The sequence below is a fragment of the Frankia sp. ACN1ag genome (genome assembly GCF_001414035.1).
GTDB lineage: Bacteria > Actinomycetota > Actinomycetes > Frankiales > Frankiaceae > Frankia > Frankia torreyi.
Genome location: NZ_LJPA01000043.1, coordinates 1 through 54,804 on the forward strand (window position 1 = coordinate 1; position 54,804 = coordinate 54,804).

Annotated in this window: 37 protein-coding genes and 4 pseudogenes; 25 read left to right on the forward strand and 16 right to left on the reverse strand. The window is 71.7% G+C overall.

Going from position 1 to position 54,804, the window contains the following annotated elements; genetic code table 11:
- Positions 1–175: pseudogene (locus UK82_RS33245) on the forward strand (IS4 family transposase); the annotation flags it as partial.
- A 310-nt stretch (positions 176–485) separates the two neighbouring features.
- Here the strand turns inward: UK82_RS33245 and UK82_RS26875 are convergent.
- The gene (locus UK82_RS26875) at positions 486–1,889 is read right to left on the reverse strand and encodes a serine/threonine-protein kinase (protein WP_055410078.1); all 1,404 of its coding nucleotides are present in this window, start codon (positions 1,887–1,889) and stop codon (positions 486–488) included.
- Positions 1,890–2,369: 480 nt separating this feature from the next.
- Here UK82_RS26875 and UK82_RS26880 point away from each other — a divergent pair, with 480 nt between their 5' ends.
- A complete protein-coding gene (locus tag UK82_RS26880; RefSeq protein ID WP_055410080.1) occupies positions 2,370–3,209 on the forward strand; it encodes a fibronectin type III domain-containing protein in 840 nt (279 codons plus the stop codon).
- Positions 3,210–3,257: 48 nt separating this feature from the next.
- Here the strand turns inward: UK82_RS26880 and UK82_RS26885 are convergent, their stop codons facing one another.
- A complete protein-coding gene (locus UK82_RS26885) occupies positions 3,258–3,935 on the reverse strand; it encodes a bifunctional 2-polyprenyl-6-hydroxyphenol methylase/3-demethylubiquinol 3-O-methyltransferase UbiG (protein WP_055410121.1) in 678 nt (225 codons plus the stop codon).
- An 86-nt stretch (positions 3,936–4,021) separates the two neighbouring features.
- Between UK82_RS26885 and UK82_RS43435 the strand changes: the two are divergent.
- The 6 genes and pseudogenes from UK82_RS43435 to UK82_RS40430 all read left to right on the forward strand — a co-directional run.
- A pseudogene (locus tag UK82_RS43435) lies at positions 4,022–4,180 on the forward strand (cupin domain-containing protein); the annotation flags it as partial.
- 324 nt (positions 4,181–4,504) lie between these two features.
- Entirely contained in the window at positions 4,505–4,858 is a 354-nt protein-coding gene (locus UK82_RS26895; RefSeq protein WP_055410084.1) for a VOC family protein, read from the forward strand.
- A 251-nt stretch (positions 4,859–5,109) separates the two neighbouring features.
- Positions 5,110–6,699: an FMN-binding glutamate synthase family protein gene (locus tag UK82_RS26900; RefSeq protein WP_055410087.1), complete on the forward strand. Its 1,590-nt coding sequence runs from the start codon at positions 5,110–5,112 to the stop codon at positions 6,697–6,699.
- A 36-nt stretch (positions 6,700–6,735) separates the two neighbouring features.
- On the forward strand, positions 6,736–7,572 hold the full coding sequence (locus UK82_RS26905) for an SDR family NAD(P)-dependent oxidoreductase (RefSeq protein ID WP_044888536.1): 837 nt from the start codon (positions 6,736–6,738) through the stop codon (positions 7,570–7,572).
- A gap of 230 nt (positions 7,573–7,802) precedes the next feature.
- Positions 7,803–9,329 (forward strand): MFS transporter, encoded by a 1,527-nt coding sequence (locus UK82_RS26910; protein WP_044888537.1) that lies wholly within the window; start codon positions 7,803–7,805, stop codon positions 9,327–9,329.
- A gap of 166 nt (positions 9,330–9,495) precedes the next feature.
- On the forward strand, positions 9,496–9,594 hold the full coding sequence (locus UK82_RS40430; RefSeq protein WP_236706493.1) for a VOC family protein: 99 nt from the start codon (positions 9,496–9,498) through the stop codon (positions 9,592–9,594).
- A 66-nt stretch (positions 9,595–9,660) separates the two neighbouring features.
- Here UK82_RS40430 and UK82_RS26915 read toward each other — a convergent pair whose 3' ends face one another.
- Both UK82_RS26915 and UK82_RS26920 read right to left on the reverse strand, forming a co-directional pair.
- Positions 9,661–13,665: a TIR domain-containing protein gene (locus tag UK82_RS26915; RefSeq protein WP_083507389.1), complete on the reverse strand. Its 4,005-nt coding sequence runs from the start codon at positions 13,663–13,665 to the stop codon at positions 9,661–9,663.
- A 9-nt stretch (positions 13,666–13,674) separates the two neighbouring features.
- Complete coding sequence (locus UK82_RS26920) at positions 13,675–14,247, reverse strand: hypothetical protein (RefSeq protein ID WP_044888539.1); 573 nt, start codon at positions 14,245–14,247, stop codon at positions 13,675–13,677.
- 1,702 nt (positions 14,248–15,949) lie between these two features.
- On the opposite strand from UK82_RS26920, the gene UK82_RS32040 reads away from it, so the two are divergent.
- A complete protein-coding gene (locus tag UK82_RS32040; RefSeq protein ID WP_152990030.1) occupies positions 15,950–16,504 on the forward strand; it encodes a transposase in 555 nt (184 codons plus the stop codon).
- A gap of 117 nt (positions 16,505–16,621) precedes the next feature.
- On the opposite strand, the pseudogene UK82_RS32045 reads toward UK82_RS32040, so the two are convergent.
- A pseudogene (locus UK82_RS32045) lies at positions 16,622–17,015 on the reverse strand (transposase); the annotation flags it as partial.
- A gap of 85 nt (positions 17,016–17,100) precedes the next feature.
- Between UK82_RS32045 and UK82_RS26930 the strand changes: the two are divergent.
- Complete coding sequence (locus tag UK82_RS26930; RefSeq protein WP_236706489.1) at positions 17,101–17,619, forward strand: AAA family ATPase; 519 nt, start codon at positions 17,101–17,103, stop codon at positions 17,617–17,619.
- A 65-nt stretch (positions 17,620–17,684) separates the two neighbouring features.
- Here UK82_RS26930 and UK82_RS26935 read toward each other — a convergent pair whose 3' ends face one another.
- Entirely contained in the window at positions 17,685–19,394 is a 1,710-nt protein-coding gene (locus UK82_RS26935) for a CocE/NonD family hydrolase (RefSeq protein WP_236706490.1), read from the reverse strand.
- Positions 19,395–19,934: 540 nt separating this feature from the next.
- Between UK82_RS26935 and UK82_RS26940 the strand changes: the two genes are divergently transcribed.
- Together UK82_RS26940 and UK82_RS26945 are read left to right on the forward strand one after the other, a co-directional pair.
- A complete protein-coding gene (locus UK82_RS26940) occupies positions 19,935–21,089 on the forward strand; it encodes an acyl-CoA dehydrogenase family protein (protein WP_055410093.1) in 1,155 nt (384 codons plus the stop codon).
- A 16-nt stretch (positions 21,090–21,105) separates the two neighbouring features.
- Positions 21,106–21,957 (forward strand): alpha/beta fold hydrolase, encoded by an 852-nt coding sequence (locus UK82_RS26945; RefSeq protein WP_055410094.1) that lies wholly within the window; start codon positions 21,106–21,108, stop codon positions 21,955–21,957.
- Between the two features lie 92 nt (positions 21,958–22,049).
- On the opposite strand, the gene UK82_RS33810 is transcribed toward UK82_RS26945, so the two are convergent.
- The gene (locus UK82_RS33810; protein WP_044887920.1) at positions 22,050–22,517 is read right to left on the reverse strand and encodes an NUDIX hydrolase; all 468 of its coding nucleotides are present in this window, start codon (positions 22,515–22,517) and stop codon (positions 22,050–22,052) included.
- Positions 22,518–22,649: 132 nt separating this feature from the next.
- Between UK82_RS33810 and UK82_RS40435 the strand changes: the two genes are divergently transcribed.
- From UK82_RS40435 to UK82_RS43445, 3 genes are all read left to right on the forward strand, one after another.
- On the forward strand, positions 22,650–24,854 hold a 2,205-nt coding region (locus UK82_RS40435; protein ID WP_236706491.1), incomplete at its 3' end, for a TIR and AAA domain-containing protein.
- 69 nt (positions 24,855–24,923) lie between these two features.
- On the forward strand, positions 24,924–25,850 hold a 927-nt coding region (locus UK82_RS43440), incomplete at its 3' end, for a WD40 repeat domain-containing protein (protein ID WP_396230655.1).
- Positions 25,851–25,943: 93 nt separating this feature from the next.
- On the forward strand, positions 25,944–26,855 hold the full coding sequence (locus tag UK82_RS43445) for a WD40 repeat domain-containing protein (RefSeq protein ID WP_396230656.1): 912 nt from the start codon (positions 25,944–25,946) through the stop codon (positions 26,853–26,855).
- Positions 26,856–26,931: 76 nt separating this feature from the next.
- Here the strand turns inward: UK82_RS43445 and UK82_RS26960 are convergent, their stop codons facing one another.
- Entirely contained in the window at positions 26,932–28,539 is a 1,608-nt protein-coding gene (locus UK82_RS26960; protein WP_055410098.1) for an MFS transporter, read from the reverse strand.
- A gap of 120 nt (positions 28,540–28,659) precedes the next feature.
- Between UK82_RS26960 and UK82_RS26965 the strand changes: the two genes are divergently transcribed.
- The 3 genes from UK82_RS26965 to UK82_RS33255 all read left to right on the forward strand — a co-directional run bounded on the left by UK82_RS26965 (position 28,660) and on the right by UK82_RS33255 (position 32,018).
- Entirely contained in the window at positions 28,660–29,328 is a 669-nt protein-coding gene (locus tag UK82_RS26965) for a TetR/AcrR family transcriptional regulator (protein WP_044887928.1), read from the forward strand.
- A gap of 150 nt (positions 29,329–29,478) precedes the next feature.
- Complete coding sequence (locus tag UK82_RS26970) at positions 29,479–30,585, forward strand: AMP-binding protein (protein ID WP_055410100.1); 1,107 nt, start codon at positions 29,479–29,481, stop codon at positions 30,583–30,585.
- A complete protein-coding gene (locus UK82_RS33255) occupies positions 30,585–32,018 on the forward strand; it encodes an aldehyde dehydrogenase family protein (protein ID WP_173667359.1) in 1,434 nt (477 codons plus the stop codon). The genes UK82_RS26970 and UK82_RS33255 overlap by 1 nt, the downstream gene beginning before the upstream one ends.
- A gap of 474 nt (positions 32,019–32,492) precedes the next feature.
- Here the strand turns inward: UK82_RS33255 and UK82_RS40440 are convergent.
- From UK82_RS40440 to aceA, 4 genes and pseudogenes are all read right to left on the reverse strand, one after another.
- Positions 32,493–32,681: pseudogene (locus tag UK82_RS40440) on the reverse strand (hypothetical protein); the annotation flags it as partial.
- A 60-nt stretch (positions 32,682–32,741) separates the two neighbouring features.
- Positions 32,742–33,482 carry an SDR family NAD(P)-dependent oxidoreductase gene (locus UK82_RS26980; protein ID WP_044887916.1) on the reverse strand — a complete coding sequence of 247 codons (741 nt, stop codon included), beginning with the start codon at positions 33,480–33,482 and terminating at the stop codon, positions 32,742–32,744.
- 201 nt (positions 33,483–33,683) lie between these two features.
- Positions 33,684–35,321: a malate synthase A gene (gene aceB / locus UK82_RS26985; RefSeq protein WP_055410102.1), complete on the reverse strand. Its 1,638-nt coding sequence runs from the start codon at positions 35,319–35,321 to the stop codon at positions 33,684–33,686.
- 1 nt (position 35,322) lies between these two features.
- The gene (gene aceA, locus UK82_RS26990) at positions 35,323–36,675 is read right to left on the reverse strand and encodes an isocitrate lyase (protein ID WP_083507392.1); all 1,353 of its coding nucleotides are present in this window, start codon (positions 36,673–36,675) and stop codon (positions 35,323–35,325) included.
- A 189-nt stretch (positions 36,676–36,864) separates the two neighbouring features.
- On the opposite strand from aceA, the gene UK82_RS26995 reads away from it, so the two are divergent.
- Together UK82_RS26995 and UK82_RS27005 are read left to right on the forward strand one after the other, a co-directional pair.
- Positions 36,865–38,346, forward strand: coding sequence for a short-chain fatty acyl-CoA regulator family protein (locus tag UK82_RS26995; RefSeq protein WP_044887914.1), 1,482 nt, complete (start codon positions 36,865–36,867; stop codon positions 38,344–38,346).
- 127 nt (positions 38,347–38,473) lie between these two features.
- On the forward strand, positions 38,474–40,636 hold the full coding sequence (locus tag UK82_RS27005; RefSeq protein ID WP_370657155.1) for an NAD-binding protein: 2,163 nt from the start codon (positions 38,474–38,476) through the stop codon (positions 40,634–40,636).
- Between the two features lie 110 nt (positions 40,637–40,746).
- Here the strand turns inward: UK82_RS27005 and UK82_RS27010 are convergent, their stop codons facing one another.
- On the reverse strand, positions 40,747–41,220 hold the full coding sequence (locus UK82_RS27010) for a DUF2000 domain-containing protein (protein WP_055410107.1): 474 nt from the start codon (positions 41,218–41,220) through the stop codon (positions 40,747–40,749).
- Between the two features lie 49 nt (positions 41,221–41,269).
- Between UK82_RS27010 and UK82_RS27015 the strand changes: the two genes are divergently transcribed.
- The 4 genes from UK82_RS27015 to UK82_RS27030 all read left to right on the forward strand — a co-directional run bounded on the left by UK82_RS27015 (position 41,270) and on the right by UK82_RS27030 (position 47,429).
- On the forward strand, positions 41,270–42,133 hold the full coding sequence (locus UK82_RS27015) for an AraC family transcriptional regulator (RefSeq protein WP_236706492.1): 864 nt from the start codon (positions 41,270–41,272) through the stop codon (positions 42,131–42,133).
- Positions 42,134–42,172: 39 nt separating this feature from the next.
- Entirely contained in the window at positions 42,173–43,114 is a 942-nt protein-coding gene (locus UK82_RS27020; protein ID WP_055410111.1) for a carbohydrate kinase family protein, read from the forward strand.
- Positions 43,115–43,255: 141 nt separating this feature from the next.
- Entirely contained in the window at positions 43,256–44,362 is a 1,107-nt protein-coding gene (locus UK82_RS27025; RefSeq protein WP_044887925.1) for a DUF3616 domain-containing protein, read from the forward strand.
- A gap of 151 nt (positions 44,363–44,513) precedes the next feature.
- Positions 44,514–47,429, forward strand: coding sequence for a helix-turn-helix transcriptional regulator (locus UK82_RS27030; RefSeq protein WP_055410113.1), 2,916 nt, complete (start codon positions 44,514–44,516; stop codon positions 47,427–47,429).
- Here UK82_RS27030 and UK82_RS27035 read toward each other — a convergent pair.
- On the reverse strand, positions 47,396–48,700 hold the full coding sequence (locus UK82_RS27035) for a UbiA family prenyltransferase (RefSeq protein WP_055410115.1): 1,305 nt from the start codon (positions 48,698–48,700) through the stop codon (positions 47,396–47,398). The two genes, UK82_RS27030 and UK82_RS27035, sit on opposite strands and share 34 nt — an antisense overlap.
- 2,368 nt (positions 48,701–51,068) lie before the next feature.
- Between UK82_RS27035 and UK82_RS40445 the strand changes: the two genes are divergently transcribed.
- On the forward strand, positions 51,069–51,578 hold the full coding sequence (locus tag UK82_RS40445; protein ID WP_255354368.1) for a toll/interleukin-1 receptor domain-containing protein: 510 nt from the start codon (positions 51,069–51,071) through the stop codon (positions 51,576–51,578).
- 93 nt (positions 51,579–51,671) lie between these two features.
- On the opposite strand, the gene UK82_RS27045 is transcribed toward UK82_RS40445, so the two are convergent.
- Both UK82_RS27045 and UK82_RS27050 read right to left on the reverse strand, forming a co-directional pair.
- A complete protein-coding gene (locus UK82_RS27045) occupies positions 51,672–54,152 on the reverse strand; it encodes a biotin carboxylase N-terminal domain-containing protein (protein WP_055410127.1) in 2,481 nt (826 codons plus the stop codon).
- Positions 54,153–54,344: 192 nt separating this feature from the next.
- Positions 54,345–54,804, reverse strand: a 460-nt coding sequence (locus tag UK82_RS27050) for a carboxyl transferase domain-containing protein (protein ID WP_304438072.1), incomplete at its 5' end; no start/stop codon positions are given.

Here is a 54,804-nt window from a genome sequence, read left to right on the forward strand (position 1 = left end):
GCTGCTGCACCGGGCGTTACGGAAACTGATCCACGACACCGCGCTGGTCGAAGGGATCGACCCCGACCGGCTCTCCTTCACCCACACCGTCAAAGTCGTCCGCCGCCAAGTCGTGCGCCGGGCGCTTTTCCCCCCTCCGCCGGACGGCCCGGATCCTGGCCGCGGTGACCGCTGAGATCGCCGAACACGTCCTACCGAAACGGCTCCGCTCCCACCCCCGCGTCGTCCGACGCACCAAACGCACCCCGTTCCCCGCCAAGAAGCCGATCGACAAGCACCTCGCAGGACCGCCGCCCACCGTGGTCACAGTCCTGATCCGAACCTAAAGTTCCTGGTATTGGGCCCCGGCCACCATGGGCGCGGCGGGATCACGAGGAGTTAGCCGAGCCCCGCCCGCCATGACAATCCGTTATGCGCTCAAGGGTTGCAGGTGTCTCAGGTGGCCTCCCGAGCCGGCATGAGCGGCCCTCTCCAGGCACGATGACTCAGCCCGCTGTGCCGAACGCGGATCGGATCGTGCTTCGAATACCTGCGGCGGACGCCCCGCGTAGATCTGTCAGTCGGCAGAACACCAGGCCAGACCCGGCGGCGGGCATCGGTGGTGCGCTTCGGTCCTGGTACCGCGTCGCCGGCGTTCCGTCAGCCAGTTCGATCTCCAGCCGGTCGTCTACAACGCGGGCCGATCGAATCTGCTCCCAGGCCAGGGTGAAGTCCTCGCCGGCGCACCGGTAGCTGATTCCGTCCGGCCCGATCGACAGAAAGTCGGGCTGGCTGAACAGGTACGCGAAGGCGACAGCCCAGCAGCCGAACAGGACCGACCAGAACAGCGCCGCGACCCGCAGCCAGTCGAGGAGGTCGGTGAAGACCTCCGCCGTCCAGGGGGCCACCGCGACACCGAGTGAGACCAGGATGAGCAGGAGGCCGACGGCTCGCCCCGACCGCGACTCGCCATGACGCACCGACGGCACCCGCACCGGTGCCGGTGCCGGTGCCGCCGCCCGGATCAGGTTGGTGGATTCGTCGCCGTGGTCGACCCCGGCGGCGCCGACGTCGACGGGCGAGCGGGCCGCCGCCTGCGCCAGGCTGCCGCGCGCCGTGGACGCGGAGATGCGCCTGCGCGGATCCTTGTCGAGCATCGCGAGGATCGTTCTGGTGAGCTGGTCAGTCCGGGCCAGGGACGGCGGATCCTCCTGGAGCACGGCGGCGACCGTCGCGGCGTCCGTCGCCCGCGCGAAGGGCGACGTCCCCTCGGCGGCGAAGTACAGCGTCGCGCCCAGAGAGAAGACGTCGCTCGCGGGGAGGGCCCGCGCCCCCTGGAACCGCTCCGGTGCCATGTAGGCGAGCGTGCCGATGAGACCGTTGGTGATGATCGTCGGATCGGATTCGAGGACGGCGACACCGAAGTCCACCAGCACGATCCGGTCGTCGTCGCCGATCAGGATGTTCGCGGGCTTCACGTCCCGGTGGACGATGCCCGCGGAGTGCGCGGTGATCAGGGCGTCGAGGACGGCCAGCCCGATCCGGGCGGTCTCCTCCCGACCGAGCGCGCCGCGTTCATAGAGAACCTCAGCCAACGATTGGGAGGGAATCCACTCCATGACGATCCACGGCAGGTCACCATCGCGGACCACGTCGAGGATCGTGACCACGTTCGGATGCTCGCGCAGCTTCGCGACGGCCCTGGCCTCGCGTTCCACCCGCGTAACCAGGTCGGCGGACGCCTGCTCGCTCTCCCCCGCCCGGATTCGCACCTCCTTGACCGCGACGCTCACATCGAGAAGATCGTCGATCGCGCGCCAAACGGTCCCATAGGCGCCGGCGCCGATTCTGTCCAGAAGCCGATAGCGGCCAGCGACGATACGGTCCCCCGGCTTCTCCTCCCCGCTCACGCTCTCACCTCGGAAGACATAGCCATCCCCCCGTCAGCCACGATCGCCGCCATACCACAGACCAGCACGGACCAGCACGGTGAAGGCGTGCACCTCACGAAGGCGCACCAGTAACATCATGGAGTGAAACGCGCACGTTCGTCATCGGTTCAGAGCCTATGTCGTCGTCCGGTTGAGCTGGCGATGGCGCGGACGAGGCGGGCTACGCGGATCTTGTTTGGCGGGACGGGACGGGCCTTTCGCCCCTGGCCGGTTCTGCTGGCGGCGGCTATCGCCGTGCCGGCGGTGAGCTGGTGGAACACGAATGACAGCGGGTCTCGGCCGGGCGCCGGCGCAGCGGTCGTCGCCAAGGCCGAAACCACCGCCGAATTCACTCCCACGCCGAGCGTGGAACCTGCCGAAGCGTCCGCCCCCGCGTCTACGCCACCGACGAACCCGTCGGACTCTCCAAAGGCCGACGCGGCGTCGCCGGCGCCTACCGTGCGGGGGTTCATCCCGCCGCCGGCGACCGGGCTCACCGCCACGGCGGGTGATTCTCAGGCGCGCCTGTGCTGGAACGCCACCCCCGGCGCCACCGGCTACGTCATTACCTACCGTGACATCTCCGCCGGTACACAGTGGGTCCGCCTGCCCTATCCGGCCACCGGAACCTGCACCACGGTGAAACTGCTGGTCAACGGCCACAGCTACCAATTCCGCATCCGAGCCAGCAACGGCAACGGCGAAGCCGACTACTCCAACACCGCCACCACCACCCTGCCCGCAGCCATCCCACCACCCGCCACCGGCCTCACCGCCACCCCGGGCGACGCCCAGGCGCGCCTGTGCTGGAACTCCGCCCCCGGCGCCACCGGCTACGTCGTCTACTACCGCGACACCACCGCCGGTACCGCATGGGTCCGCCTGCCCTACCCCGCCGAAGGCACCTGCACCACCGTCAAACTCCTGGTCAACGGCCACACCGAAGAGTTCCGCATCCGAGCCAGCAACGGCAACGGCGAAGCCGACTACTCCAACACCGCCACCACCACCCTGCCGGCCATCGTCCCAGCGCCCGCCACCGGGCTCACCGCCACTCCAGGTGACGCCCAGGTCCACCTCTGCTGGAATGCCACTCCCGCCGCCACCGGCTACGTCATCTACTACCGCGACGTCACCGCCGCAACGCAGTGGGTCCGCCTGCCCTACCCCGCCGAAGGCACCTGCACCACCGTCAAACTCCTGGTCAACGGCCACACCGAAGAGTTCCGCATCCGAGCCAGCAACGGCAACGGCGAAGCCGACTACTCCAACACCGCCACCGCCGTTCCAGGTTCCTAGCCTCACGGTGTTCCGCGGTACCGCGCCAGCCCGGGAGGGTGCGGCCGGCTATCCGACGCGCACCAGCGCGACGACGGAGTCGGTTGTCGTGCCGGGTTGGCCCTCCGGACCTCTGACCTGACGTGCCACGACGTCAGCCCGTTCGGTCCGCCACTGCGCGGCGGGCAGGTCGAGGTCGGCGAGCACCTCCTCGGGGGTGGGAAGGTACAGCTCGGGGTCGTGTTCTGGACCATGATGGTCGGCCCACGGTGGCAGCTCGAGGTGACCGACGACGAGCAGCGTCCCGCCGGGGGCGACGTGCTCGGCCGCGGACCTCAGCACGGTCTCGCGTGGGAAAGCGACGGGAGAGTGCAGGAACTGCGCCGAGACGAGGTCGAAGCGCCCGTCGGGCAGGGTTCGGGTGAGGTCGTGGCGCTGCCAGTCGACGGCGCCGCCGACCCCGGCGGTCGCGGCCCGGTCGGCCGCTCGGGCCAGCGCGGTCGCCGAGATGTCGGCCGAGGTGACCTGCCAGCCCCGGCCCGCGAGCCAGATGGCGTCGCTGCCGTCACCGCAGCCGAGGTCGAGTGCGGTCCCTGGTTCGAGCCGCGCGGCGACGTCGACCAGGACCGGATTGGGATTGCCGCTCCAGAGCTGCTCGGCTTCGCGGTAGCGGGTCTCCCAGTACTGCTCGGCGTCGTACGCGTGCCGGTGGCCGGGTACCACCGCATCGTCCGTCTCGTTGTGCATGTCGGCTCTCTCCCGTCCGTCGCTCACCTGTGCGCGACAGTCCGCCGAGAACCTGGGTTTGCCAAGGATCTTTGCCGCAGTGGCAATACGAGTGGCTCTACGTGCTGTCCGGCCGGCTGCGCCTGTTGCTCGGCGAGCACGACGTCGAACTCGTGGCCGGCGAGGTCGCCGAGTTCGACACCCATGTCCCGCACGCGTTCGCCAACACCGGCGAGAAGCCCGTCGAGCTGCTCAGCCTGCGCGGAAGCGACACTCGACCACGACAGCAGAACACCTGCCGCCACCTTCCGAGAACCGACCGGCTGCATCCTGAGCCGCAAGCTTGTCGACGGAATGATCGAGATGCGCAGGAACTCCAGGAAGAAACAGCCCAGAATCGCCGGCATGCTTCTTTTCCTCACGCTCCCGATAACATCCTTCGAGGTTTTCGTATTCGACGATGTTAGGTCAGCCGTCACGGCAGGGGCTCCGGAGTTCTTACATGTACTTTGATCTTGAGCGCGGCCGAATCGCCGGCCGAGAGGAGGTGCAGAGACCCCTGGCGACAGAGAGTCGAGGCCGGCGGGACGATGCGGGGTGTGAGCCGACGGATCAACGAGATCGTTTTCGACTGCGCCGACCCGGCGGCCCTGGCGCAGTTCTGGTCCGCGCTGCTGGGCGCGCCGGCGCACGTCCGCGACCCGGACTGGGCCACGGTGGCCGCCGACCCGGTGCTGATCGCGTTCCAGCGGGTACCGGAGGGCAAGCAGTCGCCGAAGAACCGGCTACACCTCGACGTCGAGGCCGTTGACCTGCTCGGCGCCGCCGCGGCGGCGGAGGCCCTCGGCGCCACCCGTCTCGGCGACGTGATCGAGGACGGCACCGGCGGCTTCGTCGTCATGGCCGACCCGGAGGGCAACGAGTTCTGCTTCGTCACCGGCTGACGTCGGCAACGGCCACGCGACCGCACGCCTGCGGCCTCCCCTCCGTCCCCGCGGGCACGGACCGCGGCCGGTCGAGTCGGGCGAGACGTCCGACCTGGGCGTAGCGGAGCCCACTCGGTGCGTGGAGCAAACCCGAGCAGTCCTGACTGTCGCGGCGTATAGCGTCGAACCCGTCGCGACGGCGCGAAACCTCGGGGTGGCTCTCCGCCGGCTCCGGCGCCGCTCGTCGGCGGCGCAGGAGAGGACGCGCGATGTTCCCGCTGGGGATGCTGTCGGGCTTGGCCGTACTCACCGCGGCGGCGGTGGTCGCCGCGGTGTTCTGGTCGGCGGGCTGGTGGGTGGCGGTCGCGGTGTTCGCCGCGTTGCTGGCGCTCGCGGTCCACGACGTCGTCCAGCGCCGGCACGCGATCCTGCGCACCTACCCGGTGGCCGGGCACTTCCGCTTCCTGCTGGAGAGCATCCGTCCCGAGATCCAGCAGTATTTCGTCGAGCGCAACGTCGACGGCCGTCCGTTCGACCGGGAAATCCGCACAACCATCTACGAGCGGGCCAAGGGCATCCACAGCGATCAGGCGTTCGGCACCGAGCGGGACGTCAACGCCGTCGGCTACGAGTTCCTGCCCCACGCGATGGTTCCGCTCCCCGTCGCACCGGACGCGCCGCCCCCGCGGGTGCGCGTCGGCGGGCCGGACTGCACCCAGCCGTACGACATCGCGCTGCTCAACGTCTCCGCGATGAGCTTCGGCTCGCTGTCCGGCAACGCGGTGCTGGCGATGAACCGCGGCGCCGCCGCCGGGGGGTTCGCCCACGACACCGGCGAGGGCGGGCTGACCGACCATCACCTGCGCCATGGCGCCGATCTCGTCTGGGAGATCGGCAGCGGCTACTTCGGCGCGCGCACCCGGGACGGTGACTTCGACCCGGCGATGTTCAAGGACAAGGCGGCGCTGCCGGCCGTGAAGATGGTGGAGCTCAAGCTGAGCCAGGGCGCGAAGCCGGGGCTCGGCGGCATCCTGCCGGCGGCGAAGGTCAGCGCCGAGATCGCCGCGGCCCGCGGCGTGCCCGCCGGGGTCACCTGCGAGAGCCCGCCCGCGCACCGGGTGTTCGCCACCCCGCGGGAGCTGGTGCTGTTCGTCGCGCGGATGCGGGAGCTCGCCGGCGGCAAGCCGACGGGGTTCAAGCTGTGCGTGGGGTCGCGCCGGGAGCTGCTCGCGATCTGCCGGGCCATGCTGGCCGAAGGCGTCACCCCGGACTTCATCGTCGTCGACGGCGCCGAGGGCGGCACCGGTGCCGCGCCGCTGGAATACGAGGACAACGTCGGCACCCCGCTCACCGAGGGACTGATCATGGTGCACAACGCGCTGGTCGGCGTCGGGCTGCGGGACCGGATCCGGATCGGGGTGAGCGGCAAGGTCGCCACCGGCGTGGACATCGTCAAGCGGCTCGCGCAGGGCGCGGACTACACCAACTCGGCCCGCGCGATGATGATGGCGGTCGGCTGCATCCAGGCGCTGCGCTGCCACACCAACACCTGCCCGACCGGGGTGGCCACCCAGGATCCGCGGCGCGCCCGCGCCCTCGACGTGGCGGACAAGGGCGAGCGGGTTCGCCGCTACCAGCAGGCCACGGTCGCCACCGCCGTGCAGCTCATGGCCTCGCTGGGCTGCGCGCACCCGGACGAGCTGCACCCCGGGATGCTGATGCGCCGGCTCACCCACACCGACACCCGCAGCTACGCCGAGCTCTTCACCTGGCTGGCACCCGGCGAGCTGCTCGCCGAGCCGCCGGCGGGCTGGGCCGCCGACTGGGCCGCGGCCGACCCCGACCACTTCCGGGCCTAGCAGTGGGCATCGAGCAACCAACGGGACAGGGAAACGATGACCGGACGAACGATCGTGATCACCGGGGCCAGCGACGGGATCGGCGCGGCGGCAGCCAGGCGCCTGTCGCGGGCGGGTGAATCGGTGGTCGTTGTGGGTCGTTCGCCCCAGAAGACGGCCGCGGTCGCCGCCGAACTGGGCGCCGACCACTTCGTGGCCGACTTCGCGGATCTGGCGCAGGTCCGCGCCCTCGCCGCCGAGCTGCTGGCGCGTTACCCGACGATCGACGTGCTGGCCAACAACGCCGGCGGCATCATGGCCCGCGAGCGCCAGCTCACCGTGGACGGCCATGAGCTGACCTTCCAGGTGAACCACCTGGCCCCCTTCCTGCTCACCACGCTGTTGCTGGACCGCCTCGTCGAGTCCCAGGCCCGCGTGCTGAACACGTCGAGCATCGGAAACAAGCTCCTGGGCAAGGTCGACATCGACGATCTCGACGCCGAGCGCACGTTCCGGGCCAGCAAGGCCTACGGCGACGCCAAGCTGGAGAACATCCTGTTCACCCGGGAACTGCACCGCCGCTACCACGAGCGGGGGATCTCGACGGCGGCCTTCCACCCGGGCGCCGTCGCCTCAAGCTTCTCCAGCGGGTCCGGCTCGCCGGTCATGCGCGTGTTCTACGGGTCTGCGCTGAAGCACGTGTTCCTGATCAGTCCGGACAAGGGCGCCGATCAACTGGTGTGGTTGGCGACGTCCAAGCCCGGTTCGGACTGGCAGTCGGGGCAGTACTACGTCAAGCGGAAGATCGGGTCGGCGAACAAGCAGGCCGACGACGCGGACCTGGCCCGCCAGCTGTGGGAGCGCAGCGAAGCCATGATCACCGAAGCCGCCTGATCGGACCGGTCCACCCCCACGGCAGAGTCGACCGGCATCGACCGACGACTCTCCTGCCTTCCGGAAGCCTCGGCGTCCGATCCGTCCCGCTGGGCAAGGTGGCGCCGTCCGCGGAAGGTCGGCGGAGTTTCGCCGTCGGGCCGGGGTGGTGTAGGCAGGGACCCCGACGTCGCCAGCGGGCTCGTGGACCCGGCCCGGGAGCTGGGAGCAGGGGGCCGAGAGGAGGCCGGATGGACGGCTTGCGGGTCGACAGCCCGGCCGGCCGCTGGGTGCTCGCGGCCACGGTGCTCGGCTCGGCGATCGCCTCGATCGACGCGACCGTGGTGGGTATCGCGCTGCCGGCGATCGGCCGTGACTTCGACGCCGGCCTGGCGTCGTTGCAGTGGGTGGTGACCGGATACACGCTGACCCTGGCCGGGTTGCTGCTGGTTGCCGGGGACCTCGGGGACCGCTACGGACGACGCCGGGTCTTCGCAATCGGCGTGGTGTGGTTCGTCGTCGCGTCGATGGGCGCCGCCGTGGCGCCGAATGCCCCGGTGCTCATCGGTTCCCGGGCGTTGCAGGGGGTGGGGGCGGCCCTGCTGACGCCGGGCAGCCTGGCGATCCTGGAGGCGAGCTTCGCGCCGCAGGACCGCAGCCGGGCGATCGGCACCTGGTCGGGGCTCAGCGGAGTGGCGACCGCGGTCGGTCCGTTCCTGGGCGGCTGGCTCGTCGAGGTCTGGTCGTGGCGGCTGATCTTCCTGATCAACCTGCCGGTGGCCGCCGTGGTCATCGTGCTGACCTGGCGGCACGTGCCCGAATCCCGCGACCCGCAGGTCGGTGGTCGGGTCGACGTGGGGGGCGGGGCGCTGGTCACCCTCGGCCTGGTCGGGTTGACCTACGGGCTCATCGAGGGTCCGGGGGCGGGCTGGGGCAAGCCGGCCGTACTCGTCGCTCTGGTCGGCGGCGCGCTGCTGCTGGCCGCCTTCGTCGGCCGGGAACGCCGGACATCGGCGCCGATGCTGCCGCTGGAGCTGTTCGCCGCCCGCCAGTTCGCCGCCACGAACCTGGTGACCTTCGCCGTGTACGCGGCGCTCGGCGGCGCCCTGTTCCTGCTGCCGATCCAGCTTCAGCAGGTCTGCGGCTACAGCGCGCTGCAGTCCGGCGTCGCGCTGCTGCCCGTGACGGTCATCATGCTGCTGCTGTCCGCCCGGTCCGGGGCGCTCGCCACCCGGATCGGTCCGCGGCTGCAGATGAGCGCCGGGCCGGTGCTCGTCGGGATGGGGCTGGCGCTGCTGAGCCGGGTCGAGGCGGCCGGCAGCTACCTGACCGAGGTCCTGCCCGCCGTGGCCGTGTTCGGCCTGGGCCTGGCCGTGACGGTGGCGCCGCTGACGGCGACCGCACTGGCGGCCGTGCCCGCGCGGCACGCCGGCATCGCCTCCGCGGTGAACAACGACGTGGCCCGCGCGGCCGGCCTGATCGCCGTCGCGGTCCTGCCGGCCGCCAGCGGCATCACCGGCGCGTCCTACCTGCGCCCGGCGGAGTTCTCCCACGGCTTCCACACCGCGGTGCTCCTCGCCGCGGGGCTGTGCGCGCTCGGCGGCATGATCGCCGCGCTGACCATCCGCAACCCGCCCCGACCAGCCGCAGCGGACGCGGCGACCCGGCCCACCGCACTGCCGGAACCGATCACCCCGGCTGCCCCGGTGCCGCGATGGAGCCACTGCTGCCTGGACGCGCCACCACTGCCAGACCCGCACCCGGGCGGGCCACGCTGACCCGTCGGGTCCCGACCTTCCGGACGCCGCAGGCCGCCTACCGAAAACTGTCGCTGGGGGTGGCTACGGTTCCGGGTGTGGGACGCACCGTCGGCGGACGGCCTGCACCGCCGTCATCAACCCGGTCATCGAAAAAGGTTCAACTCATTCCCCCATCACTCCGTTCCTGTGGTTCAACGACCAGGGCGAGCAGGCCACGGAATTTTACACGTCGATCTTCCCGCGCTCGCGCATCACCGACATCGCCCCGTTTCGGGCCGGGTAGCCCACGCCCGTGCACAGCTTTTCCTTCAGCGGTTCTATGGGTTCTTCGTCGCCGGTGCCCTCGACCTCAGTTTGTCGCCCGGCACACCGGGGAGACATCCGCGACGCGGTAGGCTCGCCGTTCCATGTCGGTGAGGTCGCGGGCTGCCAGTGCGCATGCGACGCGGGGCCAGTCGTGCTCGTCGGTGTTCCACGCCACGAGGAACCCGGACATCGCCGCAGACAGACGACCGCCGTCGGGACGGAACGAAAGTGATGTGACGACCTCACCAGCGCCCGGGTCGCGGGAAAACCGCAGTCCCGCGCCGAGCGGCCGGCTCTCGTCGAGGTTCCAAAGGATGACCGTGTGATCCTCGCTGCCAGAGGCGAGGCGTTGGCCGTCGCCCCGGAAGGCGAGACTCAGCACCTGATCGGTGTGCGCGAGCAGGCGGATCCTGACCGTGTGGCGTTGGATGTCCCACAGCAACACCGCGCTGTCGTCGCTACCCGAGGCGAGCGTGTCCCCGGCCGGGCTGAACGCCAGCGCAGAAACCCGTAGGTCGTGGCCGCCCGTCAGGCGCCCGAGTGACCGGCCTGAACCGATATCCCACAGGCCGATCGTGTGGTCCTCATAGCCGAGCGCGAGCCGGTCGCCCCTTGCTGTCACGGCCATCGAGGCCACTTGGCCGCCGGCAGGGAATGTTCGTCGCAGCCGGCCGGTTTCGAGGTCGAACACGGCCACCGTCGTCGGCGTCGTTATCACGATGTCGCGGGAGGCCACTGCGCCGCCGGTCACGGGACCGCGGAACACCCCCCCGCGCGCGACCGGCCTGCCATCTGGCAAGTGCCAGACCGTGAAGGCGGCGTCGGCACCCACGGCAACCAGGCGAGCGTCGTCTGTAGAGAAGGAGAGAGACACGATCCGGCCTGGCGGGTCGGGCAGCAGCAGCCGGGCGACCGCGTCGGCCCCGGTTCGCAGCACGACGTTGCCGCCGGCGTCTCCGGTCGCCAGCCACCGGCCGGAGGGGCTGTAGGCGGTGGCGGTAACCGCGGCCCGGTGTCCCGCCGGGGCGTCCGCGATCGCTGGCTGGCCGCGGATGTCCCAGACAACCGCGGTGCCGTCCGAGGCAAGGCCCGCGACGGTCCGCCGGTCCGGGGCGGCTGCGAGCGCCTGGACCGGGCCGCGGAAGCCGTCGACGGCGGTCGGGCCGAGTCCCGGCTCGCTCGGATCCCAGACGTCGACGAGGCCCTCGCTGGTCGCTCCCAACACGGCGTCGCGATGATCTGCCTCACCGGCTGACCGCGGTGGAACCATCGCGTAGGTCAGGGCGCTGAGGCCGCCGCTGCGGGACCACAGCGGTGCCGGGCGTTGGGCCCACGCTTCGACGTCCCAGAGCTGGATCGCGTCATCACCGATCGATGCTGCAATCGTGGCGCCGTCGGGGGCGATGCTCAGCGCTCGGATCGACTGGTCACCGAGGGACACCGGCGGCGCGTACAGATGGCCCTTCCAGTCCCAGAACGTGAGCCGGCCCTTGTCATCTCCGGCGACGACGAACCGCCCGAGAGGATCGGCGGCGAGCACGCAGACCCGGCCACCGCCGACGTCAACGGCGGGCGCGAGCGGCGCGCCGTCGACCGCCGACTGCAGATGCAGGATTCCGTCCCGACCACCGAGTGCGAGCATGCCGCCGTCGCGCGCAACCGCCGCAGATGTCAGATGCAATCCGCCGCCGGACCTGGCAAGGACGCGACCGGTTCGTCGGTCCCATCGGATGAACTCGCCGCTCTGGTCAACGGAGACCACCTCGGTGCCGTCCCCCCGGAAACCGAGCGTACTGATCACGGTGCTGTGGCCGGTGAGGCGGGGGCGGAGCTCCCGGCCCGAGGCGGTATCCCACAGCAGCACCGTGCCATCGGATGCTCCGGTAGCGAGCACGGTTCCGTCGGGCGAGTAGGCGAGTGCTCCGTCGACACCGACGTCAGACCGCAGGTAGCGCACGGGACCGGGGGCGTGGGCGACCCCGTCCAACAGGCTGGCCTCCACCGCAGGGTTCTCGGCCCGGCGCCGAGCCTCCAAACTCAACAGCAGGCTGAGATCCAGGTTCCGCCCACGAGTCTCGTTCGCAGACGCGGCGAGTTCCAACGCCCGCGCCGTGCGCTCGGCAGCCGCCGTACGGCGATACTGGACGTAGGCATAGGTTGCCATGGCGACGACGACGGTCAACAGCACCAGTGCGCCCGACAGGATGCGGTTGCGGCGCCGGAGGTTTTCGGCTCGACGGGCCTCGTCGGCCGCGTGGGCGTCGCGGCTGGCAACGCTCGCGTCGACATAGGCCCGTTCCGTCGCGGTGATCTCTGCCGGGTCCTCGGCCCACGTAAGGACGTCGTTAAGTCGCTTGCCCGTCAACAGCTCGGAGGCGTCCCAACCGCTGGCGACCCATTGAGTGGCCGCCGCGGCCAGGCGTTGGCGCTGACGACGCAGGTCGCGGTCGGCCGACAGCCAACCACGCAGCGTCGCCCAGCTACTGATCAGAACCTCGTGTGCAAGCTCGATGGTCTCGTCCTGGCGAGCTTGGTCATATCCGGTTGTCAGCAGGTTCTCGGCCAGTAGTGCATGGACGACGAGGCGTACCTCGTCGACGCTGTCGTGCCCGGTCACGAGGTCGTCAAGTACCCCTCGGCGGCGAGTGTCCTCCGCCGCGTCGTTCGCCCAGGTGAGTGCGGTCAACACCCGGCGAGCAATCGCGCGCCGCGGCAGGGGGAGGCGTTCCAGTGCCTGGTCGGCGTGCTGGCTCAACGCGCCGCGTACGCCTTTGATTTCAATGTATCCAGTGATGTCCAGCGGACCGGCGGGACGCCGGCGCCAGAGCTCGGCGAGCGCGTGCTCCATCAGGGGCAGCGGCGTGGCGAGGCCCCGTATGTCATCGAGGATTGCGGCGACAAGGTTGGGATCGAGACCGAGACCGACCCGGCGCGCAGGTTCAACAATCGCCGCACGAACGTCGTCGTCCGCCATCGGTCCGACGATCACCGATCGCTCAGCGATCCGACGGGCAAGGTCCGCGTGCTCCCAGGCGCGGTGCACGAAGTCCACCCGCATGACCAACAGCACCCACACCCTTCCGTCGGGCGCATCGGCGGCGCGGAGCAGTAGATCGGCGAACTGGCGGCGCTCATCCGCGTTCGGCGATCGGAAGACCTCCTCAAACTGGTCGACGACCCACACCATCCCAGCGTCGGGTGCCTCCGCAAGGGCCAATGCTCGGCTGTGTGGGATCAGAGCCTCGGGATTGCCTGCCAGGGCCTTCCGGATATCCATGGCGCTCCCGTTCGACCGCGCCGCGATCGTGGCCGCCAGTTCAGTCAGAGGATCCAGGCCCGGTCGGAGCACCTCGGCACGCCAGGCCCGGACATCGGAAACAATGGACGCTGCCAGCGCCGGCAGGACCCCGGCCTCGACGAGCGAGGACTTTCCGCTGCCGGATGCACCCAGCACGGCGGTGAACCTGTTCACCCGCATCTCTTCGAGGACTCGGCTGACCTCGAAGTCACGGCCAAAGAAATCGCCGGCATGACTCCGTTCAAAGGTACGCAGACCCCGGTACGGACAGCGGACTGGCTCCGGGACGTGGCGGCTTCTGCCCCGAATTGCGTTCAGAAGGTCGTCGAACCCGCTCGCCACGCCCCCGCGCATATCGACCCAGAGATGATTCCCGAGGAGTAATGGAAGTCTTTCCGGGCCGGCACCCTCCGGATACCCCTCAAGCAGGACCGCGAAGAATCTGAAGGTCGGATCGGATGAGGCTCGGTTGTGGGCGTAGGCGACCTCGTTCCGCACCCAGTAGCGAGGGCTCTCGTCGCTACTGACAAACACTGCGAGCGTGCGGGATGCGGTGAGTCCATCGATGATGTTGACCTGCCAGGGGTCACCGGGGGCGTTCTGAGCCTCGTCCATCCAGACTCGTATTCCGGCGACCATCAACCTATCTCTGATGTCCCGGACGATCCGCTGGTTGGCATGGCTATAGGAGAAGAATACGTCATAGATCGGCGCATTTTCCTCGAGCGAGGGAGCCGTGGACGGAACCATCCGGGCCGATCACCCCGCCCGGATGTTGATTTTGCGTGAGCGCTCGGTGATGCTGTTCTGGTTGCCGTTGTCGTTGACGCTGAAATATACCGTGCAGGTCCCGGCAGCGGCCAACGTTATCCTTCCTTTCAGGCCGTTCGCATCGCCGGTCGCGTGAGCTGCGTCGTTGAAGCTCCCCCCTCCGCCGTAGTAGGGAGCTTCCCCGTTGTAGTAGACTGAGGTGTAGTCCGCGCCGTTCGGCGCGCGCAGCGCGCATGGGCCCTCGACGCGCAGACTCCAGAGGCTTGAGCCGGTCTCCCGCCGCAGGGTAACGGGTATCGGGGCCTCGGACAGCGCCGCGGAGGTGGGCATGTCCCAGCTGTAGTCGGAGATCATGTTGTCGATCTCGAAAGTCATCCGCACGGGTGTAGCCGCGAGATAGTGGCTGTCGCCCTGCTGGCTCGCCTCGACAGTGCACGATCCCGGGCTTTTAACGATCACCGACGACCCCTCGATCGCTGTGCACGATACCCGTACCGCGCCCACATCCACCAGCCGGTAGTGGACCTGTAGCCCCGAGGACGCGGTCGCGTGCATCGGCACCCGCGCCCCTTCCCGCCACGCCTGCTTCGCTACCTGCGGAAACGTGATGCGCTGCGCGACCGGTACGCTTCCGCCTGATCCGGTCCCACCTTGCCCGGTCCCACCCGATCCGGTTCTGGACGGATCTAAACCGGGACGAGCTCCCCCGGGCGTGAGCGGCCCCAGCGCCGTGGGGAAAATCGACGGTGTGGAGGATCCCGGTTCCCCGGGCGGGGCGACCGTCGAGTCCGAGCCGTTCTTGCCCTGAACCGAGGAGCCGCCGTTTCCGCATGCTCCACAGAGCGCAAGCAAGAGGGCTAGTAGTCCGTAGGCGAAAACCGCCGGGTGCACCGCAGACCATCGCCGCTCCGGCCGTCCACGGTCAACGACACCCGCTTCTCCTGGATGCCGTTTCAGGTCAAGGTGGTATCGAGCCGAGTATGGCGTTCCACGTTCCGGATTTATCTGGGCTATAATCTTTCCGCGAGCCGTTCGCAGGCCACCGCTCCTAAGGGGCCGCGGTGTGCGCCGACCCACGGAAAGGCGATTCATCGTCCGCTTCTCCAATCTTTTAGGATGCTCTCGGATTTCTACCGGCGGCTATACCGAACCAGGTTTAGGTGCCGCGGTATTCTCTAGAGCGAGAACTGTCGTGACCGCCATCCCAGATACTCCGATCTTGTGACTGCCCAGGCGATGCGCGTCGTTTTGAGGGCGCCAGATTTTGGCTACAGATCTTTAATTCACCGGGTCGGACTGGAGCGGATCCCGCTCGGTCCCGGTTCCACGAAAAACCTTGATCGTCGGCTGGGTTCGGGCCGAGGGCGGGGTTGCGAGCCGACCGGCAGCCGTCCGCAGGCCGGTCCGACACCGTCCCGATCTACCCAAGGAATACTTCGTCGCCACCGGATCGACCGCAGAGCCATCATCATGATCCATCAACCGGCATCACACTTTAAAGGCCAGTAGTCCTCGTCCAGGGCAAGAACCATGAAGAGGAGGACGTGTGCATCGAGGCGCGCGATGGGCGGGCGGGGTCCAAAGGTTCACTTCGGTGCTCACCGAGGCTGCCCGACCGTTGCCGGGAAAGCCATCAGAAAAAGCAATGTGTGCTGCATTTTTTGCAGACCCGCCAGTTGCTCTGTGTGCTCATCGTCAAATTCCCCCGCATGCTTTAACGCAGATGACTGATGCGTACGTGCCGGAAGTATCGCGTGTTCCGGACAGATGTGCAAGGGGTCTCGATGCCGAGGCAGGGGCACCGTCCGCTTGGAAGCAACGCCACCTAGCCCGGATCTTTCACGCCTCGGTCGAGGGTAATTGGGGCCTTCGAAGTTAACCGGGGTGGGCCGTGGGGCCTTCGTCCGATGGGTGACCGTGCGTGATGTTGGCTTGCTGTGTCCTTGTATGCCCGGCGTGGGATGCCGGCAGGCCGTGGCATGAAAAGGCCCACACCCCGGGCGATCTTGGTTGTTCTCACGCAATCAAGTGACCACGAGGTTAAGGGCTTGAACGATCACACGGGTGCCGCGACGTTGCTTGCGGACCTTGAGGGTCTGGCGGTGCGGCGGGTCGAGATGCTCGGGATCGACGATACCCGCCGGAGCCAAGGCGCGGTGGCGACCCACGGAACCCTGTACCTGAGACGGTGACGCCTCCCGAACCCGCGGGGAGCGAACCCGCCGCGCCCGCGCCCGCGCCACCCGAGCCGGCGAAGGCCCGCATGCCCGCCAACCGGTGGCATATCGGGTTCACCGACCTCGCCGCCGGGCAGGGAATGTGCGGCCAGGTCGAGGGCCGCACCGGCGACGACGTCGCCTACTGGCTGGCCAGCCAACCGCCGGCCTGGCGTGACCGGGTCCGCTATGTGGCGATCGACATGTGCACCGTGTTCGCCTCCGCGGTCCGCCGCTACCTGCCCAACGCCACCTTGATCGTCGACCGTTTCCGCCTCGTGAAGCTCGCAGGCGACGCCCTCGCCGAGGTCCGCCGCCGCGTCACCACCGTGCTACGGGGCCGGCGTGGACGCGACAGCGACCCCGACCCGAGCTCGCACGTCTCGCCACCACAACCAGCACCTGGTGGCCCTGCATCAAGGCGCTCTGCTCACCCGGATCACCAACGCCGCCAGCGAAGGCCACAACCGGGTCGTCCAGCTCGACGCCTGCAACGCCCACGGCTACTGCAACCCCGAAAACCAGCGGCTACGAACACGCTGCGCAACCACCCGCCGAGCCCGCGGATACCTCAACCCCGCCCAACTTCGACGAGGCTGTAATTGTGGGCTGTCGCCCCACCCTTGTTGATGTTGAGTTTTTTCACTCGGTCCTGGTGTGCCCGTGGCTGGGTGGCCAGCTGTCGCGCGGGGTGGGCGCCCGGTCCACGTCCCAGGTGCCGGGCGCAGTAGCACCGTCACCGGTTCCCCGGTGCCAGCTTGGCCGTGGTCGATGAATGCCTACAGGTGATGGAACCCGAATCCCCGCTTGAGCATCGGCGCCGCATCCTCTTTCTCGGAATGGGCGGTGACCAACGTCGCGTCCAGATCCACGACCAGCGGGCCCTCGGCCGATACCCGGTGGTCGGGGGCGTGCCGGCCAGCCGGTCGACCGTCCATGACACCGTCGGGTCCGAGGCCACCAGCCCGAACACCACCGGCTCCGCGCGCAGCAACGCAACGTCCGGCGGGGCAGACCCCACCCAGTGCCAGCGACACTGCCAGATCGCACAGCACCCTTCGCCGGGTCATGCCTGGCCAGCGGCGACCGCCACCGTCCCAGCCCCTCGGACAGCTCGGATCATGTCCGGACCCCTGGCCCGCGCGCCTGGCCGGACGGCGCTCGGCGCCCATGGACGCGGCCGCCTATGATCAGTTCGGTGCCCAGAATCCTCGTCCTCGGCGCGTCTGGCTCCGGTAAGTCGACGTTCGCTCGGCGCGTGGCCGCCACGCTCGGCATCCCGCACATCGAGCTCGACGCCCTGCGTCACGGTCCCGGCTGGACCGTGCGGCCGACCTTCGCCGCCGACGTGGAGACGGCGACGGCGGCGCCCGACTGGGTCGTCGACGGGAACTACTCGGCGGTCCGGGAGCTCGTGTGGGCGCGGGCGGACACGATCGTCTGGCTGGATCTGCCGCGGTGGCTCGTGGAGTGGCAGGTCATCCGGCGCACGGCCGGCCGGCTGGTGCTGCGCACGCCGCTGTGGAACGGCAACCGGGAGCGCTGGCGCTCGCTGCACCGGGCCAGCCATCCCCTCCGCTGGTCCTGGCGCAAGCATGGCGAGTACCGCACCAGCTACGGCAGCCGCTTCGCGGCCGGTGATCCGGCCGGCCGGCGGCTCGTCCGGCTGCGCAGCCGCCGCGAGGCGAAGGCGTGGTCTCCCCTCCGATCCGCGTGAGGCGGCCGGCGGCGGAGCCGGGCCGCCGGCCGCCGGTCCCGCTGCCGTCGTCCGGCGCCGCGGCGTCAGGCGAGCGGCACCACCAGTTCGGAGGGGCTGCCGGCGGGCGAGCTGATCGTGGCGGTCCCGTCCGCGCGGTTCATGTCGTAGAACAGCGCGTCCCGGGTGTCGACGACCAGGGAGAGCCGGTGGCCGAACGCCAGGTCGTGCGCGACCGGGTCGAAGGTGAGCCGCACGGGCAGCGCGACGTTCGGGGTGGCCTCCTGATAGCTGTCGACCGCCTTGGCGATCAGCGTCGAGCGGCCCTGGGCGTCGGTGTCGTACAGGTAGCCGACCAGGGTTCCGGCGTCCGAATTGGGGGTGACGGTCAGGCGCAGTTCCGGCGCGCCGCGGACCTGCTGCGACGCGAAGGTCGGCGCCGCCTGCCACACCGCCCCGTGCTTGCGGTCGACCGTGCCGAGGTCCAGCCCGTCAGGCCGATGGGTGATCCCCTCCAGGAACTTGGTCACCAGGATCGTGCCGGCGTTCGCCGTGGTGTCCGCGTCCGCACTGAACGTCGTCGACCAGTCCCCGGTCGGGGCGGAAGCCGAGAGCTGTCCCGTGCCGAGCACGGCGGGGCCGAGCCGCAGGGTCGTGTGATCGCCGGTGATGCCGGCCACGGTCTGGTAGGTCTCGACGGCACCGCCGTCGGTGAGCAGCCGGACCGGTGCGGGAGCCGGTCCCCGCGCGGCGGCCGACGTGGGGATCAGGAAACGGTCGAACCAGGCCCAGGCCGCCGTCCAGGTCTCGTTGGGAATACCGAACAGGCCGCCAATCTCGTTCGTGGCGTGATCACCGGGACTCAGCCGGATCGTCTTGGGTCCGGTCAGCCGGTCGAAAAAGGCCAACTGGGAGGCCGGCGGGAAATAACCGTCGCTGTAGGAGGTCGACATGAAAACTGCCGGCCGGCGGGCGTTGAACCGGTCGAGGTAGGCCGTGGCGCCACGCGTCCTCGCCCAGGACAACACCCGGGGCATGTTGCGGAAAGCCCGGTAGTCGTCGACGATCCCGCGGAACTCCGCACTGCTGCGACCGGATTTCTCCTGCAGCGACGTCATCAGGTCGAGTGCCGCCTTGTGTCGGGTGTTCGCGTCGTAGAGGGACATCCCGAAGTCCACCCAGCCGCTCAGCGAGGCGACCGCCCGGATGCGGGTGTCGGCGGCCGCGGCCAGCAGGGCGATGCCGCCGCCGTAGGACAGGCCGGCGACGCCGATCCGGTTCCCGACGACGGCGACGTGCTTGCTCGCCCACGTGATCACGTCCGAGACGTCCGAGACGTCCAGCGGACCGGCGACGTCCACGGTGCCGCCGGAGCCGTAGAAGCCGCGGGTCGTGTAGGCGACGGCGGCATAACCGCGTTGCACCAGCAGATCGACCTGGGTCTGCATGCTGGTGTCCTGGAATCCCCAGGCCGCGGGGATCACGACGAGGGGATGCGCGCCGCCTCCGGACGGCACCCCGGTGATCGCGGTCAGGGTCGTGCCGTCCGTGGTCCGGATCGTGACCTGATTCGTCGGCGCGGTACTCGTCGGCGCCACGGGCGCCGCGGTGGGGATCAGCGATCCGCCCGGCGGCCGGGCAGTCTGGGCGGCGGCCGCCGAGGGCGGGAGCGCGGGGGACGGTGCCGCCGGGGCGCCGGGCCCCACCTCCGCCGCCACGGGAACCAGACCCGTGGACGACGGCTCATGCCCGCGATCGAGGGCGATGGCCACGGCGCAGAAAAGGAGGCCCAACACCAGCGCCGTCGACAACAGCGCGACGGACGGGCGGAATTGCCGGGGAGGCGGTCGGTGGTCGGCGCGCCCGTGCCACGAAGGCATTCTCAAGGTCTCCCATCGGTCATCCCCACCCCTGACGGGCCTTGGTCTATCCGCTTACGTCCGATATGCGCAAGTATTGGCGATGGTGCGGATGGCGCCTTCAGGCCAGTGCGATCCCGCGACGTGGGGATTCCGCCCGGACATCAATCCGCGCGGCTGCGGGCAGACCCGCGCGCCGCACCCGGCGGACCGCGGTGGCGACGCCATGACCGCCGGGCGCTCCGGGCACGGCGGACCGATCGCGAGGCGCACCGCACCGTGCACCCCCGACCGCCCGCATCCCCGACCGGCCGAACCGGTCGAACCGGCCGGCGGGCCTGACCGGCCTGACCGGGCTGACCGGGCTGACCGGGCTGACCGGGCTGACCGGGCGGTGATCTTACGAATCGGGCGTCACAGTCCGCTATTTGCCATGATGCGAGGCGAGCCGTACGGACCTGGACGGGAGCCGAACCTGTGAAGCGCACCATCTTCGAGCCCGAGCACGAGGAGTTCCGCGAGCTGGTCCAGACCTTCATCACGAAGGAGTGCCTGCCGCACATCGACGAGTGGGAGCGCAACGGCATCGTCGACCGTGCGGCGTGGACCAAGGCGGGCGAGATGGGCCTGCTGGGCCTGCGGGTGCCCGAGGAGTTCGGCGGCGCCGGGATGACCGACCCGCGCTACGACGCGGTGATCACCGAGGAGCTCGCGCTCGCCGGCGTCAGCGGCCTCGCGTTGCAGCTGCACAACGAGCTGCTCGCCCCGTACATGCTCGACCTGACCAACGACGAGCAGAAGGCCCGCTGGCTGCCGGGCTACGCCTCCGGAGAGATCATCACCGCGGTCGCGATGAGCGAGCCCGGCGCGGGCAGCGACCTGCGCGGCATGCGCACGACGGCGATCCGTGACGGCGACCACTTCGTCCTCAACGGCGCCAAGACCTTCATCAGCAACGGTCTGATCTCGGATCTGGTCGTCGTCGCGGTCAAGACGCAGCCGCAGGAGCAGCCGACCAAGCTCAGCCTCATCGCGGTCGAGCGCGGCACGCCGGGCTTCGAGCGTGGCCGCAAGCTCGACAAGGTCGGCGCCCACTCACAGGACACCTCCGAGCTGTTCTTCGCCGACGCCCGCGTGCCGGCCGCGAACCTGATCGGCGAGGAGTTCCGGGGGATGAACTACCTCATGCGCAACCTCGCCTCCGAGCGGCTGTCCATCGCGATCAGCAGCGTCGCGAGCGCCCGGCGGGCCCAGCAGCTCACCGCCGAGTACGTGCGCAGCCGCAAGGCGTTCGGCACCACGATCGGCAGCTTCCAGAACACCCGGTTCGTCCTCGCCGCGCTGCACGCCCGCACCCAGGCCGTGCAGAGCTTCGTGGACACCTGCCTGCGCGGCAAGGTCGACGGCGACCTGACCATCGAGGAGGCCGCCGCCGCGAAGCTGCTCGCCACCGAGCTGGAGTTCGACGCGGTCGACGCCGGGGTCCAGCTCCACGGCGGCTACGGCTGGATGGAGGAGTACCCGATCGCTCGGATGTACCGCGACGTGCGGATCAGCCGGATCCTCGGCGGCAGCAGCGAGATCATGAAGGAGGTCATCGGCCGCTCGCTCGCGCTGGAGGGGCCCGCCTGAGCGCCCGACGCCTCGCATGCGGCTGACGACCCGGCCGGGCCGGACCATCGCCGTGCACGATCTCGGTGGCGACGGCCCGGCCATCCTGCTCTGCCACGCCACCGGGTTCTGCGGGCGCGCCTACGAGCCGCTGACCCGCCTGCTCCGCGCATCACGGCGGGTCTGGGCGGTCGACCTGCGTGGGCACGGTGAATCCCCGGCCCCGGACGACGGCGACTTCGCCTGGGCGAGCATGGTCGACGACGTGCTGAGCGCGGCGCGGGCGGTGGCCGCGGCCGCGGCGGACGCCGACGGCTCCCCCGGCGCCGTGCACCTGGCCGGTCATTCCATGGGCGGCGCGATCGGCCTGCAGACCGAGGCGGACCATCCCGGGACGTTCGCCTCGGCCTACGTCTACGAACCGGTCATCTTCCCGCCGCAGCTGCGTCCGCCCAGGTCGAACCCGATGGCCGACGCCGCCCGGAAGCGGCGGGAGGTGTTTCCCTCCCGGGCGGCGGCGCTGGCCCGGTACGCGGCGAGGCCGCCGCTGCGCGAGCTCAACGCCGGCGCGCTCGCCGCCTACGTCGAGCACGGTTTCGAGGATCTTCCCGACGGCACGGTGCGGCTGCGCTGCCGGGCCGAGTCCGAGGCCCGCACGTTCGAGGCCAGCGGCCGCATCACCTGGGGAACGGTGGCGAAGGCGGCGGTGCCCACCGTCGTCGCCACCGGCGAGGTGTCCGATTCGGAGCTGGTCCCCGCGGCGCCCGGGCTGGCCGCGGCGCTCCCGGCCGCCCGGCACGTCTCCTACGGCCATCTCGGCCACTTCGGCCCGCTACAGGACGCCGTCACCGTCGGTCGGGACATCCTGGCGCACACCACGGGACACTGACCCCGTCGGTTCTCTCCCGTGCGCCGTGACCGCCGTTCGGCCGACCTCGTCGACCGTCGTGATGGGACCCCGGCTGACCTGCGTGTCCAGCCTCACTGGATTCGTACCTGTCCGTCGGACGAGAAGCAGTGCCGGATCCGGGTGAGCATGACCGGGTGGATCCGCAGTTCCGCGGTCTCGGGAAGCGTGCAGAACCGCACTGCGGACGCCTCGGCGCTGATCGAGGCCGCGCCGCCCTCAACGGTCGCCTCAAAACAGACGGTGCACTGCTGATGGACCTCCCCGTTGTCGAAGGCCGTGACATGAGCGGGATCCGTGTAGATGCCGACGATCCCGGTGACCCGCACGGCCAGTCCGACTTCCTCCTTCACCTCCCGGACAGCCGCTTCGGCGATGCGTTCGCCGAAATCCATGAACCCACCGGGGAGCGACCAGTAACCGTCGTCGGAGCGGCGGATCAGCAACAGACGGCCGGCCGCGTCCCAGATGGCCACGTTCACCACCGGCGTAAGGCTGTTCGGCGCGGGGGCGTTCGGGTCGTTGAAGTAGTCGATCTTCATCTGACATGTCTCCGAGTTGACGAGCGCGGCGGACCAACATACGGCAGCGCGACATCATTGACAAGATCTTGCCGGGCCACCGGCCGTGGCAATAAAGTGGGCCCACATCGGACACCGCATCGGGGGACGCGCGTGGGCAAGATCTTCATCGGCTTTCACGAGGCAGACGGTGGTCCATTCACGAAGCGCGTTATCCAGGCCTTAACAAAGGCGGGATACGCCGACTTCTACAGCTACACCTCTCCCGGCCACGGCCCCCGGCCAGGGCAGCCCTGGCGGGCGGACATCCGACGGAACCTCCTGCAAAGCGAAGCGTTCGTCGCCATCACCACACCCGGCGCCGACAACGAATGGTGCATCAGCGAGGTCGCGCTGTTCCGGGAGCGGAAGCCGGCGGCGCCGTTCATAGAGATCGTGGTGGCGCCGGGCGCGCCGCGGGCGCAGACCCAGGATTTGCAGGCCATCGTCGTCCGGCCGGACGACGATGACTCGGTCGCGACGGCGATGACAGCACTGGTGGATTTCCTGCGCGACAGCGGCGTCCGGACCGGTGCCATCCCGCGTTCCCCCTTTCCCGGCCTGAAGGCCTTCGACGAACTCGACGGACCGTTCTTCTTCGGCCGGGAGCGCGATGTCACCGCCCTGCTGAAGGAGATGAGTGGCCGCGGAAACGGGGCCATGGCGGTCATCGGACCCTCGGGCGTCGGCAAGTCCTCACTGGTGCGCGCCGGGCTGCTCCCGCGACTACGGTCCACACCCACCCGACACCGCGCCACCGGCTGGAACAAATGGCTGATCATCGGCCCGGTCTCGCCGAGCGCCGGAGCGGTCGCAGGAATTGCGCAGGCGCTGGCAGCAGCCCGGATCGAGGGTGGTCTCGACCCGGAGGATGCCGACGCCATCGAGAGTCGGCTACGAGCAGAACCGGCCTCGTTGGTGACGATGGTAAGCGAGCTCCTCGCGGGTGTGGATCACGAGGTCCGCGACAGCGGCGGGACGGCGAAGGCAGTCATCGTTCTCGATCAGGCCGAGGAACTTGTCGCCGCGAGACCGGATCCGGACGGCGTCTCGACCGGTCGACCGGACCGGACCGGCCTCGAGGCCCATCGCCACGCCGACGCGCAGGCCGGCTCCGACGGCCAGACCGCCGAAGCCCGGCGGGAGGCGCAGGTGCTGACCGACGCGTTGGTGGCGGCTTCCAACGAGAATGCCTGGCTCGTCTACACGATTCGGGCCGATTATCTCGACCTCGTCCTGAGAAGCTTCTCCCTGCGTAATCTGATCCAGCAACTGCACGTGGTCAAGCCGCTCGACGCGCGGGGACTCCTGCAGGTCGTCAACGATCCGGTGGCGATGCTGGGCTGGTCGTTCGACACGGACGCGCTGGCCACCATCGTCGAGGATGCAGGCAGGGGATCGCTGCCGCTGCTCGCGTTCGCCCTCCAACGGCTGTGGGAGCACGTCGATCACGATGGGCTTCGGGAGCCCCGGGCGATCAGCCTCCATGACTATCTGCAGGCCGGGCGGGTTCAGGACGTCCTGGAGAGCCAGGCGAACGACGCCTTCGAGACAGCGCTGCGGACGTACGGGAACGCGGGGGTCAGGGCCGGGCTGCCCGCGGATCGTCCGGCGGCCGAGCGGCGAGTGCTGAACCTGCTCGGCCGGTTGGCGTCGGTCGGCCGAGATCTCGCCTACATCCGCAGGCCGGTGCCCATCGCCGAGTTCAGCGCGGACGATCTTCCGCTGCTCGAGCCCTTCGTCCGCAATCGTGTCCTCACCACGACACGCTCGTTGCTGGGACCGGCAAGGTCGGCCCTGTCGACCGAGCAGGATGACATCACGCTGAAGGTGCTGGGTGCCGGGGACGCGGCGGACAACGCGCTGGAGGTCGCGCACGAGAGCCTGTTCACCGCCTGGCAGCGGCTGCGCGATCATCTGGACCAGCTGCGTGATTCGCTGCGCAGCCGCGGTGAGCTCGAGGAGACCACCGCCGCGTGGGTGCGGTCTGGTCGGCGCGGCGATGATCTGATCGTGCCGTCCCGGCTGTACCAGCTCGCCAACGAGCTGCTCAGCGCCAGCGACGTGGTCATCACGGACGCGGCCGGGTGGGGCTGGCGTCGGCTGGTGCACGCCCTTGCGGCTCTCGACGTGTCCGCCGACGCCGTGGAGCTCGTCGGGATGTCGCTGCAGCGGATGCTGGACCAACTTGTGCAGGAGGCGATGCTCCTGGCCCGGCAGAGCCCCGAGGATGCCCTGCGGCTGTTGACAGGAAGAGCCTGGAGCACCGACCCGTCGGCCTTCTCGATGATCCTCTCGGCACCGGATCTGACCGCGTGGNGTGACCTGATGCAGACCGCCGAGGCGAGCTCGCGGACGCTGTGCCAGTTCTCGGATGGCTCGNCCGGCATGTGGGGAGTCGCCTGGTCGCCGGACGACACCCGGGTGGTGACCGGCTCCCGCAACGGCCGCATCCTGGTCTGGGATGTCGCCACGGGCACGATCGTGACGGCCCTCTCGCACGGATCGGACCAGCGAGAGGGCGCCGGTGGGTGGGTTCGGTCGGTCGCCTGGTCGCCGGTGGACGCGGACATCATCGCCTCGACGTCGACGGACGAGACGACTCGGGTGTGGTCCGTGGAAGCAAGCCGCGAGCTACGACTGCTGTCCCTGCCCGACCGCCCCTGGTCGGTGCGCTTCGGTCCCACCGGCGCCCAGGTGCTCACCGCGTGCGCCTCGGGCCACGCGGTCATCTGGAACTTCCGCGAGCGCGGCCAGCATCGCAGCCGCACGCTGACGGCCGAGAGCAGAACGGACCCGTCCGCTCTGGTCCGGATCTGGGACGCGGACGTCTCACCCGACGCGGCCCGGATCGCAGCCGCCCGCGAGGATGGCTGGATCGACCTCTGGTCTCCCGACGAGGACAGTGTCGCTCGCCGGTTCCACGCGCATCCGGGCGCGACCGCGCGCGCCGTTCGCTTCAGCCCGGACGGAAGTGCGCTTGCCACCGGCGCGCAGGACAACACCGTTCGCGTGTTCGACCTCGCCCACCTGAACGAGGTCCGAATCCTCACCGGCCACACCGACCAGGTGCGGCGGGTGAGCTGGTCGCCACGCGGCGACCGGCTCGCCAGTGCCTCGGCGGACACGACGGTGGGCGTCTGGGACGTCCACACCGGCGAGCGCCTGCTGACGCTGCGGGGACACCAGCAGGGGGTGTGCGACGTGGCGTGGTCGCATCACGGTGACCAACTGCTTTCGGTGGCCGACGACGGCACCGCGCGGGTCTGGAAGGCAGGGGCGGTCCAGGTCGGGCTGACCGAGCTTCCCGCTGCGNCCCAGGCGATGGACCGGTCGTCGAGGACCGGCCAGTTCGCGGTGGCGGTCGCGGCGCCGGATCGGCCGGACGCCAACCACGAGATCGTGATCATGGGAGCGTCGGGCGACCTACGACGAAGCTTCAGCACGCACCACGGCGACGCCGTTCGTGCGGTGGCCTGGTCCCCCGACGGGACCCGCCTGTTGACCGCGTCCCGCGACAGCACGGCACGCATCTGGCGCCTTACGGACACGGCGATCGAAGTCGAGCACGTCCTGACCGCGCGCGGCGGAGTCGAGGATGCACGGTGGTCACCTGACGGCACCACGTTTGCCACCGCCGCGCGTGACCGGGTCATCCGCCGGTATGCCGCGGACGGACGCAGTCTCGACGCGGCGGAACGCCGCCCCCATCCGAGTTTCCTGCGCGCCGTGGCCTGGCATCCCGTCGATCCGCGGTTCGCCCTGGTCGCCGAGGACACCCGGCTGACCATCAACACCGCCGAGGCGACGGTGGCCGAACTCGGAACGGACAAGGTGCTCACCGCCGTGGCCTGGAGCCCCGGTGGCGACCGCCTCGGCCTGGGTGCGACCGATGGAACGGTCATCATCGTCGCCGCGACCGAGGGGGACGATCTCACCGAGCTGCACCGCCTGAGCGGGCATGCGGACGAGATCTGCTCCGTTGCCTGGTCCGCCGACGGACGTCGGATCCTCACCGCCTCCGCGGACCGGTCAGCGGCGGTGTGGGATGCCGAGACCGGCGCGAGGATCACCGTCCTGATCGGCCATGCCGGGCCGGTGACCCACGCGCTCTGGACCGATCAGGACGATCTCGTCACGACGGTCTCGACGGACGGGACGTTCCGCCGCTGGGATGTCAGCGACGCCGCACGCCGGCCCCTCAGCGGACTCCCGACCGGCCGGACGGACGGCGGCCAGCCGGCCGGCGACGTGGCGGCCGGCGACGTGGCGGCCCTTCTTGCGGATGCCCGGCTACGAATCGGTCAGTCGCGCGACTGACCGGCGGTGCCTGCCCGCCGCGGATCCGCGGCGGGCAGGCACGGGGACGTCGGCGCACCAGCGCAACACCCGCCGCTCAGACGTGGGCGACGGCGTTGCCCGCGTTCTGGCCGGGGCGGATGAACAGCGCCAGCACCATCGCCACGCCGGACAGCACCGCGCCGATCACCATGGCGACGTGCAGCCCGCTCATGAACGCGGCATGGCTGCCGGCCTCGATCGCGCCCTGCACGGTCGCGGACGTGCCGGTGGCCGGTGGCACCAGGCCCTGGCCGACGAGCTCCTTGGCCTGCGCGAGCTTGCCGGCCTGCTCCGCCGGCACCCCGGCGCCGACCAGCCGGTCGACCAGCACCGACCCGACCCGGCTGGCGAGCACGGAGCCGAGCACCGCGGTGCCGAGCACCCCGCCGAGCTGCGTCGCCGTGGACTGCAGGCCGCCGGCGACCCCGGAGTCCTCGATCGGCGCGTTGCCGATGATCGCATCGGACGCGGCGGTGATGATGAGCCCGACGCCGACGCCGATGGCGACGAACGGCGGCCACAGCAGGTTGAAGGACGAGTCGGGCTCGAGCTGGGTGAGCACGACGAACGACGCGAGGAGCAGCGCCATCCCGATGGTGATCGGGACCCGCGGGCCGAAGCGGCCGTTGAGGGCGGCGCCCAGCGGGCTGCTGACCATGAACACCGCCGACAGCGGCAGGGTGCGCACGCCGGCCTGGACGGCGGAGTATCCGTGCACGTTCTGCAGGTACAGGGTGAGGAAGAACAGCACCCCGAACATCGCGAAGAAGGTCAGCATCACGATGAGCGTGCTCAGGCTGAGCGAGCGGTTGCGGAACAGCCGCATCGGCAGCAGGGGCGCGCGGACCCGGGTCTCGATGACCACGAACAGCACCAGCAGCACGACGGCGGCGACCAGGAAGCCGATCGTCCTGCCGGAGCCCCAGCCCCAGCCCTGCGCCTTGATCATCCCGAAGACGAGCGCGAACAGGCCGCCGCCCAGGGTGAGCAGGCCGGGGGCATCGAAGCGGTGGGAACCCGACTCGTCGCGGCTCTCTGCGAGCACGAACAGCCCGACGATCAGCGCGATCGCGCCCACCGGGACGTTGATGTAGAAGACGGACTCCCAGGACACGTGCTCCACGAGGAGACCGCCGATGATCGGACCGCCCGCGATCGAGATCGCCGAGGCGCCGCCCCAGATCCCGATGGCCGAGTTCAGCTTCTCCGGCGGGAAGGCCGAGCGCAGGATCGCCAGCGTGTTCGGCATGAGCAGCGCTCCGGCGACGCCCTGCAGCGTCCGGAAGATGATCACGCCTTCGATCGAGCCGACGAGGCCGACCGCGAGCGACGTCAGGGCGAACCCGACCACGCCGATCAGGAAGATCAGCCGCCGGCCGAACCGGTCACCCAGCTTGCCCGCCGGGATGAGCAGCACCGCAAGCGCCAGCAGGTAGGCGTTGGTCACCCACTGCAGATCCGACAGCGACGCGTGCAGGTCCTCGGCGATCCGCGGGTTCGCGATGGACACCACGGTGCCGTCGAGCCCCACCATGATCACGCCGAGCGCGACGCTGACCAGGGTGAGCCACGGATGTCCCCGCCTGCTGGTGCCACCGCCAGCCGAGCCGCTCCCGCCGGCCGCGTGGCGCGGCGATTGCGCCGCGTCCGTAGCTGTTGCCATGTCCTGACCCCCTCCACCTCGGCCGACAGTGATCGGCTCCCTGACATTCAATGCCACAATGTCAGTTCTGCCAATCTGTCAGAGATGACAATCACGTTCGTCCGCGCTACGATCACACCCGTGACGACGAGGATCGGGGAGGCGCCGGCTTCGGGCTCCCTCGAGGTCGCGTCCGAGGTCGGCGACGGTGGGGCCGAGCGGACGCGGGCCGAGCGGCGGCGCGCGCGCATCCGCGCGACGATCGCGGACGCGGCCCTGCGGCTGTTCATGTCCCGTGGTTACGACGCGACCACGGTCGAGGATGTGGCGGCCGCGGTGGACCTGAGTCCGCGCACGGTGTTCCGCTACTTCCCGTTCAAGGAGGACATGCTCCGCGAGGCCGTGCACTTCGAGCTGACCGAGCTCATCGCGGCGCTGCGGGAACGGCCGGCGCACGAGCATCCCGCCGACGCCCTCGGCCGAGCGATGGTGCACATGTGGTCGAACCTCGAGAAGGACCCCGAGGAGGTTCGCACCCTGCTGCGGCTCATCTCCGAGCTCCCCCGGATGCGAGGGCTGCTCGTCGAGGCGTCCCGCAGCGGCCAGAACGTCCTGGCGGAGGCGCTGGCGTTCCGCCTCGGCCGGCCCGCCACGGACCTGTCCACCCAGGTGGCGACCGGCTGCGCCCTGGCGGCACTCAACATCGTCATGGAGGCCTGGGCGACGATGCCCGCCGGCACCGACCTCGCCCCCCTCATCACCAGCGCGATGGCCGCCCTGAAGGCCGGCCCGCTGAGCCCCGGCTGCTGACCGACCCGGCTCCCCCACGCGATCACTGCGGTTGACAGCCGCAGCCGTTCGACCTGCACTCGAAGGCAGGGCGTCCGCCGATGGGCGGCTGCGCCGGCCGTGTCACGGTCGCCCGTCATGGCACGCGCAGGCGGCAGGAGGCTGCATCCGATGACGACGCTGCACCGCGATCCGGTCCTCGACGGCCCGGTCGACCTCATCCCGGACGAGATCGAACTGATCGAGGCGGCGATGCGTTGGCACTTCGACCCCAGGACCGGTTCGCCCTTCTGGCTGGAGCAGGCCGACACCCTCGGTTTCGACCCGCGCGAGGACATCCACACCATCGATGACCTCGCCAGGTTCCCCAACATCGTCGATCGGCTGCGCTACGTCCCCGCCGGGGACCTGATCCCCCGGGGCTACGCGGGGCAGGACGACGCGGTGTACGGCGTCTACGACTCGGGCGGCACCACGGGGCCGCCGAAGCACGTGGTCATCATGTCGGACTGGATGTCCCGCCTGCTCGTCCGCACCGACGAGGAGATGGCGGCGCGCGACTACCCGCGGGGGGTCGACTGGCTCGCCCTGGCGCCGAGCGGGCCGCACATGTTCGGCGCGATCGTCCGCGAGACGGTCCGGCTGCGCGGCCGGTTGGGCTTCATGGTCGACCTCGATCCCCGCTGGGTGAAGAAGTGCATCGCGGCCGGTCGAGCCGATCACGCCGACCAGTACGCCGACCACATCGTCGCGCAGGCCCGCGCCGTCCTGGAGTCGCAGGACATCGGCGTGCTGATCACCACTCCGCCGCTGCTGGAACGGCTCGTCCGCGACAACGAGCTGCGCAGGCTGATCGCCGAGCGGGTGCAGGTCGTCGAGTGGGGCGGCGCGCACCTGGACCCGGACACCCGGTACCTGCTGCGCACGGAGGTCCTCCCCCACACCCGGATCATCGGGCGCTACGGCAGCACGATGGTCCTCGCGAGCGCCATCGAACGCGACGGGCTCGCCCCGGACGATCCCTGCATCTTCGACTCGTTCTCCCCGTTCGTCACGTTCCGGGTGGTCGACCCGGAGTCCGGCGAGCCGGTGCCGTACGGCAGCCGCGGGCGCGTGGTGATGAACCACGTCAGCAAGTCGGCGCTGCTGCCCAACAATCTCGAGCGTGACGAGGCGACCCGGATCGAACCGCCACTCGGGCGGGTGGGCGACTCCGTGGCCGACGTCTCGCCGGTTGCCGTGTTCGGCGACTCCCCGGTGATCGAGGGGGTGTACTGATGCCGGCCAGGAGCCCGTCCGCCACACCGCCCGCGACCAACCGGGCCGGACCCACGGACAGCCGGGCAGAGCTGATCGAACTCGACGCGCTCGGCCCGGGCGGCCCCTTCCGGTCCCGTAACCGGCTGCCGATCACCGACCTGGCCGGCCTCCCGATCGCCGAGCTGAGCCTGGTGCCGTCGCTGTACGTGCATCGCGCCATCGCCGCGCTGCGGGCCGCCGAACCGCTGTCGACCGCCGACCGGCTCGCCGCGCTCGCCCGGGCCGGGGAGTCGTTCGCGACCGAGACCGTCGCCGAACTGTCCGTCGACGAGTACTCCCACGCGGTCAGCCGGATCTCGGGGATGCCGATCTCGGTCGTGCGCCACGCCACCGAGACGACCTGGCGGGCGCTGCTCGGCGCCGGCCGGGACGCCCGCCAGGCCAGGCCCCGGGCCAGCGTCGACGACTGGCACGACCCGGCCACCCAGGGTGGACGGGCGGTGTGGACGCGGCGCGGGGAGGTCTTCGCGGTGCACGCGGCCGGCAACCACCCCGGCGTGCACGCCCTGTGGCCGCAGGCGCTGGCACTGGGCTACCGGGTCGCGGTGCGCCCGTCGCGCCGCGAGCCGCTCACCGCGCACCGGCTGATCACCGCGCTGCGGGCGGCCGGGTTCGGCGCCGACCAGGTGGCGTACCTGCCCACCGACCACGCCGTCGCCGACGAGATCATCAAAGCCGCCGACCTGGCCATGGTCTACGGCGGGGACGACGTGGTCGCCAAGTACGGCGCGGACCCCACGGTGCTCGTGCAGGGTCCCGGGCGGTCGAAGATCCTGCTCGCCGGCGAGGACTGGCAGCGCCATCTCGACACCCTGGTCGACTCCATCGGCGACGAGGGCGGCACCGCCTGCGTCAACGCGACGGCGGTCTTCACCGACTCAGACCCCGGCGGCCTCGCGGCGGCGCTCGCCGAGCGGCTCGCCGCCATCCCGACCCTGCCGCCCGAGGACGACCGGGCGGTGCTGCCCTGCCAGCCGACCGAGCAGGCCGCGGCGCTGGAACGCTTCCTGCTCGACCACGCGGCAGGTACGACGCCACGCCTCGGTGGCGCCGGGATCACCGACCCCGTTGCCGGCGGCGGCGTCGCGCTACGCCCGGCGGTGTTCCAGGTGAACCGGGCCGACGCGGCCCAGACCGGCATCGAACTCGGCTTCCCCTGCGTATGGGTCGCCCCCTGGGCGCCCGCCGACGGGATCGGCCCGCTGCGCAACTCCCTCGTCCTCACCGCCCTCACCCACGACGAACGCCTCCTCGACCAGCTCATCGCCGATCCGACGATCAGCAACGTCTACGTCGGCGACCATCCCACCTACTGGATGCGCCCCGACGTTCCGCACGACGGCTACCTCGGCGAGTTCCTCATGCGCACCAAGACCGTCCTGCGCGACTGAGCCCGACCCCGGCGAGACTCCCGGGATCGCCGCGTCGAGCAGGGTCTCGGCCATCGCGCGGGCAGTCCGGGCGGCCTGCGGGGTGCGGTCCATCCGGGCTGTCAGGCCTGCACCGTCGTAGACGAGCTGGAGCTGGCGGCCCAGCGCGGCCGGGTCGGCGGCGCCGGCCTGCTGGGCGAGCTCGGTGAACAGGGCGAGGATCCAGGCCCGGTAGTCGTCGGCGGCACGCTCCACGGAGCTGCCGGGGGACGTCTCGGCGCTGGCGGAGACGAACGCACAACCATGGAAATCGGGTTGGGCGAACAGCTCCCCCTGCGCCTCGAAGATCGCCAGCAGGCGGGACCGGGCGTCCGGCGCGCGGTCCACCGCCCGCCGGAGTCGCTCGGTCGTGTCGGCGTGCCGGCCTTCCAGGTAGGCGCGGACCAGCTCTTCCTTGCTGCCGAAGGTGTTGTACAGCGACGCCTTCGCGACCCCGGCCCGCTCGATGATCCGGTCGATGCCGACCGTCTGGACGCCCTCGGCGTAGAACAGCTCGTCCGCGGCGGCGAGCAACCGCTCCCGCGCCGAGCGGTGGTCTACCCCTCCCGCCGCCGCGCGTCGCGTCCTGGTGGCGGCCATCCGCCTCACCTCCACATACCAGCCGGACCAGACAGACCAGTCCATCCACGATAGGCGGCGCCGTGCCGGTGCCTCGGTGCCTTGGTGCCTTGGTGCCTTGGTGCCTCACACGGCGCTGCGCCCGCCGTCGACCGGGATGACCGCGCCGGTGATGTAGCTCGCCGCGGGCGAGGCCAGGAAGGCGACGACCCCGGCGATCTCGTCGACCTGCGCGGCGCGGCCGAGCAGGGTGGTGGTGCCGAGCTGGGCGATGAAGTCCGGCCGGGCGCCGTCGGAGTACACCGGGCCGGGGGCGATCGTGTTGACCCGCACGCCCGCCGGGCTGAACTCGGCCGCCCAGGCGCGGCTCATCGCCGTCAGCGCCGCCTTCGTGGCGCCGTACGCCGCGCCGCCGGCCAACCCGACGCGGCCGGCCATGCTGTCAACGCTGATGATGCTGCCCGTGCCGCGCTCGGCCATGCCGGGCGCGAGCGCGGCGACGAGCTGGTAGGCGGCACGGACGTTGCCCGCGAACAGGGCGTCGAAGGTCGCGGTGTCGAGCTGCGCGCTCGGCCCGAACCAGGATGCACCGGCGTTGTTGACCAGGACGTCGACCTCGCCGGCCTCCTTCGCCAGGCGCTCGACCGCCGCCGCGTCGGCCAGGTCCGCGGCGAGGAAGCGGGCCTCGCCGCCGGCCTGCTCGATCTCCGCCACGGCCGCCGCGCCTCGATCGGCGTCCCGGCCGTGCACGATCACCGCGTACCCGTCCGCGGCCAGGGCGCGGGCCGCCGCCCGGCCGATTCCCCCGGTCGAGCCCGTCACCAGCGCCACACCCCGACGGCCGCCTTCACCCACGTTGCTCGCCATGACCCGCTCCCCACTCCACCGAGTAGACCTGTCTGTCTACCGCTGGAGAGAAGAATAGACAGACAGGTCTGTCTATTGCAACGAGAGGGGCGGGCTTTACCCGTGACCCGCGACACATTCAGCCGCAGGCACAGAGCGCACCACAACCGGCTCCGCCCCGGGGCGGGTGCCCAGGACGCGGGTGCCCGGGGCAGGTACCGGTCAGGTCCTGGCGAGCGCCCTCGGCCGCTTCGTCAGGTAGTCGGTGTAGGCGACGGTGGTGAAGAACTCGGGCAGCGTCTCGCCCAGAGCCGTCTCGACGAAGACCTCGCGGGCCTCGTCGAGGCGGTTCGGCGCGCCGCCGCGCTCGGCACGCAGCACGGTCAGCTCCTCGGCGAGCAGCCGTTCGGCGAGTTCCCGGGTGACCGGGCGCCCGTCGGCGAGCCGCGTGCCGTGGTGGATCCACTGCCAGACCTGGCAGCGGGCGATCTCCGCGGTGGCGGCGTCCTCCATCAGGTCGAAGATCGCCACCGCGCCGGTGCCGCGCAGCCACGCGTCGATGTAACGCAACGCCACCGTGATGTTGCTACGCAACCCGGCCTCGGTGACCAAGCCGGCGGCGGAGGCGACGTCGAGCAGGTCGGCCGCGGTCACCGACACGTCCGGCCGCAGCCGGTCGAGCTGGTGCGGCGCGGCGCCGAGGCGGGCGTCGAACACCGCCTCGCATACCGCCACCAGCCCGGGATGGGCCACCCAGGAGCCGTCGAAGCCGTCGTCGGCCTCCCGCTGCTTGTCCTGGCGGACCTGGTCGAGCGCGCGGGCGTTGACCTCGGGGTCGCGGCTGGGGATGAACGCCGCCATCCCCCCGATCGCGTGCGCGCCGCGGCGGTGGCAGGTCCGCACGAGCAGCGCGGTGTAGGCCCGCAGGAACGGTGCCGTCATCGTCACCTGGGCCCGGTCCGGCAGCACGAACGCCTCCCCCCGGGCACCGAAGGTCCTGATGATGCTGAACACGTAGTCCCAGCGTCCGGCGTTCAGGCCGGCGCAGTGCTCGCGCAGCTCGTAGAGGATCTCCTCCATCTCGAAGGCCGCGGGAATCGTCTCGATGAGCACGGTCGCCCGGATCGTGCCCCGCGGGAGGCCGAGGCGCTGCTGGGCGAACACGAACACGTCGTTCCACAGCCGGGCCTCGCGATGGCCTTCCAGTTTCGGCAGGCAGAAGTACGGTCCGCTGCCCCGGTCGAGCTGGCGGCGGGCGCAGTGGAAGAAGTACAGGCCGAAGTCGACCAGGCTCGCCGACATCGGCCGGCCATCGATGAGCAGGTGGTGTTCGCGCAGGTGCCAACCCCGCGGCCGCACGACGATCGTCGCCGGGTCCGGCCCGACCCGGTAGCGCCTGCCGGCCGGCGTGGTGACCTCGAGCCGGCCCGCGACCGCGTCGAGCAGGTTGAGCTGGCCCGCGATCACGTTGAACCAGGTCGGCACGGTGGCGTCGGCGAAGTCCGCCAGCCACACCCGGGCACCGGAGTTCAGCGCGGTGACCGTCGCCGTCCGCTCGGTCGGCCCGGCGATCTCCACCCGCCGGTCGACCAGGCCCGGTGCCGCACCCGCGACCCGCCACGACTCGTCGGCGCGGATGGCCGCCGTCTCGGACAGGAAGTCCAGGCCGGCCGCCCCGGAGGCGAGCAGCAGGCGCCGCTCGCGCCGGGCGGCGAGCAGGTCGGCCCACCGCGCGGCGAAGGTGGTGTCCAGCGCGATGAGGAATTCCAGCGCCTGCGGCGTCAGGATTTCCCGGAAACGCTCCCGAGGCTCACCGGGCTCGCCGATGACCTCGATCCGACCGCCGCGCGGTGCCGGCATCTCAGTGCCCCGCGCCGGCGCCGGTCGCGGTGAACTGCGCCTCCTCGGTGGAGCCGCGCAGCGCGACGGTGTCACTCGTCGGGTTGATGGCGGTGCTCACCAGGTCGAAGTAGCCGGTGCCGACCTCGCGCTGGTGGCGGGTCGCGGTGTAACCGTCGGCCTCGCTGGCGAACTCGCGTTCCTGCAGGTCGACGTAGGCGGTCATGCCCTCGCGGGCGTAGCCGTGGGCGAGGGAGAACATCGAGTGGTTCAGCGCGTGGAATCCGGCCAGGGTGATGAACTGGAACTTGTAGCCCATGTGGCCGAGTTCGCGCTGGAACTTCGCGATGGTGGCGTCGTCGAGATGCGCCCGCCAGTTGAACGACGGCGAGCAGTTGTAGGCGAGCATCTGGTCCGGGAACTGGGCCTTGATCGCCTCGGCGAACTGGCGGGCGATCTCCAGGTCCGGGGTGGAGGTCTCCATCCACAGCAGGTCGGCGTAGGGGGCGTAGGCCAGGCCCCGGGCGATGCACGGCTCGACGCCGTCGCGCACCCGGTAGAAGCCCTCGGCGGTGCGCTCGCCGGTGACGAAGGGCAGGTCGCGCTCGTCGACGTCGCTGGTGATGAGGGTCGCGGCCTGCGCGTCGGTGCGGGCGACGATCACCGAGGGCACGTCGGCGACGTCGGCGGCCAGGCGCGCGGCGTTGAGGGTGCGGATGTGCTGACCGGTCGGGATGAGCACCTTGCCGCCGAGGTGGCCGCACTTCTTCTCCGAGGCGAGCTGGTCCTCCCAGTGCACCCCGGCGGCGCCGGCCGTGATCATCGCGCTCATCAACTCGAAGGCGTTGAGCACGCCGCCGAACCCGGCCTCGGCGTCGGCGACGATCGGCACCAGCCAGTCGGGGGCGTCGGCGACGCCCTCGGCCCAGGTGATCTGGTCGGCGCGCAGCAGCGCGTTGTTGATCCGGCGGACCACCGCCGGGACCGAGTTCGCCGGGTAGAGGCTCTGGTCCGGGTAGGTCTGGCCGGACAGGTTCGCGTCCGCGGCGACCTGCCAGCCGGACAGGTAGATGGCCTTGAGCCCGGCCTTGACCTGCTGCACGGCCTGGTTGCCGGTCAGCGCGCCGAGCGCGTGCACGTAGTCGGTGTCGTGTAGGAGCCCCCACAGCTTCTCCGCGCCGCGTCGGGCCAGCGTGTGTTCCTCCAGGACGCTGCCGCGCAGCTTGATCACTTCGGCGGCGCCGTAGGTGCGCTCGATGCCCGCCCACCGCGGGTCCGTCGCCCACCGCGCGGCCAGCTCCTCGGCCGCCCGCGCGGCCCCGTTCGCCGCCCCGTTCGTCGCCGTGGTCGTCGCCGTCGTCTTCGTCTCGGCCATGTCGATCTCTCCCTGCCCTGGAGTCGGAATAGCGCGGATCACCCTCCTCTTCGAAGCTGTCACAGCGATTCGACCTGGTCGAGCGGCCCAACGAGCCAAGTCCTGCGAATCTTCCCAGCCGGCTTTGCAAATTTTGCAAATGGCACGTTGGCACCGAGTCGACTATCCTCCTCGACAGAGAGGGAGCGGATGCAGAAGACTTTTGTCGGGACCCGGTTACGGGAACTGCGCGAGGAACGGGCCATGAGCCAGGTCGAGCTGGCGCGCCTGCTCGGCATCTCCCCCAGCTATCTCAACCAGATCGAGCACAACTCCCGGCCGCTCACCGTCCCGGTCCTGCTACGCATCACCGAGGCATTCGGCGTCGACGCCGGCTTCTTCGCCGCGCACGACGTGACCCGGCTGATCGCGGAGGTCCAAGAGGTCCTCTCCGACGGCACGATCGGCCTGAAGGTGCCGGCCACCGACGCCGCCCAGCTCGCCGAGCAGCTCCCGCAGACCGCCCATGCGCTGATCACGCTGCACCGCCGCTACCGCCAGGCCAACGAGCGCCTCGCCGCGCTCACCGGCGCCCGCGGGCCGGAACCGGCGGGGCCCGCGCCGGCGCCGATGCCGGACGAGGAGGTCCGGGACTTCTTCTACCAGCGCCAGAACTACGTCGGCGAGCTCGACGAGGCCGCCGAGCGGCTCGCCGGCGAGATTGGCCTGACCCGCGGCCGGGTGCACGCGGTGCTGGTCGAGCGGCTGGCCTACCACGGCATTCGCGTGCACAGCCGCGAGCCCGGCCCGGACCTCGCGGGCTCGCGCGACGACGGGCGTGACGACGGGCGTGATCTCGACCGCGAGCTCGACGTCGATGTGCTGCACCGCTTCGACCCGCAGACCCGGGTGCTGACCCTGTCGAGCCACCTGCGGCCCGGCCAGCGGGCCTTCCGCATGGCGCTGCAACTCGCCTTCGCCGAGTTCGACGATCTGGTCACCCGGCTCACCGACGAGGGCATGCTCAGCGGCCCCCCGGCCCGGACGCTGACCCGGATCGGGCTGGCGAACTACTTCGCCGCCGCCCTCATCCTCCCCTACAATGTGTTCCACACCACGTCCGAACGGTTCCGCTACGACATCGAACGGCTCTCCGAGCATTTCGGCATGGGCTTCGAGACGATCTGCCATCGACTGAGCACCCTCCAGCGCCCCCGGGCCCGGGGCGTTCCCTTCTCCTTCATCCGGGTGGATCGCGCGGGCAACATGTCGAAACGCCAGTCGGCCACCGGATTTCATTTCTCCCGCGCCGGCGGAACCTGTCCGCTGTGGAATGTGTACGAGGCACTCGCCGCCCCCGGAAAGATTCACACCCAGATCGCCACCATGCCGGACGGACGCAGTTACTTCTGGATTGCCCGCACGGTCAGCCGGGGCTATGGCCGTTTCGGTCGTCCCGGAAAGACGTTCGCCATCGGGCTCGGCTGCGAACTGCGCCATGCCAGCCGACTGGTGTATTCGACCGGGCTCAACCTGGACGATCCGGCGGCCGCGGTGCCGATCGGGATCGGCTGTAAGGTCTGCGAGCGGGTCGGCTGCGCCCAACGGGCCTTCCCGCAGATCGGCCGTAGCCTCGCCCTCGACGAGAACCGGGGCACCTTCGCCCCCTACCCGGCCGACATCAACTCCTGAGGGTCGGGGCCCGCGTGCGAGACTGGCCTCTCGCGGATCCGCCGCATCGCCGCATCAGCCCAGTTCAGCGCGGTATTCCGTCGCCAGGATCCGGTCTGGGCCCGGTGCCGGCCGAGGAGGGGGAGGCATGCCGACGGCTCCCGGGGGGTCCGATCGCGCCGGCCGATCGGATGGCCACGGTCCGAGCCGGTCCGACGGGCCGGGCCGGCCGGACGCGGCGGGACGGTCCAAGCAGTCGGCTGCGGCGGGACGGCCGGCTGCGGCGGGACGGCCGGACGGCCACGGTCGGCCGGTGGGCGACGGCGAGTCAGGGCATGTCATCGTCGCCGGGCTGAGCAACCTGGGGCTGGGCCTGGCCGAGCAGCTCCAGGCATCCGGCGTGGCGGTGGTCGCGGTCGACGACCAGCTCACCGCCGCCGCGCAGCGCCGGCTGGAACGGTCCGGGGTGCGGGTTCTCGTCGAGAGTCCCCACGCGGCCGACGTGCTGCGCGAGGCCGGCATCGCCGCCTCCCTCGCCGTGGTGATCTGCCACGAGGCCGACCTCGACAACCTCGAGACGGCCCTGCTCGCCGCCGACGTCGCCCCCGGCGTCCGGCTGGTCGTCAGCGTCAACAACCCGCAGCTCGGCGACCAGCTCGCGGACGCGCTCAGCCAGGTACGGGTGCTGAACCTCGCCGAGCTCGCCGGGCCGAGCTTCGTCGAGGCGTGCGTGCGCTCCGACGTCACCCACGCCTTCACGATGGACGCCCGCGCCGACGCCGAGGTGTTCGCGGTGATCGAGGAGGAGATCACCGGGCGGGGTGCCTTCCGGGCCCGCTACGGTGATCTCACCCCGATCTCGCTACGCCGCGCCGGCGCGCGCCACGCCGAGGTCTGCCCCCCGCGCGACACCCCGCTGCATCCCGGCGACCGGCTGACCGTCCTCGGCCGCCTCGCCGAGTTCCACGACCGCGGGATGGCCGTCTCCGGCCTGCACGACGCGCGGCTGTTCGCCGCCCTGGGCGACGGCACGGCCAAACGCCGCAGCGGGTCGCGGGCCCGGCGCGGCACGGCCGCCCGGCTGCGGGAGTTCCTCGCGACGATCCGCGGGGAGCTCGACCGGCCCTTCCGGCTCGCGCTCGCCGCCGTCGTGGCGATCCTGGTCGTCAGCACGGTCGTGCTGTCGCTGGCCTACGCCGACCACAACAACGCCGCGCCACCCGACTTCGGGCCGCTCGACGCGCTCTACCTCACCATCGAGACGATGGTCACGGTCGGCTACGGCGACTTCAACTTCGGCGCGGCCGACGAGTGGCTGCAGATCTTCGGCATCGGGCTGATGCTGTTCGGCGCACTGTCGATCGCGGTGGTCTACGCCTTCATCACGAACGTAATCATCAGCCGCCGGCTCGAACGCGCGCTGGGCCGCGGCCGGGCGGGGGCGGTGCGCGGGCACGTCATCCTGTCCGGCCTGGGCTCGGTCGGGGTCGCGACGATGGACGGCCTGGTCCGCACCGGCCGCCAGGTGGTGGTGATCGAGCGGGACGAGAACAACCGGTACCTGCCCGTGGCCCGCGAGCGCGGGGTGCCAGTGATCATCGGGGATGCGACGGTGCGGTCCACCCTGCTGGAGGCCGGTCTCGCCCACGCGACCACGATCACCGCGCTGACCAGCGACGGGGTGGCGAACCTGGAGACGGTGCTGTCCGCCCGGGAGGCGCACGACGAGCTGCGCGGCGCCCGCGCCGCCCGGGAGACGGCGCGCCGCGCCGGCGGGCGTTCCTACGGCCGCACCCGCCCGCCCGGCGCCCAGCCACACGAGCCCGACCTGCGCGTCGTCCTGCGGATCTTCGACACGACGATGGCCGACGAGGTCGAACGCCGGTTCGGCATCCACACCGCCCGCAGCGCCTCGGCGCTGGCCACCCCGTACTTCGTCGGGGCCGCGCTGGGCTACGACGTGCTGAGCACCTTCTACGTGGAGCGCACCCCCTTCCTCGTCGCCCGGATGACCGTCAACGCCGGCGGGGCGCTCGTCGGCCCCACCCTGCGCGAGCTGTCCACCGGAACCCGCGTCCTCGCCGTCACCACTGCCGTCGCCACCGCCACCGCCGCCACCACCGTCACCACCACCGCCGTCACCACCACCAGCGGAAGCCGACCCGGCGACGGAGCCTGCGCCGGCGAGCCGGACTACCGACCCGGCCGCCACACCCGCCTGCGGCCGGGAGACGAGCTGCTCGTCGTCGGCCCCGTCACCCAGATCGTCGACATGGTCCGGCGCAACCAACGCGTCGATGTCCCCGCCTAGCACCGTCCCACGCCCACGCCCACGGCGCGGGCCGAGAACTACCTCGCCGCCGACCCCCCGGACGTCGCCGGAACCTCATGAGCGCCGCCGGCTGTTGAGGAGGGCCCCGGTCAGGGGTGCATGCGGGCGCCCTTGAGCGCCTTGTCGACGGCGTTGCGCGGGCCGTGCAGGGCGAGGCCGACCAGGTCGAGGTCGTCACGTGGCACGGCCCGGACGGCGGCCCGGTTGTCGCGGTCGTTGCCGGTGGCGAACAGGTCCGACGTAAAGATCGACATGGCCAGGCCCCGACCGCCGGCGCGGGCGAACGACGAGGCCAGCGTCTGGTGCGAGCCGGCGAACACGAGCACCGGTTGGCGGAACATGGGCAGGTACCCGTGGCCGTCCGCGTCGGCGTAGGGCTCGCCGACCAGCTCCGGGTTGGTCGCCGCGATCCCGCTGACGAGGAACGCCGTGACGTTGAGCCGCTGCCAGTCCAGCAGGTCGTCGCGCAACAGCACGGCGATCTTGGTGGTGAAGCGCACCGGGGCGGGCTGCGACGACCCGTCGCCGGCGGTGGCGAGGTCGTGGCGAAGGTCAGTATCCACACCGCCGAGTCTCGGCGGCGGTCGGCATGAGGTCTTGTACGTTCCTGACGTGGCCGAGGCGCACAGGCCCGGGGCGGACGTCGCCGCGGCGGGCAGGGTCGGTGAAGGTCAGACGGTCGCCGCCTGGCGGCCGGCGGTGGCGGGTGTCCGCGAGGTGTTCCACGCCCGGTTCATCTCGCACGTCTACCCACCGCACACCCATGATTCGTGGACGCTGCTCATCGTCGACACCGGCGCGGTCCGCTTCGGTCTGGACCGCCACGAGCACGGCACGTTGCGCTCGCAGGTGACGCTGCTGCCACCGGACGTCCCGCACGACGGCCGCTCCGCCCGGCCCGGGGGATTCCGCAAGCGGGTCCTCTACCTCGACCGGGACCTCCTCGGCGACGAGCTGATCGGCACGGCGGTCGACACCCCGACGCTGGCCGATCCCACGCTGCGCCGGCGCATCGGCCGGCTACACGACCTCCTGCTCACTCCCGGCGAGGACCTCGCGGCCCAGAGTGGCCTCACCCTCGTCGGCGAACGACTACGCGCCCACCTGGGCCGCCGCAGCAGGTTCCCCGCTCGCCGTGACGGTGCGCCACCGCCCCGCCGGGACCCGACCGTTGCCCATGCGCTCCGCGACCTCCTCGACAGCCGGATCGCCGAGGGCATCACGCTGGCCGCCGCCGCGGAGCTGCTCGGCGCCCATCCGACGCACCTGATCCGCGCCTTCCACCAGGAGTTCGGCCTGCCGCCCCACCGCTACCTCACCGGCCGCCGAGTGGACCTGGCCCGCCGCCTGCTGCTCGCCGGTCACCGCCCGGCCGAGGTCGCCACGCTCGCCGGCTTCTACGATCAGGCCCACCTGACCAGGCACTTTCGCCGCATGCTCGCCACCAGCCCCGCCCGCTACGCCCGCCCGACCTGACGCCACCGCAGGACGTCGCCTCGAAAGGTCTCCTTGCACATGCCTGATGTCGTGGTCGCCGGGGTGGTGAACGTGCAGCAGACGGTACCGGTGGACGGGTTTCCCGTCGCCTACGCGCCGGTCCGGTATGCGACGGGGCGGCTGCGGCTGGCGGCCTCCGGGGTCGGGCTGAACGTCGCCCGGACGCTGGCTGCGCTCGGCACGCAGGCGACCCTGGCCACCCTGGTCGGGGACGATCCGGCCGGGATGGTGATCCGGGCCGAGCTGCGGCGTCTCGGCCTGCTCGGCGAGGACGAGTCGGGCGGCCGGGGCGCCGGGGTGCTGCCGACGACGAACAGCGCGATGTCCGCCGTCCTGGTCGATCCGCACGGGACCCGGCAGGTCCACACCGACCTCGCCGACCTCGCCACGGCCCGCTATCCGCCGTCGGTGTTCCGTGACCTGCTCGCGGGGGCGCGTCTCGCCGTGCTGACAACCGCCGGCTTCGTCCGCGACCTGATCCCCGTTGCCCAGGCCGCCGGCGTGCCGATCGCCGTCGACGTGCAGACCATCGAAGACGCGAGCGACGCCTACAGCCGGCCCTGGTTGGCGGCGGCGACCATCGTGTTCGGCTCCGCCGAGCGCCTCACGGCCAGCCCCGCCGACACCGCCGCCGCGCTGCTGAGCCGCTACCCGGCCCGGATCGTGCTGCTCGGGATGGGCGGCGACGGCTGCCTGCTCGCCGTCCGGGACCGTCCGCCGCGCCGCCTGCCCGCCCTGGCCCCGCATGGCGTGCTCGACACCACCGGCGCAGGGGACGCCCTGTGCGCCGGCTTCCTGCACTACTGGCTCGCCACCGGCGATCCCGACGCGGCGGCCCGGCGCGCCGTCCTCGTCGCCGGCTGTGCGGTCGGCTCCGCCGGCACGGCCGTCCACGTCACCGCCGGGCACATCGACGATCTCCTGCGCGCCCCGGGCGGGCGGCCGTCGGGCGTCGGCTGACACACGGCGGGCCGGTCCGATCCGACCTGCGGTGTTCGTCGCATATCAGCTGCTCGACAGCGGCGGCGGTGTGGCGCGGATCCGCACTACGCTCCCCCACGGCGTCGCGTGGCGCCCGTGGAGATCAGCAGCGAGGGAACGATGACGGCGAGGACGATTCCGATCCGTTTCACCGACGACGCCGGGGTGATCGACATCGCGGAGTCGCTGTCCACCCTCAAGGGGGACGGGCGCCACCTCTGGCTCGCCGGCGACGAGACGATCACCATCGAGCGGACGGCGCTGTCGCCGACCGGAGACGGCTTCGTCGACCATGTCAGTTTCTCGGTCGCGGACTTCCTCCCGCTGCCGGAACCGCCGGAACCGGACGGCAGCCAGCTCGAGATCGACATCGAGGGCCTCGACCGGCACGGCGACTACCTCTGGTTCGTCGGTTCGCACGCCCGGACCCGCAAGCGGGTCAGGCCGCACCACGCCACCGAGCAGGCGCTGGCCCGACTGGCCAAGGTGAGCAGCAACGCCAACCGTTACCTGCTCGGCCGCATCCCGGTAGTGGAGATCGACGGGGCGCCGACTCTCGTCCCCAGCGCCTCGGCGTCGGCCTCGCCGGGCGGGGCGAAGCTGACCGCCGCCGCGCTGGGCCTGTCCAAGCAGAACCGGCTGACGCGGGCGCTCAAGGACGACGAGCACCTCGGCCTGTTCCTGAAGATCCCGAGCAAGGACAACGGCCTGGACATCGAAGGGCTCGCGGTCGTCGGCGAACGGATCTACCTGGGGCTGCGCGGCCCGGTGCTGCGTGGCTGGGCGGTGGTGCTCGAGCTGCGCCTCACCGAGGGCGACGGCCAGGACCTGCTGCTCGCCCCGATCGGCGACAGTGACAGCGGCGACGGCGGTCCTCTGTACCGCAAGCACTTCCTCGACCTCGACGGGCTCGGCGTGCGGGACATCCTCGCCCACGGCGACGATCTGCTGCTGCTCGCGGGCCCGACGATGGATCTCGACGGGCCGGTGCGGATCTATCGCTGGCGGGGCGCGGCGCACGCGCGCACGAGCGTCGTCGTCACCGACGAGACGATCGAGCGGGTGCTGGAACTGCCGGTCGGGACCGGCGACGACCACCCGGAGGGCATCGCGCTGCTGCCCGGCGATCCGTCCTCGTTGCTGGTGGTGCACGACAGCCCGGCACCGCGGCGGCGCTGGCACCGTCACGAGATCCTCGCGGACGTCGTCCCGCTGCCACGCGACTGAACCGGCGGGGCGTCCGACCACGGTTTACGTCCCTGACGATCGCCGGGCGTGTTCGAGGGCCCGGCGGTCTGTTCGCCATCCGCCGACCACGGCAAGATTGGCGCACGGAATCACAGTCCGCCCCGCTCACCGCCCTGCCCGAGGTACGCGCGTGTCTGACGAGATCGACCTGGCCGCCGTCACCACCTGCACGGATTTCGGCCGTGTACTGACGGTCGTCCGGGAGCGGGCGGGGCTCAGCGTGCGCGACGTCGCCCGGAAGGTGAACGTCCCGGCCAGCACGGTCGGCGGCTACTTCGGCGGATCGCACCTGCCGGGGCTGAAGCCGGCGAACCTCGTCGAGAACATGCTGCGCGCCTGCGGGGTCACCGACCCCGCCGAGCTGCGCCGCTGGGTCGAGACCTGGAGCCGGATCCGGCGCACCCGCCGGGGCTCCGGCGCCTCAGAGCGGGGCGCCTCAGAGCGGGGCGCCGCCGAGCAGGGCGCCGCTGGTGGCGGGTGGGGTCCCGGCGCCGTCGCCAGCCGGCGGCGCGGCTCCGGCGGTCCCCCGCGGGCGCCCGTCGACCGGGTCCGCGGCGACGAGAACGTGGCGGCCCTGACGGTCGCGCCCCCCGTGGCTCGGCTGGATCGGTTGCCGGCCGTGCGTGGCCGCGGTGAGATGATCACCCTGCTGACCGGACTGCTCCCCACCGCCGTCGGCGATACCGCCGGGAGCGGCCCGGCAAGGCCGGCCGGGCCAGGTGGGTCAGGTGGGTCAGGTGGGTCAGGTGGGTCAGGTGAGCCGGTCGGGCCGGGCCGGCGGGGCAATGGCACGCGGGTCCGCGGCCGGGTGCACGTGCTGCACGGGCTCGGCGGGATCGGCAAGAGCACCGTGGCTCTCGCCCTCGCCGCGACCGCGCTCGATCGCGGCGTGCGGACCTGGTGGATCAGTGCCACCCGTCCCGGCGCGGTGCCCGCGGCGATGGGGGCGCTCGCCGTCGAGCTCGGCGCCACCCATCATCAACTGCGCCGGGCAAGCCTGCCCGACCTGGTCTGGCGCCTGCTCGGCGCCCTCGACCAGCCGTGGCTCCTGGTCGTCGACAACGCCGACGATCCCGCCGACGACCTGGGTCCGTCCACGGGCAACGTGCTCGACGGCACCGGTTGGCTGCGCCCGGTCACCGGAACGCGGGGGATGGTCGTAGTGACCACCCGCGACGGCGCGGCCTGGTCGCTCGGCTCGGCCGGGGGCCGACCCCCGCCCTGGATACGCCTACACCGGCTGACTCCCCTCACCGACCGCGACGCCGGCCGGGCACTGCTGGACCTGGCGGGTGACGGCCCGGGGTCCGCCCAGGCCGCGCAGAGCCTCGGCCGCCGCCTCGGCGGCCTGCCACTGGCGCTCTCGCTGGCCGGCCAGTTCCTCGCCGAGGCGCGGCGGATGCCGCCGGGCTTCGGCGGCTCGGTCATCCCCCGGACCTACCCGGCGTACGAACAGTTCCTGCGCACCAGTGGGCCCTGGTCGCTGCTGCCGGACTTCGCGGCCGCGGACCCACGATCCGCGGCACCGCGCACCCGCCCGCAGCCCCCGGACACCCCGGCGGACGCCCACCCGCCGGCGGACGTGCCCGAACGCCGCCGGGAACGCGAGCTCGTCGGACCGACCTGGGAGCTCTCGCTGAACCTGCTCGCCCTGCGCGGGCAGGTCCGGGCCCAACCGCTGCTGACCCTGCTCGCCTGCCTCGGCGGCGATCCGATCCCCGTCGACGTGCTCCTCGACGCCGAGGTGCTCACCGCCTCGCCCCTGTTCAGCGACCTGCCGGCGACCGAGCTGTGGGGGCTGGTCCGGGCCCTCGCCGGCCACGGGCTGATCGAGTACACCCTCGACCCGACCAGTTCAGCCGACCCGACCAACCCCGCCGACCCGACCAGTTCAGCCGACCCGACCAACCCCGCCGCCCCGGCCGACGCGCCCATGCCGGCGACGGCGACGGCGACGGCGCCCGGCGACGCGGGCGCTGCGCACCGGATCTGGCTGCATCCGCTGGTGCGGGACAGCTTCGGTCGGGCCGCGCACGTCTCCGGCCGGGTCGAGGACTACCTGGAGACGATCACCGCCCTGCTGGTCCACGCCGCCCGCCGGCTCGACCCGCGCGACCCCGAGACCTGGCCGGCCTGGACGATGCTGGCCGGGCACGCGGACGCGGGCCTGGCGATGCTGCGCGCCCGGCGCCAGTGGGGGTTGCCGGCGCTGACCGAGGGGCGGTTGCCGCCGGAGCTGCTGGTTCCCGCGACCCTCGCCGCCCGCTTCCTGCGCGCGACCGGACGTCTCACCGAGGCCGCCGCGGGGTACGAAACGGTGCTGGACACCGGCCGGCGGCTGTTCGGCGACGATCACGCCGACGTGCTGTCCGCCGCCCATGACCTGTACCGGGTGCGCGCCGCGCAGGGCCGGCCCGGCGACGCGGAGGAGGGGCTGCGGGCCGTCCTCGACGACCGGGCCCGGGTCCTCGGCGCGGACCATCCCGACACCCTGACGACCCAGCACTACCTGGGCCGCACCCTGCGCGAGTCGGGCCGCCACCCCGAGGCGCTCGCGTGGCTCACGCGGACGCTGACCAGCCGGGAACGGGTCCTCGGCCACCGTCACCGCGACACCCTCACCACCCGCAACAACGTCGCCGACCTGCTCGTCGAGCAGCAGCAGTGGACCGCGGCGGAACACCTGCTGAGCGCCGTCTGGACCGACCGGGTCGACACCCTCGGGCCCGAGCATCCCGCGACCCTGGTGACCCGCTACCACCTGGCCCGGCTCGACCACCGCCGCGGCGAGCACGCCCGAGCCGCTGGGACAGCCGCCGAGCTGGTAGCGGTCTGCCGCCGCGTCCTCGGCCCCGATCATCCCCGCACGCTGGCGGCGATCGGCCTGCACGGCGAGATCGAGCAGGAGCTCGGCCGGCTCGCCGCGCTGCGCGCCGACGTGGCGGACGCGTACCGGCGCAGCCTGCGGGTGCTGGGCCCGGAGCACGGGACCACGCGGCGGCTTCAGCGGCTTCAGCGGCTCGTCGGCCGCTCGCCGTCGTCCTGACGCGACCCGCCCGGAGCGGACCCGTTTGCGGTCGAGCCGGCGGGCAGCGCCGGAAGCCCGGGGGCGCCGACCGCTCGCACCGAGGCAAACCCGACGCCGTCCCGCTCGGCCAGCAGCCGCAGCGGCAGGCCCACCGCCCAACCGCCGAGGGCGGGCAGCAGGGCCCACAGCGGCAGCCCGGCCGGCTCGGTCAGCAGCCAGGCGACGCTCGCCAACTGGCAGGCGAGCAGGTTCGCCAGGACGAAGCCGCCGCCGCGGGGGCGGGGTGACCGGATCGGATCGAGGCCTGGGGCACCCGACCGGACCAGCCGGATCAGCCCGGCGGTGGCGACCAGCGCGGCGAGGACGGCCGCGGCCGCGGCAAGCCCCCGTCCGGCCAGGGAGACGTGGCCGCCGGGCGGCCCAGGCGTCACCGGGGCGACCGCAGCGGGCCCTCGGGGCACGGCCGGCAGCGTGGCGGCGCCGTCTGCGTCGGCGGTGAGGGCGAGCCCGCTCGCCACGGACACGACGGCGACGATCCCGACCTGCGCGGTGAGCACGATCGCGACGTACCGCCGCGGGAGGACGAAACCGCGGGGCCGGCGCAGGTGCACGCCGGTGGCCAGCGCCGGCGTCCGTCGCCCGCAGACCCGGTCGGTCGGCAGATCACGCAGGTCGGCGACCGTCCAGCCGGCGACGATCGTCGCGAGGCCGAATCCGGCGGTGAGTACGCCCGCACCCACGCCCACGTCGCCCCCGGTGGCGGCGACGCCCAGCGGCAGCCCGCCGGCGAGCGTGGCCGCGGCCAGCAGGCGGCGCAGCGATGGGCCGCCCCCCACCCGCCATCGGGACAGGGCCAGCCAGGCCCGTAGGCCGATGACCGCCACGAAGCCGATCCGGGCGGGGAGGGAGGCCGCCCACAGCCAGCCGCCGCCCACCACCGCCGCCCCGGCCAGCGCCGCCCATCCCGCGACCCAGCCAGGCGCGAGCCGGCCCTGGACGAGGGGGCTGTCCCGGCGCACCGGGTTGATCCGGTCGGCGTCGAGCCCGGCGACGGCGTCGAGCAGGCGGCCGAACACCGACACCAGCACCCCGGCGAGGACGAGCAGCAGCACCGCACCGACCCGGGGATCCGCCGCCGCGAGGCCGCCGGCGGCGAACGGGACGGCGTCCGCGAGCGCGGTTCCCGGCCGGGTCAGCGCCCACACGTCGACCAGGCGGCGGACCGCGGTCCGGTGCCGCCGCGCCGTCCCCGTCCGGCCCGCCGGATGTCCGGCGGCACGGCTTCCCATCCGACCTCACGACCGTTTCTCGCGTCCCCCGAGCACTGCGCTCACGGGCGATCGCAGCCTGTTGAGAAAAACCCATGCGAGACACCGATAAAAGGCGGTCGCGCATCGCCGTACAAGGTCGTACAGACAGCGGCGAGTACGCGCCGTGACACCCGGTGTATGCCTGACCGGAAGCGGCGGCAGGGCAAGCCGTATTGCAGTAAGATGACTGTTACGATGCGCGCCGCCGACCGTCCGTCGGGTTCGGGGGTGCGGCTGAAGGAAACTACGGGCATCGCGGCAATGCCCCGGCCGGACGTCGCGATGGAAGGCCCGCGGCAACGGCGCGCGGATACCCGCCGACCGCCGGAGCGGGCCTCCCCCCGATGGCAGGTCCGCTCCGGCGACGAACCGAGGGTGCGGCCGTCGACCAGCCACCTCCGGTGCCGCGGAGGTACAGATCATGCGGCTGCGGCGGCAGCGACCCTTCGGCGGCTCCCAGATAACCGCGTGCCGGACTAACCGGAAAGACCCGGACGGCAAATCCGTACAACGTCGTACGCGATGGTCCGATGTTGCGAACGGCAGTTCGGGGGGACGGCCGGCGGGGAAGGGATCGGCGGTAACCGTCCCGTCCGACCGCGGACGCGTCGTAGACGGCGGGTAGGAAAGCGAGCCGCGACCGCACGAGCGGTCGCCCCGCCGTCACGCCAGGCTTCCACCGCTGTCACCTGTCACCGAAACAACGGCCAGCGGCCAAGTCCGCGATTAGCGTCGAAACAGTCAGGTCACCGATCGCCGGGCGGCAACCGGGATTCCGGGCGGTATTCTCGGCGCGTCACCAGGAAGCAATCCCGCAATCCGCGAACACGTGTTCCCAGGAGTCATGGTGTCCTCTCGTTGGCTGGACGAGCCGCTGCAGACCGAGCTGGACGACGCCGCCATGACCGCGCTGCGCCAGTGGTGCGCCCAGACCGAAACCACCTTTCGGCTCGTCCGCTGGCTCACCGGCGGTCGGTCCACCGCACGGGTCGCCGCCGTCCTGTCGGACGACCCGCACGAGGGCGCCCGCCAGTTGATCATGAAGCTGGACCAGGCGCCGGGCACCGCGGAGGATCCCCAACCCGGCGAGTTCGCCCGCCACCGGCGGGCGTTGACCGAGTCCCGGGACTTCGCCCGGCAGCACCTCACCAAGCCCGTCCACCAGCCCATCCCGGTCGGCGACGGACGCTGGTTCGTCTTCCAGCGGGTGGCCGGCGGCAGCCTGCGCGACCCGATCACCCTGCACACGCTGCTGGACGCCGTCCTGCATCCGCCCCGCCCGGCCCGCGGGGCGGGGCCGGACCACCTCCGGGGCCCGCAGCCCACCTTCCCCCGACCGGCCGCCAACGCCGCCGCCTTCGCCGACGTCAGCACCGCAGTCGTCGGATCCGTGCTCGGCGAATGGGCGGGGCGGACCCGGTTGCCCTCGATGGACGTGCCGGCCATCCTCGGCCGCCAGCTCGGCGACCGACTCGCCCCCGGCAGCCGCCTGCACCGCCTCGCCGCCGCGCATCCCGGGCGCACCATCACCGTCGAGGAGGAGGACCATCCCCTGCCCAACCCGTTCGCGCTGGTCCTGGACGCCCGCCGGACCGCCGGCGTGCGGCTGCCCACGTTCGTCGGGCGCGCCCACGGGGACCTGCACGTCGAGAACATCCTCATCCCGACCGATCTGCGCGACGCGAGCGCGGCCTTCCAGCTCATCGACCTGTCGCGCTACGCCGCCGACGCCGTGCTCACCCGCGATCCCACCCACCTCGTGCTACACGTCCTCGCCCGGACGCTGGTCGAGCTCTCTCCGGCCCAGCGCACCGCCACGATCGACGTGCTGCTCGACCCGGACCTCGACGGGGCACTCCTGCCCCAGTGGCTGTGGCTGTTCATCGACCAGGTCCGCTCCGCCGGGCAGGAGTGGGCACGCGCGGCCGACCTGGTCGAGCAGTGGCGCGACCNGGTACCGCTGTCGCTGCTGGCCTGCGCCCTGACCTGCCTCGGCCGGGCGTCGACCCGCGAGGAGGACCGAGGCTGGTTCCTGCGCCTCGCCGCGAACGCCGCCGCCGCCTTCCTCGACCAGCAGGGCCTCGACCAGCACGAACTCGACCAGCAGGGCCAGGCGCAGCCCGCCCCGGAGAACGGCGACCGCGAGCAGCACGGCTTGCTGCGGGCCGATGCGGACGGAGCCGGCCCGCCATCCCCCGATCCTCCGGTCGCCGACAGCGCGAACGGCAGGCCCGCGGGCGGCACAACCGGCGGGTTCCGAGCATCCCCACGAAGCGTGGACGGCATCGCGGGCGGCGCGCGTGTCAACGGCCCCTCGGTGAACGGCCCCTCGGTGAACGGCTCCGCAGTGAACGGCTCCGCGGTCGACCTGCTTCTCTTCCATGCCCGGGCCGATGCCGTGTGGGCGGACTGGATCGGCTGGCATCTCGAGGCAGCCGGCTGGCGAGTCCTGCCGTACCCCGATCACAACCCCGACGACCATGATCTTGACGACCATGATCTTGACGACCACGGCAGCCCCGACGGCGCCGACGAATCCGTCGGACCGCAGACGGCCATCTCCCTGGCGGACGCGGTCGCCCAGGTGCCGCGGACGCTCGTCGTGCTCTCCCCCGCCTATCTGCGCGAGCTGCAGGGCAGCGCCGAGTGGCAGGAGGCCTTTCCGGCGGCGACCGCGGCCCGCGGCGGCCGGCTGGTCACCATCCGGGTCGAGCCCTGCGATCCGCCGGACTGGCTGGGCCTCGTCGCATCGGTGGACCTCGTCGGGCTCGGTGAGGATGAGGCCCGCGCGACGCTCGTCGACCGGATGACGGCTCTGCGCAACGGTGACGGAGATACCGGGCGCCGGGCAAGCTAGTGCAACGCCTCAGAAGAACCCACGTGGCTCCGCTCCCCCGCACACCTCCTCGTGGCTACGCAACCGCGCCACGCTTCCGCCCAACCCCGGCGGTCAGGGAACCGCGATGGTCGGGTCGGGGGAATCCGGCGACGGCGAGACGACCGCCAGAACCTGGTCGAGGGCCACGAGGTCGCCGGGGCGGACCAGCACCTTGGCGACGACGCCGGCGGCCGGCGCCGAGACGGGATGCTCCATCTTCATCGCCTCGACGACGACCAGCGACTGCCCGTCGGTGACGGACATACCCGGCTCGACGAGGACGGCGATCACCGTGCCGGGCATCGGGCTGCGCGCCTGGCCGCCCGTGGCCGAGGCCACCTCCGCTCCGGCCACGGGAACCGCTTCGGCCAACTCCCAGGCCCGCCCCTCCCGCCCCAGCCAGAGCAGCTCGCCGGCGGGGGACGATCCGCCCGTGGCTGCGATCGAGCGGCGGCCCCCGGCCGCTGCCGGCGCAGAGCGCGGGGGCTTCGCCGGGTCGTGCTCGCCCTCGGTGGCCGCCCATGCGAACGCCCACCGGGTGGTGACCGAGCCGATCGTGACCAGCAGATCGTCGCCGATCTGGCGGACCGACGCGGCGACCGGTGGCCCGTCGGCGAGGCGGACCCGCGCGGCGGCCGGCGTGCCGCGGGCGCTGACCCGCACGGTCGCCGCCCGCGGCCCGAGCGCGGCGCCGCCTGCCGGCGTCGACACCGCCGGATCGCCCTCCCCCACCGGGGCGGCCAGCCCGGATCCGCCTGGCACCGGGCCTGCGTCGGGTCGCGGCGCGGCGCCGTCGACGCCGGTGCCGCCGGTGCCGTCGGTGCCGATGCCGCCGATGCCGACCAGATCGCCACCGGGCGATCCCCTCCCGGCGGTCTCCCCGGCGGCGGGGCCAAGACCGGCGGCGGTACTCCCGGCGGCATCGCGCCCGGCGGAGCCACCATCGACGGAACCGCCGCCCGCCAGGACGTCGCCGGAGCGGTCGTCAGGAGTGGCGCCCCCTACCGGGCCGGACCCGCCGCCCGGGCCGGACCCGCCCCCCGAGTCGGAGCCGCCGCCCGGAATGAGCACGTCCCAGCTCAGCCACGCGGGCTCACCGGGACGCCAACCGGAGGGGATGTCCCAGGGGTCGACGAGCGGGCCGACCGGCTGCAGCGCGAGCAGCCGGGCCAGGGCATAGCCGAGGATGGCCTCGCCGGGCAGCTCGTCGGCGGTGAGCGCGGCGAGGTCGCGTTCGACCAGACCGGTGTCGAGCCGGCCGGCGACGACGTCAGGATGACCGAGCAGCGCGCGCAGGAAGCCGATGTTGGTGGTCACGCCGAGCAGCACGGTGGCGGCGAGCGCGGCGTCGAGCCGGGCGATCGCGGCCGGCCGGTCGGGCCCCCAGGCAACGATCTTGGCGAGCATCGGATCGTAGGCGGTGCCGACGGTGTCACCGGCGGCGATGCCGGCGTCGACGCGGATGGCGGGCCCCGCGGGCTCGCGGAAGGCGAGGACCTGCCCGCCGGTCGGCAGGAAGCCGCGCGCGGGGTCCTCCGCGTAGACGCGGGCCTCCACGGCGTGGCCGGTGAGGCGGACGTCGGCCTGGCCGAAGCGCAGCGGCTCGCCGGCCGCGATCCGGATCTGCTCGGCGACCAGATCCACCCCGGTGACCAGTTCGGTTACCGCGTGCTCCACCTGCAGGCGGGTGTTCATCTCCATGAAGTAGAACTCGTCGGGCGCGTCGGCGGACAGGATGAACTCGACCGTGCCGGCTCCGACGTAGCCGACGGCGCCGGCCACCGCGACCGCCGCGGCACCGAGCCGTTCCCGGGTACGCGCGTCGAGCAGCGGCGAGGGCGCCTCCTCGATGATCTTCTGGTGGCGCCGCTGCAGGCTGCACTCGCGTTCCCCCAGATGCAGCACGGTGCCGTGCGTGTCGGCGAGGACCTGCACCTCGACATGGCGGGGACGGACGATGAACCGCTCCACGAACAGGGTGTCGTCACCGAAGGCGGCGGCGGCCTCTCGGCGGGCCGAGGCAAGGGCGGCGGCCATCTCCCCCGGTGCGCGCACGACCCGCATGCCCTTGCCGCCGCCGCCGGCCGACGGCTTGACCAGGACCGGGTAGCCGAGCTGGCCCGCGGCCTCCGTGAGGGCAGCGTCACTCATTGCGGGCGACGACCGCCCCGGCACCACGGCCACGCCGACCTCGGCGACGGTCCGCCGCGCGACGATCTTGTCGCCCATCACCTCGACAGCGGCGACCGACGGTCCGATGAAGAACAGCCCGGCGGCCTCGCAGGCCCGGACGAAGGCGGCGTTCTCGGCGAGAAAGCCGTAGCCGGGATGGACGGCCTGGGCCCCGCAGATCTGCGCAGCCTCGACGATCGCGTCGATGTCCAGGTAGCTCTCCCGGGCCGGCGTGGGCCCCAGGCGCACCGCGACGTCGGCCTCGCGGACGTGGCGGGCGCCGGCGTCCGCGTCGGAGTAGACGGCGATCGAGCGGATGCCGAGATCACGCAGGGTGCGGATGATCCGGACGGCGATCTCGCCGCGGTTGGCGACGAGCACGGACGAGAACGCCAGACCCGGCAGCCCGGCGCCCCGGCTGGACAGGCCCGGTCCGGTGCGGCGCTGCGCGGGGGCCGGACCGGTCGCGACGGCTCCCGGATGGTTCCAGGTCGACGGGTCAGCGGCTGACACCCTTGATCCTCACGTCTGTACTCCCCTCGCCACCGGCCGACCGCGTCCTCGCCTACCCGTTCACATCCGGAACACGCCGTAGCGGACCGGTTCCATCGGGGCGTTCGCGGCCACCGACAGCCCCAGGCCCAGCACCATACGGGTATCGGCCGGGTCGATGACCCCGTCGTCCCAGAGCCGGGCCGTCGAGTAGTAGGGGCTGCCCTGCTCCGCGTAACGGTCCAGGATGGGCCCGCGGAACGCGGCCTCGTCCGCGTCGCTCCAGTCGGCGCCCGCCGCCGCGACCTGATCCCGGCGGACGGTGGCGAGCACCGCCGCGGCCTGCTCCCCACCCATCACCGAGATCCGCGCGTTCGGCCACATCCACAGAAACCGCGGCGAATACGCCCGCCCACACATCGAGTAGTTCCCCGCACCGAAACTACCCCCGATCACCACCGTGAACTTCGGCACCCGCGCACACGCCACCGCCGTCACCATCTTCGCCCCGTGCTTCGCAATACCACCCGCCTCGTACTCC

What these genes read in the sequence shown, in the direction of transcription:
- UK82_RS26885 (WP_055410121.1), bottom strand. Translation starts at nt 3,935, where the DNA reads ATGCACAACGAGACGGACGATGCGGTGGTACCCGGCCACCGGCACGCG.
- UK82_RS26945 (WP_055410094.1), top strand. Translation starts at nt 21,106, where the DNA reads ATGCGGCTGACGACCCGGCCGGGCCGGACCATCGCCGTGCACGATCTC.
- aceB (WP_055410102.1), bottom strand. Translation starts at nt 35,321, where the DNA reads ATGCCGGCACCGCGCGGCGGTCGGATCGAGGTCATCGGCGAGCCCGGT.
- UK82_RS27005 (WP_370657155.1), top strand. Translation starts at nt 38,474, where the DNA reads ATGCCGACGGCTCCCGGGGGGTCCGATCGCGCCGGCCGATCGGATGGC.
- UK82_RS26970 (WP_055410100.1), top strand. Translation starts at nt 29,479, where the DNA reads ATGACGACGCTGCACCGCGATCCGGTCCTCGACGGCCCGGTCGACCTC.
- UK82_RS43445 (WP_396230656.1), top strand. Translation starts at nt 25,944, where the DNA reads ATGGGAGCGTCGGGCGACCTACGACGAAGCTTCAGCACGCACCACGGC.
- UK82_RS27035 (WP_055410115.1), bottom strand. Translation starts at nt 48,700, where the DNA reads ATGGGAAGCCGTGCCGCCGGACATCCGGCGGGCCGGACGGGGACGGCG.
- UK82_RS26905 (WP_044888536.1), top strand. Translation starts at nt 6,736, where the DNA reads ATGACCGGACGAACGATCGTGATCACCGGGGCCAGCGACGGGATCGGC.
- UK82_RS27025 (WP_044887925.1), top strand. Translation starts at nt 43,256, where the DNA reads ATGACGGCGAGGACGATTCCGATCCGTTTCACCGACGACGCCGGGGTG.
- UK82_RS26980 (WP_044887916.1), bottom strand. Translation starts at nt 33,482, where the DNA reads ATGGCGAGCAACGTGGGTGAAGGCGGCCGTCGGGGTGTGGCGCTGGTG.
- UK82_RS26895 (WP_055410084.1), top strand. Translation starts at nt 4,505, where the DNA reads ATGCGGGGTGTGAGCCGACGGATCAACGAGATCGTTTTCGACTGCGCC.
- aceA (WP_083507392.1), bottom strand. Translation starts at nt 36,675, where the DNA reads ATGGCCGAGACGAAGACGACGGCGACGACCACGGCGACGAACGGGGCG.
- UK82_RS26900 (WP_055410087.1), top strand. Translation starts at nt 5,110, where the DNA reads ATGTTCCCGCTGGGGATGCTGTCGGGCTTGGCCGTACTCACCGCGGCG.
- UK82_RS26910 (WP_044888537.1), top strand. Translation starts at nt 7,803, where the DNA reads ATGGACGGCTTGCGGGTCGACAGCCCGGCCGGCCGCTGGGTGCTCGCG.
- UK82_RS26915 (WP_083507389.1), bottom strand. Translation starts at nt 13,665, where the DNA reads ATGGTTCCGTCCACGGCTCCCTCGCTCGAGGAAAATGCGCCGATCTAT.
- UK82_RS27020 (WP_055410111.1), top strand. Translation starts at nt 42,173, where the DNA reads ATGCCTGATGTCGTGGTCGCCGGGGTGGTGAACGTGCAGCAGACGGTA.
- UK82_RS32040 (WP_152990030.1), top strand. Translation starts at nt 15,950, where the DNA reads ATGCCCGCCAACCGGTGGCATATCGGGTTCACCGACCTCGCCGCCGGG.
- UK82_RS26995 (WP_044887914.1), top strand. Translation starts at nt 36,865, where the DNA reads ATGCAGAAGACTTTTGTCGGGACCCGGTTACGGGAACTGCGCGAGGAA.
- UK82_RS33255 (WP_173667359.1), top strand. Translation starts at nt 30,585, where the DNA reads ATGCCGGCCAGGAGCCCGTCCGCCACACCGCCCGCGACCAACCGGGCC.
- UK82_RS26960 (WP_055410098.1), bottom strand. Translation starts at nt 28,539, where the DNA reads ATGGCAACAGCTACGGACGCGGCGCAATCGCCGCGCCACGCGGCCGGC.
- UK82_RS33810 (WP_044887920.1), bottom strand. Translation starts at nt 22,517, where the DNA reads ATGAAGATCGACTACTTCAACGACCCGAACGCCCCCGCGCCGAACAGC.